50 protein-coding genes, 1 pseudogene and 1 riboswitch (2 of these 52 only partly in view) are annotated in these 56,770 nt (G+C 71.9%); of the genes and pseudogenes, 26 read left to right on the forward strand and 25 right to left on the reverse strand.

The features are described from left to right. Together ACFZAX_RS18940 and ACFZAX_RS18945 are read right to left on the reverse strand one after the other, a co-directional pair. A protein-coding gene (locus tag ACFZAX_RS18940; protein WP_390963024.1) for an NYN domain-containing protein crosses the window boundary here: on the reverse strand, positions 1–486 show its 5' end (the start). Its footprint begins 876 nt before the window's first position; only the first 486 of its 1,362 coding nucleotides appear in the window; the start codon lies at positions 484–486; its stop codon lies off the left edge, out of view. A 36-nt stretch (positions 487–522) separates the two neighbouring features. After that, entirely contained in the window at positions 523–765 is a 243-nt protein-coding gene (locus tag ACFZAX_RS18945) for a hypothetical protein (protein ID WP_327175299.1), read from the reverse strand. A gap of 187 nt (positions 766–952) precedes the next feature. On the opposite strand from ACFZAX_RS18945, the gene ACFZAX_RS18950 reads away from it, so the two are divergent. After that, positions 953–1,708 (forward strand): rhomboid family intramembrane serine protease, encoded by a 756-nt coding sequence (locus ACFZAX_RS18950; RefSeq protein WP_390962791.1) that lies wholly within the window; start codon positions 953–955, stop codon positions 1,706–1,708. Continuing rightward, positions 1,705–1,986, forward strand: coding sequence for an Lrp/AsnC family transcriptional regulator (locus ACFZAX_RS18955; RefSeq protein ID WP_173262987.1), 282 nt, complete (start codon positions 1,705–1,707; stop codon positions 1,984–1,986). The genes ACFZAX_RS18950 and ACFZAX_RS18955 overlap by 4 nt, the downstream gene beginning before the upstream one ends. Before the next feature lie 81 nt (positions 1,987–2,067). Here the strand turns inward: ACFZAX_RS18955 and ACFZAX_RS18960 are convergent, their stop codons facing one another. The 6 genes from ACFZAX_RS18960 to ACFZAX_RS18985 all read right to left on the reverse strand — a co-directional run bounded on the left by ACFZAX_RS18960 (position 2,068) and on the right by ACFZAX_RS18985 (position 9,201). Next, on the reverse strand, positions 2,068–3,468 hold the full coding sequence (locus ACFZAX_RS18960) for an aminotransferase class V-fold PLP-dependent enzyme (protein ID WP_390962792.1): 1,401 nt from the start codon (positions 3,466–3,468) through the stop codon (positions 2,068–2,070). A 171-nt stretch (positions 3,469–3,639) separates the two neighbouring features. Next, a riboswitch (SAM riboswitch) is annotated at positions 3,640–3,757 on the reverse strand. 90 nt (positions 3,758–3,847) lie between these two features. After that, positions 3,848–4,912 carry an anthranilate phosphoribosyltransferase gene (gene trpD / locus ACFZAX_RS18965; RefSeq protein ID WP_390962793.1) on the reverse strand — a complete coding sequence of 355 codons (1,065 nt, stop codon included), beginning with the start codon at positions 4,910–4,912 and terminating at the stop codon, positions 3,848–3,850. A gap of 127 nt (positions 4,913–5,039) precedes the next feature. Then, positions 5,040–6,665: a cytochrome b N-terminal domain-containing protein gene (locus ACFZAX_RS18970; protein ID WP_390962795.1), complete on the reverse strand. Its 1,626-nt coding sequence runs from the start codon at positions 6,663–6,665 to the stop codon at positions 5,040–5,042. Beyond that, entirely contained in the window at positions 6,662–7,717 is a 1,056-nt protein-coding gene (locus ACFZAX_RS18975) for a Rieske 2Fe-2S domain-containing protein (protein WP_390962796.1), read from the reverse strand. The genes ACFZAX_RS18970 and ACFZAX_RS18975 overlap by 4 nt, the downstream gene beginning before the upstream one ends. Beyond that, a complete protein-coding gene (locus tag ACFZAX_RS18980; RefSeq protein ID WP_390962797.1) occupies positions 7,714–8,523 on the reverse strand; it encodes a c-type cytochrome in 810 nt (269 codons plus the stop codon). Before ACFZAX_RS18980 ends, ACFZAX_RS18975 begins: the two co-directional genes overlap by 4 nt. Positions 8,524–8,580: 57 nt before the next feature. Continuing rightward, complete coding sequence (locus ACFZAX_RS18985; RefSeq protein WP_266703481.1) at positions 8,581–9,201, reverse strand: heme-copper oxidase subunit III; 621 nt, start codon at positions 9,199–9,201, stop codon at positions 8,581–8,583. 187 nt (positions 9,202–9,388) lie between these two features. On the opposite strand from ACFZAX_RS18985, the gene ACFZAX_RS18990 reads away from it, so the two are divergent. Then, positions 9,389–9,799, forward strand: coding sequence for a hypothetical protein (locus tag ACFZAX_RS18990; protein ID WP_390962798.1), 411 nt, complete (start codon positions 9,389–9,391; stop codon positions 9,797–9,799). A gap of 57 nt (positions 9,800–9,856) precedes the next feature. On the opposite strand, the gene ACFZAX_RS18995 is transcribed toward ACFZAX_RS18990, so the two are convergent. The 4 genes from ACFZAX_RS18995 to coxB all read right to left on the reverse strand — a co-directional run bounded on the left by ACFZAX_RS18995 (position 9,857) and on the right by coxB (position 14,359). Beyond that, the gene (locus tag ACFZAX_RS18995) at positions 9,857–11,122 is read right to left on the reverse strand and encodes an Ig-like domain-containing protein (protein WP_390962799.1); all 1,266 of its coding nucleotides are present in this window, start codon (positions 11,120–11,122) and stop codon (positions 9,857–9,859) included. Between the two features lie 146 nt (positions 11,123–11,268). Next, a complete protein-coding gene (locus ACFZAX_RS19000; RefSeq protein WP_327175310.1) occupies positions 11,269–11,667 on the reverse strand; it encodes a cytochrome c oxidase subunit 4 in 399 nt (132 codons plus the stop codon). After that, a complete protein-coding gene (gene ctaD, locus ACFZAX_RS19005) occupies positions 11,664–13,397 on the reverse strand; it encodes a cytochrome c oxidase subunit I (protein ID WP_390962800.1) in 1,734 nt (577 codons plus the stop codon). The genes ACFZAX_RS19000 and ctaD overlap by 4 nt, the downstream gene beginning before the upstream one ends. After that, on the reverse strand, positions 13,394–14,359 hold the full coding sequence (gene coxB / locus ACFZAX_RS19010; protein WP_390962801.1) for a cytochrome c oxidase subunit II: 966 nt from the start codon (positions 14,357–14,359) through the stop codon (positions 13,394–13,396). Before coxB ends, ctaD begins: the two co-directional genes overlap by 4 nt. 271 nt (positions 14,360–14,630) lie before the next feature. Here coxB and ACFZAX_RS19015 point away from each other — a divergent pair, with 271 nt between their 5' ends. Next, positions 14,631–16,022, forward strand: a complete 1,392-nt coding sequence (locus tag ACFZAX_RS19015) for an aminotransferase class V-fold PLP-dependent enzyme (RefSeq protein WP_390962803.1) — start codon at positions 14,631–14,633, stop codon at positions 16,020–16,022. 148 nt (positions 16,023–16,170) lie between these two features. On the opposite strand, the gene ACFZAX_RS19020 is transcribed toward ACFZAX_RS19015, so the two are convergent. Further along, positions 16,171–17,145: a PfkB family carbohydrate kinase gene (locus ACFZAX_RS19020; protein ID WP_390962804.1), complete on the reverse strand. Its 975-nt coding sequence runs from the start codon at positions 17,143–17,145 to the stop codon at positions 16,171–16,173. Positions 17,146–17,296: 151 nt separating this feature from the next. On the opposite strand from ACFZAX_RS19020, the gene ACFZAX_RS19025 reads away from it, so the two are divergent. Together ACFZAX_RS19025 and ACFZAX_RS19030 are read left to right on the forward strand one after the other, a co-directional pair. Beyond that, positions 17,297–17,494: a hypothetical protein gene (locus tag ACFZAX_RS19025; RefSeq protein ID WP_327175315.1), complete on the forward strand. Its 198-nt coding sequence runs from the start codon at positions 17,297–17,299 to the stop codon at positions 17,492–17,494. A gap of 193 nt (positions 17,495–17,687) precedes the next feature. Then, on the forward strand, positions 17,688–19,094 hold the full coding sequence (locus ACFZAX_RS19030) for a hypothetical protein (protein WP_390962805.1): 1,407 nt from the start codon (positions 17,688–17,690) through the stop codon (positions 19,092–19,094). A gap of 122 nt (positions 19,095–19,216) precedes the next feature. Here the strand turns inward: ACFZAX_RS19030 and ACFZAX_RS19035 are convergent, their stop codons facing one another. After that, positions 19,217–19,573, reverse strand: a complete 357-nt coding sequence (locus ACFZAX_RS19035) for an iron-sulfur cluster assembly accessory protein (RefSeq protein ID WP_266703501.1) — start codon at positions 19,571–19,573, stop codon at positions 19,217–19,219. A gap of 261 nt (positions 19,574–19,834) precedes the next feature. Between ACFZAX_RS19035 and nadA the strand changes: the two genes are divergently transcribed. After that, positions 19,835–21,031 (forward strand): quinolinate synthase NadA, encoded by a 1,197-nt coding sequence (nadA, locus tag ACFZAX_RS19040; protein WP_390962806.1) that lies wholly within the window; start codon positions 19,835–19,837, stop codon positions 21,029–21,031. 103 nt (positions 21,032–21,134) lie between these two features. On the opposite strand, the gene ACFZAX_RS19045 is transcribed toward nadA, so the two are convergent. The 5 genes from ACFZAX_RS19045 to ACFZAX_RS19065 all read right to left on the reverse strand — a co-directional run bounded on the left by ACFZAX_RS19045 (position 21,135) and on the right by ACFZAX_RS19065 (position 27,725). Further along, the gene (locus tag ACFZAX_RS19045) at positions 21,135–24,311 is read right to left on the reverse strand and encodes an efflux RND transporter permease subunit (RefSeq protein WP_390962807.1); all 3,177 of its coding nucleotides are present in this window, start codon (positions 24,309–24,311) and stop codon (positions 21,135–21,137) included. Positions 24,312–24,495: 184 nt separating this feature from the next. After that, positions 24,496–25,185 carry a response regulator gene (locus tag ACFZAX_RS19050; protein ID WP_390962808.1) on the reverse strand — a complete coding sequence of 230 codons (690 nt, stop codon included), beginning with the start codon at positions 25,183–25,185 and terminating at the stop codon, positions 24,496–24,498. Continuing rightward, a complete protein-coding gene (locus tag ACFZAX_RS19055) occupies positions 25,182–26,438 on the reverse strand; it encodes a histidine kinase (RefSeq protein ID WP_390962809.1) in 1,257 nt (418 codons plus the stop codon). The genes ACFZAX_RS19050 and ACFZAX_RS19055 overlap by 4 nt, the downstream gene beginning before the upstream one ends. Positions 26,439–26,651: 213 nt before the next feature. Further along, positions 26,652–26,930 (reverse strand): hypothetical protein, encoded by a 279-nt coding sequence (locus tag ACFZAX_RS19060; RefSeq protein ID WP_390962810.1) that lies wholly within the window; start codon positions 26,928–26,930, stop codon positions 26,652–26,654. 9 nt (positions 26,931–26,939) lie between these two features. Next, complete coding sequence (locus tag ACFZAX_RS19065; RefSeq protein ID WP_390963026.1) at positions 26,940–27,725, reverse strand: PspA/IM30 family protein; 786 nt, start codon at positions 27,723–27,725, stop codon at positions 26,940–26,942. Between the two features lie 309 nt (positions 27,726–28,034). On the opposite strand from ACFZAX_RS19065, the gene ACFZAX_RS19070 reads away from it, so the two are divergent. The 3 genes from ACFZAX_RS19070 (at position 28,035) to ACFZAX_RS19080 (ending at position 30,701) form a co-directional block, all read left to right on the forward strand. Continuing rightward, the gene (locus tag ACFZAX_RS19070) at positions 28,035–28,631 is read left to right on the forward strand and encodes a DUF3043 domain-containing protein (RefSeq protein ID WP_390962812.1); all 597 of its coding nucleotides are present in this window, start codon (positions 28,035–28,037) and stop codon (positions 28,629–28,631) included. A 59-nt stretch (positions 28,632–28,690) separates the two neighbouring features. After that, the gene (locus ACFZAX_RS19075; RefSeq protein ID WP_390963028.1) at positions 28,691–29,434 is read left to right on the forward strand and encodes a methyltransferase domain-containing protein; all 744 of its coding nucleotides are present in this window, start codon (positions 28,691–28,693) and stop codon (positions 29,432–29,434) included. A 184-nt stretch (positions 29,435–29,618) separates the two neighbouring features. After that, positions 29,619–30,701, forward strand: coding sequence for a trypsin-like peptidase domain-containing protein (locus ACFZAX_RS19080; protein ID WP_390962815.1), 1,083 nt, complete (start codon positions 29,619–29,621; stop codon positions 30,699–30,701). 185 nt (positions 30,702–30,886) lie between these two features. Here the strand turns inward: ACFZAX_RS19080 and ACFZAX_RS19085 are convergent. After that, positions 30,887–31,087 (reverse strand): annotated as a pseudogene (locus ACFZAX_RS19085) (hypothetical protein); the annotation flags it as partial. A 234-nt stretch (positions 31,088–31,321) separates the two neighbouring features. Between ACFZAX_RS19085 and ACFZAX_RS19090 the strand changes: the two are divergent. Next, positions 31,322–32,524, forward strand: a complete 1,203-nt coding sequence (locus tag ACFZAX_RS19090) for a bifunctional adenosylcobinamide kinase/adenosylcobinamide-phosphate guanylyltransferase (RefSeq protein WP_390962817.1) — start codon at positions 31,322–31,324, stop codon at positions 32,522–32,524. A gap of 83 nt (positions 32,525–32,607) precedes the next feature. Here the strand turns inward: ACFZAX_RS19090 and ACFZAX_RS19095 are convergent, their stop codons facing one another. Continuing rightward, positions 32,608–33,582, reverse strand: coding sequence for a GDSL-type esterase/lipase family protein (locus ACFZAX_RS19095; RefSeq protein WP_390962819.1), 975 nt, complete (start codon positions 33,580–33,582; stop codon positions 32,608–32,610). 300 nt (positions 33,583–33,882) lie between these two features. Here ACFZAX_RS19095 and cobT point away from each other — a divergent pair, with 300 nt between their 5' ends. Next, positions 33,883–35,010, forward strand: coding sequence for a nicotinate-nucleotide--dimethylbenzimidazole phosphoribosyltransferase (gene cobT, locus ACFZAX_RS19100; protein WP_390962821.1), 1,128 nt, complete (start codon positions 33,883–33,885; stop codon positions 35,008–35,010). Positions 35,011–35,017: 7 nt separating this feature from the next. Here cobT and ACFZAX_RS19105 read toward each other — a convergent pair whose 3' ends face one another. Next, complete coding sequence (locus ACFZAX_RS19105; RefSeq protein WP_390962823.1) at positions 35,018–35,779, reverse strand: hypothetical protein; 762 nt, start codon at positions 35,777–35,779, stop codon at positions 35,018–35,020. Between the two features lie 88 nt (positions 35,780–35,867). Here ACFZAX_RS19105 and ACFZAX_RS19110 point away from each other — a divergent pair, with 88 nt between their 5' ends. Beyond that, entirely contained in the window at positions 35,868–36,647 is a 780-nt protein-coding gene (locus ACFZAX_RS19110; protein WP_390962825.1) for an adenosylcobinamide-GDP ribazoletransferase, read from the forward strand. 153 nt (positions 36,648–36,800) lie between these two features. On the opposite strand, the gene ACFZAX_RS19115 is transcribed toward ACFZAX_RS19110, so the two are convergent. Further along, positions 36,801–37,631, reverse strand: a complete 831-nt coding sequence (locus tag ACFZAX_RS19115) for an endo alpha-1,4 polygalactosaminidase (protein ID WP_390963030.1) — start codon at positions 37,629–37,631, stop codon at positions 36,801–36,803. Between the two features lie 339 nt (positions 37,632–37,970). On the opposite strand from ACFZAX_RS19115, the gene ACFZAX_RS19120 reads away from it, so the two are divergent. From ACFZAX_RS19120 to ACFZAX_RS19150, 7 genes are all read left to right on the forward strand, one after another. Then, the gene (locus tag ACFZAX_RS19120; protein ID WP_390962828.1) at positions 37,971–39,512 is read left to right on the forward strand and encodes a leucyl aminopeptidase; all 1,542 of its coding nucleotides are present in this window, start codon (positions 37,971–37,973) and stop codon (positions 39,510–39,512) included. Between the two features lie 355 nt (positions 39,513–39,867). Then, complete coding sequence (lpdA, locus tag ACFZAX_RS19125) at positions 39,868–41,256, forward strand: dihydrolipoyl dehydrogenase (RefSeq protein WP_390962830.1); 1,389 nt, start codon at positions 39,868–39,870, stop codon at positions 41,254–41,256. Between the two features lie 56 nt (positions 41,257–41,312). Beyond that, positions 41,313–43,103, forward strand: a complete 1,791-nt coding sequence (gene sucB, locus ACFZAX_RS19130) for a 2-oxoglutarate dehydrogenase, E2 component, dihydrolipoamide succinyltransferase (protein WP_390962832.1) — start codon at positions 41,313–41,315, stop codon at positions 43,101–43,103. Positions 43,104–43,275: 172 nt separating this feature from the next. Further along, positions 43,276–43,899 carry an FCD domain-containing protein gene (locus ACFZAX_RS19135; protein ID WP_390962834.1) on the forward strand — a complete coding sequence of 208 codons (624 nt, stop codon included), beginning with the start codon at positions 43,276–43,278 and terminating at the stop codon, positions 43,897–43,899. Positions 43,900–44,330: 431 nt separating this feature from the next. Then, positions 44,331–47,012 carry a pyruvate dehydrogenase (acetyl-transferring), homodimeric type gene (gene aceE / locus ACFZAX_RS19140; RefSeq protein WP_390962836.1) on the forward strand — a complete coding sequence of 894 codons (2,682 nt, stop codon included), beginning with the start codon at positions 44,331–44,333 and terminating at the stop codon, positions 47,010–47,012. 131 nt (positions 47,013–47,143) lie between these two features. Next, a complete protein-coding gene (locus ACFZAX_RS19145; RefSeq protein WP_390962838.1) occupies positions 47,144–48,136 on the forward strand; it encodes a WYL domain-containing protein in 993 nt (330 codons plus the stop codon). A gap of 48 nt (positions 48,137–48,184) precedes the next feature. Beyond that, positions 48,185–48,706 carry a DUF4240 domain-containing protein gene (locus ACFZAX_RS19150; protein WP_390963032.1) on the forward strand — a complete coding sequence of 174 codons (522 nt, stop codon included), beginning with the start codon at positions 48,185–48,187 and terminating at the stop codon, positions 48,704–48,706. A 36-nt stretch (positions 48,707–48,742) separates the two neighbouring features. On the opposite strand, the gene ACFZAX_RS19155 is transcribed toward ACFZAX_RS19150, so the two are convergent. Then, positions 48,743–49,282, reverse strand: coding sequence for a GNAT family N-acetyltransferase (locus tag ACFZAX_RS19155; protein WP_390962840.1), 540 nt, complete (start codon positions 49,280–49,282; stop codon positions 48,743–48,745). A 65-nt stretch (positions 49,283–49,347) separates the two neighbouring features. Between ACFZAX_RS19155 and ACFZAX_RS19160 the strand changes: the two genes are divergently transcribed. Then, complete coding sequence (locus ACFZAX_RS19160; RefSeq protein ID WP_390962842.1) at positions 49,348–50,247, forward strand: TIGR01777 family oxidoreductase; 900 nt, start codon at positions 49,348–49,350, stop codon at positions 50,245–50,247. Between the two features lie 229 nt (positions 50,248–50,476). Beyond that, the gene (locus ACFZAX_RS19165; protein ID WP_390962844.1) at positions 50,477–51,823 is read left to right on the forward strand and encodes an FAD-dependent oxidoreductase; all 1,347 of its coding nucleotides are present in this window, start codon (positions 50,477–50,479) and stop codon (positions 51,821–51,823) included. 44 nt (positions 51,824–51,867) lie between these two features. Here the strand turns inward: ACFZAX_RS19165 and ACFZAX_RS19170 are convergent, their stop codons facing one another. Then, positions 51,868–53,613, reverse strand: a complete 1,746-nt coding sequence (locus tag ACFZAX_RS19170) for a regulator (protein ID WP_390962846.1) — start codon at positions 53,611–53,613, stop codon at positions 51,868–51,870. Between the two features lie 291 nt (positions 53,614–53,904). Between ACFZAX_RS19170 and lipB the strand changes: the two genes are divergently transcribed. The 4 genes from lipB to ACFZAX_RS19190 all read left to right on the forward strand — a co-directional run. Then, positions 53,905–54,708: a lipoyl(octanoyl) transferase LipB gene (gene lipB, locus ACFZAX_RS19175; RefSeq protein WP_390962848.1), complete on the forward strand. Its 804-nt coding sequence runs from the start codon at positions 53,905–53,907 to the stop codon at positions 54,706–54,708. A gap of 183 nt (positions 54,709–54,891) precedes the next feature. Next, positions 54,892–55,872 (forward strand): lipoyl synthase, encoded by a 981-nt coding sequence (gene lipA / locus ACFZAX_RS19180; RefSeq protein ID WP_390962850.1) that lies wholly within the window; start codon positions 54,892–54,894, stop codon positions 55,870–55,872. A gap of 338 nt (positions 55,873–56,210) precedes the next feature. Next, entirely contained in the window at positions 56,211–56,420 is a 210-nt protein-coding gene (locus ACFZAX_RS19185; RefSeq protein WP_390962852.1) for a hypothetical protein, read from the forward strand. 10 nt (positions 56,421–56,430) lie between these two features. Further along, positions 56,431–56,770, forward strand: partial view of a DUF4191 domain-containing protein gene (locus ACFZAX_RS19190; protein ID WP_327175343.1) — the beginning only. The gene runs 368 nt beyond the window's last position; 340 of the gene's 708 nt are visible here — the first part of the coding sequence; it begins with the start codon at positions 56,431–56,433; its stop codon lies off the right edge, out of view.

Consider the following 56,770-nt stretch of genomic DNA (forward strand, 5'->3'; position numbering starts at 1 on the left):
CGCCAGCTCTTCGCGCAAACGTTCCGTCTCGCGCCGGCTCTCGTCGTCGGCGCGTTCCGCGGTGGCCCGCTGGACCTCCTCGCCGGCGGCCTGCACCAACTTGACCCAGCCGACCGGGCGCAGCACGTACGCGGCGGCGGCGACGTCCACCGGGTCGGCGGCGGCCGGCGGCGCTCCGGCCTCCAGGGCGCGGGCCAGCTCCGGCTGGGCCGCCGCGATCCGTTCGCCGATGCGCCCGCGGAAGCGTGCGTCGCCCTCCAGCGCGGCGGCCATGGCGTTCCCGGCGAACTTGGCGCGCCGGGTCGGGGTGAAGCGGGCGTACTGCCGCAACTGCGCGGGCAGTTCGCCGACCGTCAGACCCCCGAAGGCGTCCGAGACCAGCGAGACGACCCGCCGCCGCACTCCCTCGGGCAGCGGGCGGTCGAGCGCCTCGACGGCGCCGTCGGCCCCATCGGCCGGATCAGCGCCGTTGGTCGGCTGCTCCACCATCCGTCACCCCATCATGTCCGTGGCGCGACTCCGTCAGGAGTCGGCACCGGGCCTGTCGACCAGTTCGATCTGGTCCACCGCGCTGCACCAGCGGCAGCGGACCGATTCGATCGTCTCACTGACGACCTCCCGCTCCTCGACACTGGCGTCCCCGGCCAGGTCGAGGTGGACGTACTCCACCACCTTCGACGACCGCGTCACGTCGAAACGCGTGAGGTTCCCGCAGAGCGTGCAGCGCCAGCGGGTCGCGTCGGTCGGCTGGGGAACCGTCGTCATCGTGCCGTCCTCTTTCGTCGTCGGGCCTCGTGCCGTCCCGGACGAGGCCCGTCCTGTCCTGCCTCAAGGATCTCGCGGTGCGCCCTCGAACTGCGGGTGTCCTGGGGCAACCCTACGGCCTCGCGCACGGCCGACGGCACGGCGAGGCGGCCCGTTCCGTTCCGTCCCGGTACGTCATGCTCCGTACATGATCGAACGGCGTGACGCGGGCCCGCTGGGCGCGGTACGGAGACTCCGCCTCCCGGCGGCGGCGGCGGGCGGCGCCCCCGTCACGTACGGCCTCATGGCCGTGTGCTGCCTGGTCTTCCTCACCGGCCCGGTCTCCGGGTTCGGCCCCTCCTACGGCACCGCCGACGCGGCTCTCGCCGCCCAGGCCGGCTACTTCGAGCGGTGGGGGGTGATCCCCGCGGAACTGTGGGACGGGTCCGCGCACGCGTGGCTCACCCCGTTCACGGCGCTCTTCGTGCACGGCGGCTGGCTCCACCTGCTGGGCAACATGCTCTTCCTGCACGTGTTCGGCGCCATGGCCGAGGAGCGGATGGGGCACTTCGGCTTCGCCCTCTTCTACACGGGCTGCGGCTACCTGACCCTGGTGGTCTACGCGGCGGCGTACTCCGGCTCCGAGCAGACGCTGGTCGGCGCTTCGGGGGCCATCTCGGCGGTGCTGGGGGCGTTCCTCCGCCTCTTCCCCCGGGCGCGGGTCACCAGCATCTTCCCGTTCCTCCTCTTCCTGCCGCTCCGCTTCCCCGCCTGGATCGTGCTGCTCTTCTGGTTCGCCCTCCAGTGGCTGGCGGCCCGCGGCGCGGGGAGCGGTCCGGGCGTGGCCTATCTGGCGCACGTGGCAGGGTTCGCCGCCGGATTCGTCCTGGCCCGGGGGGTTCACCGGCGTGGGGCTAGAGTGAAGACACCAGCCACGGCCACCGAGGGAGAAAGCCAGCCGTGATCACCGCGATCGTGCTCATCAAAACCAGCGTCGACCGGATTCCGGAGATCGCCGAGTCCATCGCGGCGCTGGACAGCGTCAGCGAGGTCTTCTCGGTCACCGGTACGTACGACCTGATCGCCATGGTCAGGGTGGCCCGCCACGACGACCTCGCCGAGGTCATCCCCGGCCGGATCAGCAAGATTCCCGGCGTCGAGGCCACCGACACGCACGTGGCCTTCCGTACGTACTCGCAGCACGACCTGGAAGCCGCCTTCGCCATCGGCCTCGACGCGTAACCACCGCTCGCGAAGCGGTCCTCGGCAGCACTTCGGCCGGGGACGGGCAGTTGCCCGTCCCCGGCCGAAGTGCTGTCGCCGTCAGAGCTGCGCGGCGCCCCGGTCGGGGACGCAACGGCCGCCCTCGGTGCGGTACTTCCACTGCGCGCCCTCGCTCACCAGCTCGGTGACGGCGCGGACGAAGCGGTCCACGTGCTCGTCCGGGGTGCCGGCGCCGAAGCTGACGCGGATGGCGTTCAGGGAGCGCTCGCCCGGCTCGGCCTCCGGCGCGCCGCACTCGCCCGGGTCCTGCGGGTCGCTGCCGAGCAGGGTGCGGACCAGCGGGTGGGCGCAGAACAGGCCGTCGCGGACGCCGATGCCGTACTCGGCGGAGAGCGCGGCGGCGAAGTGGGAGCTGTTCCAGCCCTCCACCACGAAGGAGATGACGCCGACGCGCGGGGCGTCGTCGCCGAAGAGCGAGAGCACCTTGACCTGCGGCACCTCGGCGAGACCGCCCCGGACCCGGGCGACCAGCCGCTGCTCGCGGGCGACCAGGTTGTCGAAGCCTGCCTCGGTGAGGGCCTTGCAGGCGGAGGCGATGGAGTAGACGCCGATGACGTTGGGCGAACCGGCCTCGTGGCGGGCGGCGGTGGTGTGCCACTCCACGTCCACGCCGCCGTCGGTGCGCCGGGCGACCTTCTTCGAGGCACCGCCGCCGGCCAGGTAGGGCTCGGAGTCCTGGAGCCAGTCGGCGCGGCCGGCGAGGACGCCGGAGCCGAAGGGGGCGTAGAGCTTGTGGCCGGAGAAGGCGACCCAGTCGACGTCGAGTCCGGCGATGTCCACCGGGTGGTGCGGGGCGAGCTGGGCGGCGTCCAGCACGATCCGGGCGCCGTGCGCGTGGGCGGCGGCGGCCAGTTCCTTGACCGGCCACAGCTCGCCGGTGACGTTGGAGGCGCCGGTGACGCAGACGAGCGCCGGGCCGTGCGGGTCGCGGTCGGCGAGCGCGCGCTCCAGGGTCTCGACGGCCTGCTCCGGGGTGCGCGGCGCGTTGAGATAGGTGACCTCGGCGTCGCGCCAGGGCAGCAACGAGGCGTGGTGCTCGGTCTCGTACACGAACACCTCGCAGCCGGCCGGGATCACGGCCGCCAGCAGGTTGAGGGAGTCGGTGGTCGAGCGGGTGAAGATCACCTGGTCGCCGGGGCGGCAGCCGAGGAACTCGGCGACGGTGGCGCGGCTGTTCTCGAAGAGGTCGGTGGAGAGCTGCGAGAGGTAACCGGCACCGCGGTGCACGCTGCCGTAGTACGGCGCGTAGGCGGCGACGTCGTCCCAGACCCGCTGGAGCGCCGGGGCGCTGGCCGCGTAGTCGAGGGCCGCGTAGGTGACTTCGCCCCCGGTGACGAGAGGGACGGTGACGTCCTTGCCGAGGACCGGCAGCGGGGCGCAGTCCGCGTCGGCGAAGGCGGCGGGCGCGGAGGCGTTGAGGGCAGCAGAAGACACGGACATGACGAACTCCCGTAATACGCAGGCGAATTCACCGAGCCGGCGGGTACGCGGCAGCACGGTGCAAAAGGTGGAAAGGTGCGGAGAAGGGCGTTGCGCCCTATCGCATTCGCGTGCTCACAAGAGGCTCCCTAGGGACCAGGACCCCGGGGGCTGGCATTCGGGATGCCGAGGGGCCCGCGCTTGCCGCAGACCTCGCTGCCTACGGCCTGGTCTTCACCCGGGGCACCCCGCCACGGACGGAGGGTTGCCGGACAGCGGGCCGGGGCCGTAGTCGCTGTCACTCATGACCTGCCAGCATCTTGCCATACGTGTCCACGAACGCAAGGGCGCAGTCCGCGATACGGACTGCGCCCCTTCGTACGCGTACGGGCAGGGGAGCTCAGGCGTTGCTGGCCGCCACCCAGCGCTCCAGCGCGCGGTGCGCGGCCCCGGAGTCGATGGACTCGGCGGCGGCGGCGATCTTGGCACCGATCTGCTCGGTGAGCGTGCCCTCGCCCGGGTCCAGCGCCACCAGCGCCGCTGCGGAGTTCAGCAGCACCGCCTCGCGCACGGCCCCCCTCTCGCCGTCCAGCACCCGGCGGGCGACGTCCGCGTTGTACGAGGGGTCGGCGCCGCGCAGCGCCTCGACCGGCACCAGCTCCAGCCCCACGTGCCGCGGGTCGAAGGCCTCCTCGCGCACCTCGCCGCCCCGGACCACCCAGACCCGGGAGGTCGCGGTGGTGGTCAGCTCGTCGAGGCCGTCGTCGCCGCGGAAGACGAGCGCGGAGTTGCCGCGCTCGGCGAGGACGCCGGCCACGATGGGCGCCATCCTGAGGTCGGCGACGCCGACGGCCTGGGCGCGGACGTGGGCCGGGTTGGTGAGCGGGCCGAGGATGTTGAAAGTGGTCTGGGTGCCCAGCTCCTTGCGGGCCTTGGCCGCGTACCGCAGGGCCGGGTGGAACTTCACCGCGAAGCAGAAGGTGATGCCCGCCTCGGCGGCCACCTCGGCGACCCGCTGCGGGGTCAGCTCCAGGTTGACGCCGAGCTTCTCCAGGACGTCGGAGGCGCCGCTGGCCGAGGAGGCGGACCGGTTGCCGTGCTTGACGACCTTGGCCCCGGTACCGGCGATCACGATCGCGGACATCGTGGAGATGTTGACCGTCTTCGCGAGGTCACCGCCGGTGCCGACGATGTCGACCGAGGGCCCAGGCACCTCGATGGTGCGGGCGTGCGCGTACATCGCGCGGACCAGGCCGCTCACCTCGGCGACCGTCTCGCCCTTGGACCGCAGCGCGATGGCGAAGCCCGCGATCTGCGCGTCGGTGGCGTCCCCGCTCATGATCCGGTCCATGGCCCAGGCGGTGTCGTCCGCGCCGAGGTCCTGGCCGCGCAGCAGGGGCGTCAGTACGCCGGACCAGGAACGGTCCGCCGCGCTGTCGCCGCCGTCCGGGGTCACCACGTTCATGGTCCGCTCCAAGATTTTCCACAGCCGGAAAGGGGGTGTCCGTCCACCCTATCGGGGCCCGGGAACGACGAAGAGCCCCGTCCGGCGAATGGACGGGGCTCCTCGCTGTGGCGATCAGTTCAGGCGATCAGTGGTGACCGTGGCCGCTGGTGATCTCCTTGTACTCCTCGACGGTGGGCTTGGCGATCTGGTTGTGCTCGCCGTAGTAGCCCTTGCTGAGCTTGGCGCGCAGCTTCGTGAGGGCCGAGACCTTGCGCTCGACACCGTTCTCGTCGACCGTGGGGCCGATCTCGAGCGGGGTGTACTGCTCGTGCGCGGTGAGGGTGTGCAGCTGGCCCGGGCTGAGCGGCTCGTGGACCTCCACGAACTCGCCGTGCGGCAGGCGCTTGATGAGCCCGGACTCGCGTCCGTGCAGCACCTTCTCCTTGTCGCGGCGCTGGAGGCCGAGGCAGATCCGCTTGGTCGCGATGAACACGAGCACCGGGACCACGAAGAACCCGACCCGCACGAACCAGGTGATGGCGTTGATCGACAGGTGGAAGTGCGTGGCCCACAGGTCGTTGCCGCCGCCGACGAGCAGGACGAAGTACCAGCTGATCCAGGCGACACCGAACGCGGTGCGCGTCGGCGCGTTGCGCGGGCGGTCCAGGATGTGGTGCTCGCGCTTGTCGCCGGTGACCCACGACTCGATGAACGGGTACACCGCGATCGCGGCCAGCACCAGCGGGAAGATGACCAGCGGGATGAAGACGCCCAGGACGAGCGTGTGGCCCCAGAGGTTGATCTCCCAGCCCGGCATGACACGGATCAGGCCTTCGGAGAAGCCCATGTACCAGTCGGGCTGCGCACCGGTGGACACCTGGTCCGGCCGGTACGGGCCGATGGCCCAGATCGGGTTGATCGAGGCGACCGCGGCGACGACCGAGATGACGCCGAAGACCAGGAAGAAGAACCCTCCGGCCTTGGCCATGTAGACCGGCAGCAGCGGCATGCCCACGACGTTCTTGTTCGTCCGGCCGGGGCCCGCGAACTGCGTGTGCTTGTGGTAGAAGACCAGGATCAGGTGGGCCACCAGCAGACCCATCATGATGCCCGGAAGCAGCAGGATGTGGATCGAGTAGAACCGGGCCACGAAGTCGCCGCCGGGGAAGTTCCCGCCGAACAGGAAGTACGCGAGGTACGTGCCGACGATCGGCACGGACAGGATCGCGCCCTGCATGAAGCGGACACCCGTACCGGAGAGCAGGTCGTCCGGGAGCGAGTAACCGGTGAAGCCGGTGAACATGCCCAGCACGAACAGCAGGAACCCGAAGAGCCAGTTGATCTCGCGCGGCTTGCGGAACGCGCCCGTGAAGAACACGCGCATCATGTGCACGAACATCGCGGCCAGGAAGATCAGCGCGGCCCAGTGGTGGATCTGCCGCACGAGCAGACCGCCGCGGACGTCGAAGCTGATGTTCAGCGTCGACGAGTAGGCCTCGGACATCCGGATGCCCTGCATGGGCTCGTACGGGCCGCTGTACACGACCTCGTTCATGCTCGGGTGGAAGAACAGCGTCAGGTACACACCCGTGAGGATGATGATGATGAAGCTGTAGAGCGCGACCTCACCGAGCATGAAGGACCAGTGGTCCGGGAAGATCTTGCGCATGTTGGCCTTGGCCAGGCCGTAGATGCCCAGCCGGCCGTCCGCCCAGTCGGCGACCCGCTCACCTGCGGGTGCCTTGCGCGTGGTTTCCGTCGTAGTACTCATCCGCGCTCCCAGAAGGCAGGACCGACGGGCTCTTCGAAGTCACCGAGAGCTTCGAGGTCGCCCTCGCTGCTCACGCCGATCCGCAGCTGCGGAAGCGCGTGCCCGGCCGGACCGAAGATGACGCGGGCGCCGTCGGAGAGGTCGAAGGTGGACTGGTGGCACGGGCAGAGCACGTGGTGCGTCTGCTGCTCGTACAGGCTGATCGGGCAGCCGACGTGGGTGCAGATCTTGGAGAAGGCGACGATGCCCTCGTGCGCCCACTCGCGCTCGCGCTTGTCCTTGATGTCGTCCGGCTCGATGCGGATGATCATCAGGGCGGCCTTGGCGATCTGCGCCTGGAAGTCCTCGGCGTTCTCCTCCAGGCCCTCGGGCATGGCGAAGGTCAGCGAGCCGACCACGATGTCCTCGGGGCGCAGCGGCTGCATCGTGTTCATGTTGATGAGCTTCTTGCCCTTGGCCCACAGGGTCGAGCGGAGCTTCTTCTCCGGCAGCGGACCGAGGTCGCGCAGCAGCATCACGCCGGAGAGCGGCACCAGGGCCAGCGCGCCGAACATCGTGGTGCGGATCAGCTTGCGCCGGCCGATCACGGACTCCTCGGCACCGGCCTTGAAGTCGGCGAGGACCTGCGCCTTGACCTCGGGCGAGGCCTCGATCGCGTGACGCTCGGCGGGGGTCTCGACGTCCGACATCAGGGTGCGCGCCCAGTGGACGGCGCCCGCACCGATGGCGAAGAGCGCCACGCCCAGGGTGAGACCCAGGGAGAAGTTCAGCGCGCTCACATGGCCGAACGGCCAGATGTAGACGATCTTGTCGACCGGGAAGATGACGTAGGAGGCGATGAACGCCACCGTCGCCAGCATGGACAGGATGAACAGGTACGCGACGACTCGCTCGGAGCGGTTCGCGGCACGTTCGTCGATGTCCTGGATGCGCGGCTTGTGGGCCGGCAGCCCCGGGTCGGCGAACGGGTCGCCCGTACCCACTACCGCGCCGTGCGCGGCGTCCTGCTCGGTGAGCAGGCTCTTCTCTGGATTCTCTTCTTGGCTACTCATGACTTCTTGGCCTTAGCGGTGTGGGCCGCGACCCAGACGGCGACGGCGATCAGGAGGCCCAGGCCGAAGATCCATGCGAACAGGCCTTCGCTGACCGGACCGAGGCCACCGAGCGACAGGCCGCCCGGGCTCTCGCTGTTGTCACCGTTCACGGTCTTGATGTACGCGATGATGTCCTGCTTCTGCTGCTCGGGCATCGTCGTGTCGGGGAAGGAGGGCATGTTCTGCGGGCCGGTCTGCATGGCCTCGTAGATGTGCTTGGGGCTCGTGCCTTCCAGGCTCGGGGCGTACTTGCCGTTCGTCAGCGCGCCGCCCTCACCCGTGAAGTTGTGACACTGGGCGCAGTTGGTGCGGAACAGGTCGCCACCCTTGGCGATGTCCGCGCCGTCGGGGCTGACCTGCTTCTCGGTCGGCGTGATCGGACCGGCGCCGAGCGACGAGACGTACGCCGCGAGCTGGTCGATCTCGTCCTGCGAGTAGATGACCTTCTTCGCCGGGATCTGGGCACCCGGCTGCTGCGCGGGCATCCGGCCGGTGCCGACCTGGAAGTCGACCGCGGCGGAGCCCACGCCGACCAGCGAAGGCCCGTCGGAGGTGCCCTGACCACTGGTTCCGTGGCAGCTGGCGCAGCCGACGGTGTAGATCTTCTTGCCCTCCTCGATGGGGAGGGACTGGACGGATTCGTCTGCCTGCGCCTTGCCCGCAGGCGCAAACGCGGCGTACAGCCCCCCGGTAGCCGCCAGCGCGAGGAGTAGTACGACGACGGCCGCCAGTGGATGGCGTCGTCGTGCGGAGAGCTTTTTCACGGATTACCCCGGTGTCAGGATCTTCTGCGTCGATGGTGGGTGGGTGCGAGCGCCCGGTTACTTGATCATGTAGATCGTCGCGAAGAGGCCGATCCACACAACATCGACGAAGTGCCAGTAGTAGGACACGACGATGGCTGCGGTCGCCTGTTCGTGGGTGAACCTCTTGGCTGCGTATGTTCTGCCGAGAACCAGCAGGAAGGCGATGAGACCGCCTGTCACGTGCATGCCGTGGAAGCCGGTGGTCAGGTAGAACACCGAGCCGTACGGGTCCGAGGACAGGGAGAGCCCGTCCGTCTTGACCAGCTCGGTGTACTCCACGACCTGGCCGCCGATGAAGATCGCACCCATGACGAACGTGATGATGAACCACGTCCGGAGCTTCTTCACGTCGCCCCGCTCCGCGGCGAAGACGCCGAGCTGGCAGGTGAGAGAGGAAAGCACCAGGATCGTGGTGTTCGTCGCGGAGAACGGGAAGTTCAGATGGTCGGCCATCTCCTTCCAGTGATCCGGTCCCATCACCGATCGCAGGGTGAAGTACATCGCGAAGAGGGCCGCGAAGAACATCAGCTCGGAACTCAGCCAGATGATGGTTCCGACGCTGGTGAGGTTCGGCCGATTGACCGACGGGTGCGCGTGCCCGGTTTCTACTGTCGTTGCTGTCGCCACGACCGACATTATGTCGGTCGCTTATCCCGCCCTCACTCCCGGGGGTGCCGTTCGGTGTGTCAGAGGGGTGTGTCCTCCCCGAACGGCCCAGCGAATCGACGTCATTAGCGGTGCTGACGGGCTGTCGGCGGGAGTACGATCCGCGCATCGGTTCATGCCCCGAGAGCCCCGACGACACAGCTGTCACGGAGGAACAATGCAGGCGACCGCCACGGTCCTGGTCTACAGCGACGACGCCAACGTCCGCGAGCAGGTGAAGCTCGCCACCGGGCGACGGCCCGCGGCCGACGTCCCCGAGGTGCGGTTCCTGGAGTGCGCGACGCTGCCCGCCGTGCTCTCCGCGCTGGACGCCGGCGGCGTCGACGTCTGCGTACTGGACGGCGAGACGGCGCCCGTGGGCGGCATGGGCGTGTGCCGGCAGATCAAGGACGAGGTGTTCCACTGCCCGCCGGTGCTGCTGCTGATCGGGCGCCCGCAGGACGCCTGGCTGGCCACCTGGAGCCGCGCGGACGCCGCAGTGACCCTTCCGGTGGACCCGGTCGAGTTCGCGGACGCCCTGGCGGCCCTGGTGCGCGGGCGGCTCCGGACGGCGGCCAAGGCCTCCTGAGGCCGCCCGCACACGGGGGCCGCACGGTCGTCCCGGGAGGCGGCGCACCCCCCGGCGTCAGATCTGGGGGCGCAGTCGCGCCGCCAGAGCCGATGTCCGGGGGTGCGCCGCGGCCCCGGGCGTGGCGTTCGTCAGGGCGCTGCCCTTCTGCCAGGCGTCCCAGGAGACGTTCCAGTCCCCGAACCCGTTGTCGAAGGGGGTCATGGTCTCCCCCTCGCTGCCGACGACCTTGACGACGTCGCCCTCGCGCACGGTGTCGAAGAACCATTCGGCGTTCTCCGTGCTCATCCCGGTGCACCCGTGGCTGACGTTGGCGCTGCCCTGGGACCCGACGGACCACGGCGCGGCGTGCACGTACTCGCCGCTCCATGTCACCCGGGTGGCCCAGTAGACCGGCAGGTCGTACGACTCCGAGGAGCCCTCCGCGATGCCGACGGTCTCGCCGCGCATCCGGACGAACGCCTCCTTCCCGAGCACGACCTTGACGCCGTTGCGGGTGGAGAAGCCGGGCTTTCCGGTGGTGACCGGAATGGTGTTGATCACTTCCCCGTTGCGGAGCACGGTCATCTCGTGCTCGGAGGCGTCGGTGACGGCCTCGATCCGGTCGCCGATGCTGAGGTGCAGCGGCTTGACCTCGGCTCCGTAGAGCGCGTCGGTCACCTTGATGCCCTTGAAGTTGCTGGTCACTTCGACGGCCGCGCCGGCGGGCCAGTAGTCCTGGGGCCGGTAGTGGAGGATCTTGTCGTCCACCCAGTACCAGGAGCCGGTGACGGCCGGGGTGGAGCGGACCTTGAGGGCGCGTTCGACGGCGGCCCTGGCGGCCTTGTCGGTGACCGGAACGCTGAGTTCCGCCGTGATGGGCTGTCCGACCCCGTACGTGCCCGCCTGCGGGCCGAAGGAGACGTTCAGGAGCTTCTTCGGGGAGGTGGTCTCGAAGGAGAGGGTACGGCGGCCGGGGGCGCCGTCCTCGTCCTCGGTGGTGACCTTCACTTCGTACCGCGCGCCGGCGGCGAGCGGAGCGGTGGAGTGCCAGCGTTTCCCGTCGGCGGCGAGTTCGCCGGCCAGGCGGCGGCCGGTGCTGTCCGCGGCCGTCACATCGGTGATGCGACCCTCGTCACCCTTGACGGTGACTTCCAGGGGCTTGTCGGGATCGGCCTTGCCGTTCGGCGCATGGCCGTTGAAGGAGACCTGGTCGGCCGCGTCGAACGGCTTGGCCGAGAGCGGGTGACCATCGGGCTCTCCACAGGCGGTCGCACCGGCGACCAGGGTCACGACCAGCAGGGAGCAACTCACTACGGAGCGGGTGCGCGGCGTGTCGTTCATGAACCCACGCTAAGAAGATTCATCCGATCCAGCGCGTTCTACGACTGCAAACGAGGGGCCCGGACCGCTCTTGCCGAGCAGTTCGGGCCCCTCGCGAGGTACTTCTGGTAATGCGGTGTCACCCGGCGGGTGTCACTGGGCGGGTGTCACTGGGTGCGGTTCTCACCGCGGTAGTACTCGAACACCCAGCCGAAGAGACCGATGGCGAGCATCGGCGCCGAGAAGTACGCCAGCCACCAGCCGAAGGCGATGCTCATGAAGAGCAGCGCGCCGCCGATCGCCAGGGAGAGCGGCTGCCAGCTGTGCGGGGAGAAGAACCCCACGTCGCCGGCCTCGTCGGCCACGTCGGCTTCCTTGTTGTCCTGGGCCATCTGGTCGACCCTGTTGGCCGTGAAGGCCAGGTAGAAGCCGATCATGATGGACAGCCCGAAGGCCAGGACGAGGGCGGTGGTGCCGACCGGCTCCTTCGACCACACGCCGTACGTGATGGCCATGATCAGGATGAAGACGCTCAGCCAGATGAACAGCTTGCCCTGGATCTTCACTTGCCTGCCTCCTTACCACCGGCGAGAACCTTGTCCTCGGAGTGGTGACCGAGCTGCTCCAGCGCGGCGATCTCCGGGTGGTGCAGGTCGAACGCCGGGGATTCGGAACGGATCCGCGGCAGGGTGATGAAGTTGTGGCGCGGGGGCGGGCACGAGGTGGCCCACTCCAGCGAACGGCCGTAGCCCCACGGGTCGTCGACCTCGATCTTCTTGCCGTACTTGGCGGTCTTCCACACGTTGTAGAAGAACGGCAGGATCGACAGGCCGAGGAGGAACGAGGAGATCGTCGAGATCGTGTTCAGCGCGGTGAAGCCGTCGGCCGCGAGGTAGTCCGCGTAGCGACGCGGCATGCCCTCGGCACCGAGCCAGTGCTGCACCAGGAACGTGCCGTGGAAGCCCACGAACAGCGTCCAGAACGTGATCTTGCCGAGCCGCTCGTCCAGCATCTTGCCGGTGAACTTCGGCCACCAGAAGTGGAATCCGGCGAACATCGCGAACACCACGGTGCCGAAGACGACGTAGTGGAAGTGCGCGACGACGAAGTACGAGTCCGAGACGTGGAAGTCCAGCGGCGGCGAGGCCAGCAGGACACCGGTCAGACCACCGAAGAGGAAGGTGATCAGGAAGCCGATCGACCAGAGCATCGGCGTCTCGAAGGACAACGAGCCCTTCCACATCGTGCCGATCCAGTTGAAGAACTTCACACCGGTCGGTACCGCGATGAGGAACGTCATGAAGGAGAAGAACGGCAGGAGCACGCCGCCCGTCACGTACATGTGGTGCGCCCACACCGTCACGGAGAGACCCGCGATGGCGATGGTGGCCGCGATCAGACCGATGTAGCCGAAGATCGGCTTGCGGCTGAATACCGGGATCACTTCGGAAATGATTCCGAAGAATGGTAGCGCGATGATGTACACCTCTGGGTGTCCGAAGAACCAGAAGAGGTGTTGCCAGAGCAATGCGCCGCCATTGGCCGCGTCGAATACGTGGGCCCCGAATTTTCGGTCCGCTTCCAACGCGAAGAGCGCGGCGGCGAGGACCGGGAAGGCCAGCAGGACCAGAACGGCCGTCAGCAGGACGTTCCACACGAAGATCGGCATCCGGAACATCGTCATGCCGGGCGCGCGCATGCAGATGATCGTGGTGATGAAGTTGACCGCGCCGAGGATCGTACCGAAGCCGGAGAAGGCCAGACCCATGATCCACATGTCGGCGCCGACACCCGGGGAGCGGACGGCGTCCGACAGCGGGGAGTAGGCGAACCAACCGAAGTCGGCGGCGCCCTGCGGGGTGAGGAAGCCTCCCACCGCGATGAGCGAACCGAAGAGGTAGAGCCAGTACGCGAACATGTTCAGCCGCGGGAACGCCACGTCGGGCGCACCGATCTGCAGCGGCATGATCCAGTTGGTGAAACCGGCGAACAGCGGCGTCGCGAACATCAGCAGCATGATCGTGCCGTGCATCGTGAACGCCTGGTTGAACTGCTCGTTCGACATGATCTGCGTACCCGGACGGGCCAGCTCGGCGCGCATGAAGAGCGCCATCAGGCCACCGATGCAGAAGAACGCGAACGAAGTGACCAGGTACATCGTGCCGATCGTCTTGTGGTCAGTGGTGGTCAGCCACTTGATGACGACGTTTCCCGGCTGCTTGCGCCGTACCGGCAGTTCGTCCTCGTACGAGTCGTCTGCCGCCGCGGCACCCTGGGGTTCGTTGAGGATGCTCACAGTTTGTTGGTCTCCGCATTCCTGGCGGGGTCAGTCTGCTCGATGCCTGACGGCACGTAGCCGGTCTGCCCCTTCTCCGCCAGCTCCTTGAGGTGCTGCTGGTAACGCTCGGGAGAGACAACCTTGACGTTGAAGAGCATCCGGGAGTGGTCGACGCCGCAGAGTTCGGCGCACTTGCCCATGAAGGTGCCCTCCTTGTTCGGAGTCACCTCGAACGCGTTGGTGTGGCCCGGGATGACGTCCTGCTTCATGAGGAACGGCACCACCCAGAAGGAGTGGATGACGTCACGTGAAGTGAGGATGAAGCGGACCTTCTCGCCCTTCGGCAGCCACAGGGTCGGACCCGGGTTGCCGGTCTGGGGGTTGCGCGTGCCCGGGATTCCCGCGTCGTAGACGCCGCCGGCGCCCTTCGGGAAGTCCGCGATGTAGCGGTCGGGGATCGAGGAGAGCTCCTCGGGCGTCTTGGTGGTGGACGGCGAGCCGTCCACGTCCTCGACGTAGTTGAACGCCCAGCTCCACTGGTAGCCGACCACATTGATGTTGTGGACGGGCTTGGTGGAGAGGGTGAGGAGCTTCGATTCATCGCGCGCGGTGAAGTAGAAGAGCACCGAGACGATGATCAGGGGGACCACTGTGTACAGCGCCTCGATGGGCATGTTGTACCTGGTCTGCGGAGGTACCTCCACCTTGGTCCGGCTACGCCGGTGGAAGAAGGCACTCCAGAGGATCAGCCCCCAGACAAGGACACCCGTGGCGAGCGCTGCCGCCCACGAGCCCTGCCAGAGGGAGAGGATCCGAGGGGCCTCTTCCGTTACCGGGGTAGGCATACCGAGGCGAGGGAAATCCTGCCAGTTGTACGAACAACCGGAGGCCGTCGCCAGGACCAGGCCCGCAGTCAGCACCTGCGGCAGCTTCCGCCGCATCGGGCGCCGCGACGAGCGGTCGGAGCCGTTGGGACTCACGTAGCGCCTTCCCGAGAGTCTCGCCCGCTACGGTCGGCGCGCCCGTATGTCTCTGGTCGGTCGCCGCCCTGTCGCGGGCAGGGGTTTGGATGTTTATGCGGACCAAACCCTACTGGACGCTATTTGGGGTCGCGCGGGGAGGGTGCCCAACGCGCCGTCCGACACCCCGAAGGGGTGGAATCCCGGCTTCCGGGCGTCATCTGACGTTCCTTCTCCTGGTTCGCGGGCGCCCGCGAACGGCAGGGCCAGGCCTGCGGGCTAGCGTGGCCGGGTGCCCTACTTCGACGCCGCCTCCTCCGCCCCCCTGCATCCCGTGGCCCGTCAGGCCCTGATGGCCTCGCTGGACGAGGGCTGGGCCGATCCCGCCCGGCTCTACCGGGAGGGACGGCGGGCCCGGATGCTGCTGGACGCCGCCCGCGAAGCGGCGGCGGAAGCGGTCGGCTGCCGCCCGGACGAGCTCGTTTTCACCCCTTCGGGGACGGCCGCGGTGCACGCGGGAATTGCCGGAGCTCTTTCGGGCCGTCGGCGTGTCGGCCGTCATCTGGTCGCCTCGGCGGTCGAACACTCGTCGGTATTCCATGCCGCGACCGCACACGAGGCGGCCGGCGGGTCCTTCGCCGAGGTGCCGGTGGAGCGGACCGGAGCGGTGGATTCCGCCGTGTTCGGCGCCTCCCTGCGCGCGGACACCGCGCTCGCCTGCCTCCAGTCCGCCAACCACGAGGTGGGCACCGAGCAGCCCGTGGCGGCCGTCGCCGCGCACTGCCGGGAGGCAGGGGTCCCGCTGCTGGTGGACGCGGCGCAGTCGCTGGGGTGGGGACCGGTCGCGGACGGCTGGTCGCTGCTGACGGCGAGCGCCCACAAATGGGGCGGCCCGGCGGGCGTCGGGCTGCTGGCGGTGCGCAAGGGGGTCAGGTTCGCACCCCAGGGGCCCGCCGACGAGCGGGAGTCGGGGCGGTCGGCCGGCTTCGAGAACCTGCCGGCGATCGTGGCCGCCGCCGCCTCGCTGCGCGCGGTGCGCGCCGGGGCGGACGCGGAGGCGGCCCGGCTGCGGGCACTGGTGGACCGGGTCCGCGCGCGGGTGGCGGCCGGGGTGCCGGACGTCGAGGTGGTGGGCGACCCGGAGCGGCGCCTGCCGCACGTCGTCACCTTCTCGTGCCTCTACGTCGACGGGGAGACCCTGCTGCACGAGCTGGACCGGGCCGGTTTCTCCGTATCGTCCGGTTCGTCCTGCACCAGCAGCACGTTGACGCCCAGCCATGTGCTGAAGGCGATGGGGGTGCTCTCGGAGGGGAACGTCCGGGTGTCGCTGCCGGCGGGCACCGCCGCCTCGGACGTGGAGCGGTTCCTCGACGTGCTCCCCGGAGTGGTCGCCGGGGTACGGGAGCGCCTCGGGGTTCCCGTGGCGGACCGGGCCGCCGGGGGTGCCGCCGCGACGGCCGCGTCGCTGGTGGTGGACGCGCTGGGCCGGCGCTGCCCGATCCCGGTGATCGAACTCGCCAAGGTGATCGGGGACGTTCCGGTGGGCGGCACGGTGACCGTGCTCGCCGACGACGAGGCGGCCCGGCTGGACATTCCGGCCTGGTGCGAGATGCGGGAGCAGGAGTACGTGGGCGAGCGGCCCGCGGAGCGCGGCGCGGCGTACGTGGTCCGCCGGCTGGGCTGAGGGGTCGGCGCCCCGGGGCGGTGCCGCCGGGCCGGCCACCGGGGCCGCGGGCGGTGACGCGGGGGGGGGGGCGCCCGCGGCGGGGGGGGGGGGGGGGGGCGGCGCCGGTGGCGGGGCGGGCGGGCCGGCCCCGGGGCGCCGCGGCGGTTCAGGCGAGGTGCGCGCGGACCTCGTCGGCGGCGTCGTGGCCGTACGCCTTGGCGAAGCGGTCCATGAAGCGGGAGCGGCGCAGGGTGTACTCCTGGGTGCCGACCGTCTCGATGACCAGGGTGGCGAGCATGCAGCCGACCTGGGCGGCGCGTTCCAGACCGACGCCCCAGGCGAGGCCGGAGAGGAAGCCGGCGCGGAAGGCGTCGCCGACGCCGGTCGGGTCCGCCTTCGTCTCCTCGTCGGGGCAGCCGACCTCGATGACCGGCTCGCCCACGCGCTCGATGCGCACCCCGCGGGCGCCGAGGGTGGTGATCCGGTGGCCGACCTTGGCCAGGATCTCCTCGTCGGTCCAGCCGGTCTTGGACTCGATGAGCCCCTTCTCGTACTCGTTGGAGAAGAGGTAGGTGGCGCCCTCCAGCAGTATCCGGATCTCTTCGCCGTTCATCCGGGCGATCTGCTGGGAGAAGTCCGCCGCGAAGGGGATGCCCCGGCTGCGGCACTCCTCGGTGTGGCGGAGCATCGCCTCGGGGTCGTCGGCGCCGATGGAGACGAGGTCGAGGCCGCCGAGGCGCTCGGCGACGCTCTGCAGCTCGATCAGCCGGGCCTCGCTCATGGCGCCCGTGTAGAAGGAGCCGATCTGGTTGTGGTCGGCGTCCGTGGTGCAGACGAAGCGCGCGGTGTGCAGCACCTCGGAGATGCGGACCGATCCGGTGTCCACGCCGTGCCGGTCGAGCCAGGCGCGGTACTCGTCGAAGTCGGAGCCGGCGGCGCCCACCAGGACCGGCGAGGTGCCGAGCTGCCCCATGCCGAAGCAGATGTTGGCGGCGACCCCGCCGCGGCGCACGTCCAGGGCGTCGACCAGGAAGGAGAGCGAGACCGTGTGCAGCTGGTCCGCGACGAGCTGGTCGGCGAACCGGCCGGGGAAAGTCATCAGATGGTCGGTGGCGATGGAGCCGGTGACTGCGATACGCACGGGAGGCTGCTCCTGCGGAGGCGGGGGACGCGTGGGCGTTCCGGGACGGCGTGACACCTCACGCTACCCGTTTCCGCACCAAGCACCGATGGGATGAAACTACCCGATAGTAGGTCTTTCTACCCGGGGGCAAGGTGCGTACGGTGCGGATATGCCCACACACAGCGTTGTGTCCGAGACCGAGACGAGCCTGGCCGATCTGAGGGGTGACTGCGTGCGGATGGCTCCGCACTGGGTCGTTCCGCCGAAGACTGCCACGCCGCCCGTCGCGCCGTCCCTGATTCACGGAGTCACGGTGCCGCCCGCCTCCGCGCGGCTGATCGAGGCGACGGAGGAGTACGGGGGCTGAAGACCCCGCCCCGGAGTGCCGCGAACCCGCCCGGTCCGGACGGTTGGGCGGGGCCTGACGCCCGCTCCCGGTGGCGCTCTCGGGCCCCCGGGAGGGAACCGATCGCGGCTCCGGCCCGTCACAGCTCCGTCCCCCCGCCCGGGGGACGGGGCGGGAGCATCCGCCCGCGGAAGCGAGGCGAAGGAGCTCTCCGGTGAGCATCGACCGATCCGACGACGAAGCGCCCGCCCGCCGACGGCCCTCGGCCATGATCGGCGCGGTGGTGGCCGCGGTGGTGCTGGCCGGGGGCGGCGGTGCCTGGTGGGCGGCCACGGCGGACGACGGCGGAGAAGGGGCGAAGAAGACCGCCTCCTCGGCGTCCGCGTCCCCGGCCCCGGCCCCGCTGGGCATCTCCGGACCGGCCGATCCGTCGGTACCGGGCTTCGCCCCCGGCGAACCGGCCCCCACGGGCGTGGTCTACCGCGCCACCGGGGATCTGCCGCAGGGGCCGGCGACGGCGCCGGTGCACCGGACCACCGCCGCCACCGTGTCCCTCGCCGAGGCGGCCCGGGCGGCCCGGGCATTCGGCATGCAGGGCACCCCGACGGCGCAGGAGGGCTACTGGCGCCTGGGTGCGGGCGGATCGAAGCCGTACCTGGAGGTCTCCCAGGAGGCACCGGGAACCTGGAAGTACCTGCGCGGCACCGGCGGCCTCTCCCCCTGCCCGTCCGGCGCGGTGTGCGCCGGCGGCACCTCGGGCGGGAACCCGGTGAGCCGGGAGGCGGCGAGGGAGGCGGCCCGGCCGGTACTCGACGCCCTGGGCCTGGGCGACGCCGCGCTCGGCGACGGCGGGCCGCTGGGGGCGCAGCGGGTGGTCCGTGCCGATCCGGTGGTGGACGGGCTGCCCACCCACGGCTGGTCCACCGACGTCCAGGTGGGACCGGACTCCGCGGTCACCGGCGCGTCGGGCCGGCTGCTGCTGCCGACGGCCGGGAACGGCGATGCCCTCTACCCGGTGGTGGACGCGGCTGCCGCCCTGGCGTCGCTGAACGCCGCGCAGGGGTCCACGGCCGCCCCGGCCTGCGCGACGGCCGAACCCCTGGAGAGCGGGGAGGGCGGCGCGAAGACGGCGGGCCCGGAGTGCGTCCCGTCCTCGGGTCGCATCGCGCCGCCGACGGCGATGGCGGTGGAGAAGGCGGTGTTCGGGCTCTCGGCGCAGCTCGTGGACGAGCGGCCGGCCCTCGTGCCGTCCTGGCTCTTCACCGTACGGCCGGAGGCGGGCGGCCCGGTCTCCACGGTCGGCCAGGTCGCCGTCGCCCCCGCCTACCTGGAGACGCCGTCGGCATCGCGGCCGTCCCGCGGCGTGACGCCGATCTCGTACACCGAGCACGGGCGGACGCTGGAGGTGTCGTTCTGGGGCGGCGTGTGCGGCACCTACACGGCGAGCGCCGAGGAGGACCGTACGGAGGTCAGGGTGACGATCACCGAACCTCGGCCGAAGCCCGGCACGGCCTGCGTGGCGCTCGCCGAGCGGGTGACCGTCCAGGTGCCCCTGGACGCGCCGCTCGGCGGGCGGACCGTCCGGGAGACGGCGTCGGGCAAGCCGGTTCCCCGCGCGTGAAGCGGCTTTGAACCAGGACGCACGAGGGCGGCCCCGGAAGCGATTCCGGGGCCGCCCTCGTCGTGCGTCTTCGTTCCGCGGCCGGTCCGTGGACCGGGCACCCTCAGGGAACCGGTGAGGGTTTAGCTGAAGGAGTCGCCGCAGGCGCAGGAGCCGGTGGCGTTGGGGTTGTCGATCGTGAAGCCCTGCTTCTCGATGGTGTCCACGAAGTCGATCGAGGCACCGCCGAGGTACGGGGCGCTCATGCGGTCGGTGACGACCTTGACTCCGTCGAAGTCCTTCACGACGTCGCCGTCGAGCGAGCGCTCGTCGAAGAAGAGCTGGTAACGCAGGCCGGAGCAGCCGCCGGGCTGTACGGCGACGCGCAGGGCGAGGTCGTCGCGGCCCTCCTGGTCCAGCAGGCCCTTGACCTTGGCTGCGGCGGCGTCGGACAGGAGGATGCCGTCGCTCACGGTGGTGGTCTCGTCCGATACGGACATCTGCTTCTCTCCCGGGTTGTACGGACTGCTTGCCGACGGTGCAACCGTCGCGCGCGCGGATTCATTCCGTGCCCGCGTCCGTCTGTTCATTTTCATGCTCGCACACGGCGCGCGCGAGGGTATGCGTCACATCGACGGTAACGGCGTCGTCAAACTGACACGATCCGGCTATCATAGATAACGTCAAATAGACGAAAAGACTCCCGGCGCAGACCCGGCCCACCCGACCGGCACCGCCGCGCTCACCAATGACAAGAAAGGGTGCGTGACGTGACCACGGCCCACCCCCCTGTGGAACTCGATGTTCAGCCGTCGCCCCTGGCCCTGCTCCTGCTCGGCCGCGAGGCCGACCCGAGGAGCGAGCGCGGCGTGGAGTGCCCCGGCGACCTGCCTTCCCCCTCCGACCCGGATCTGGTGGAGCGCGCCCGCGCCGCCAAGGAGAAGCTCGGGGACAAGGTGTTCGTCCTCGGCCACCACTACCAGCGCGACGAGGTGATCCAGTTCGCGGACGTCACCGGCGACTCCTTCAAGCTGGCCCGTGACGCCGCGGCCCGCCCGGAGGCCGAGTACATCGTCTTCTGCGGTGTGCACTTCATGGCCGAGTCCGCGGACATCCTCACCGGCGACGACCAGAAGGTCGTGCTGCCCGACCTGGCGGCGGGCTGCTCGATGGCCGACATGGCCACCGCCGAGCAGGTCGCCGAGTGCTGGGACGTGCTGACCGAGGCGGGCGTGGCCGACCGGGTCGTGCCCGTCTCGTACATGAACTCCTCCGCCGACATCAAGGCGTTCACCGGCCGCCACGGCGGCACCATCTGCACCTCCTCCAACGCCGAGCGGGCGCTGGAGTGGGCCTTCGAGCAGGGCGACAAGGTCCTCTTCCTCCCCGACCAGCACCTGGGGCGCAACACCGCCGTCCGGGACATGGGGATGTCGCTGGAGGACTGCGTCCTCTACAACCCGCACAAGCCGAACGGCGGCCTGACGGCGCAGCAGCTGCGCGACGCGAAGATGATCCTGTGGCGCGGGCACTGCTCGGTGCACGGGCGCTTCTCGGTGGAGTCCGTGGAGGACGTCCGCGCGCGCATACCCGGCGTCAACGTCCTGGTGCACCCGGAGTGCAAGCACGAGGTCGTCGCGGCGGCCGACCAGGTCGGCTCGACCGAGTACATCATCAAGGCGCTGGAGGCGGCCCCGGCCGGCTCCAAGTGGGCCATCGGCACGGAGCTGAACCTGGTGCGCCGTCTGGCGAACCGTTTCGCTGCCGAGGACAAGGAGATCGTCTTCCTCGACAAGACGGTCTGCTTCTGCTCCACGATGAACCGGATCGATCTGCCCCACCTGGTCTGGACGCTGGAGTCGCTGGCCGAGGGCAAGCTGGTCAACCGGATCGAGGTCGACCCGGAGACCGAGAAGTACGCCAAGATGGCGCTGGAGCGGATGCTCGCGCTGCCGTAGGGCACGCACGCGCCGTGTACGGCGAACGGCCCGGCCCCCGCACTCCCGTGAGAAGGAGAGTGCGGGGGCCGGGCCCTTTTCCGCTGTGGCCGGCCGGACGCCGTCAGACGCCGGAGTGGGCCGCCTCGCGGGAGCCGTCCGTACCGGAGTCGGTACCCGTGCCGGAGCCGGAGTCGCCCTGCGCGGGGACCTCGCCCTTCGCCGCGCGCCTGGCCGCCTTCTTCTTGGCCCGGCGTTCCTTGCGCAGCTCCACCATGGCGTACAGCGTCGGCACCAGCAGGAGCGTCAGCAGGGTGGAGGTGATGAGTCCGCCGATCACGACGACGGCCAGCGGCTGGGAGATGAACCCGCCCTCGCCGGTGACGCCGAGCGCCATCGGCAGCAGCGCGAAGATCGTCGCCAGCGCGGTCATCAGGATCGGGCGGAGCCGGTGACGGCCGCCCTCGACGACCGCCTCGACGACGCCCATCCCCTGGGACCGGTATTGGTTGATCAGGTCGATCAGCACGATCGCGTTGGTGACCACGATGCCGATGAGCATCAGCATGCCGATCATCGCCGGGACGCCCATGGGGGTGCCGGTGATGATCAGGAGGCCGAGCGCGCCGGTCGCCGCGAACGGGATGGAGACCAGCAGGATCAGCGGCTGGATCAGCGAACGGAACGTCGCGACCAGCAGCATGAAGACGATCGCGATGGCCGCCAGCATGGCCAGGGCGAGGTTCTTGAACGCCTCGTCCTGGTCCGAGGTGACGCCGCCGATGGTGGCGGTGGCGCCCTCCGGGAGGTCCAGCGCCTTGAGCTTCGAGGCGAGCTCGGTGCTGACCGCGCCGGTGTTCTCCTCGGTGGGCCGCGCGGTGATGGTGGCGGCGCGCTGCCCGTCGATCCGGGTCATGGAGACCGGGCCGGGGACCAGCTCGACGTCGGCGATCTGGCCGAGCTTCACCTTGCCGGCCGGGATCTCCTTGAGCTGGGCCAGGGTGGTGGCGGGCGTCGCGGACCGCACGACGATGTTCCGCTCGGTGTCGTCGAGCATGGCCGTGCCGGAGTTCGTCCCGCCGACCGCGCCGGTGACGAGCGCACCGATCCTGGTCTGGTCGTAACCGGCGGCCGCGGCCTTGTCGTTGGCACGGACCGAGATGCGCGGCACGCTCTGCGACAGGTCGCTCTGGACGTCGGTGACGCCGTCGACCTTCGCGACCTCGGCGCGCACCGCCTCGGACGCCTTCTTGAGCACGTCGGCGTCGGCGGCCTTGACCACGACGCTGATGTCCTGGCTGCCGAATCCGCCGCCCGCCGCGATGCTGGTCCGGCCGATGCCGTCCAGCTTCGCGAGACCGTCCTCGATCCGCTTCTGGGTGGCCTCGTACTCGCCGGAGTCCTTCAGGGTGATCTGGTACGAGGCCTGGTTGGCGCCCGTGCCACCGCCGAAGGCGGCCATGAAGCCGGAGGAGCCGACGGTGACCTGGTAGTCCTTCACGCCCTTGTCGGCGGCGATGACCTTCTCCACCTTGCGGGCGGCCTCGTCGGCCGCGGCGAGGCTCGTCCCCGGGGTCAGCTTCTGGGTGACGGAGAGGACGTCCTGCTCGCCCTGGTCAAAGAAGTTCGTCTTCAGCAGGGGGGCCATGCCGAAGGTGCCGAGCAGGATGACCAGCGCGATCACCACACTGGTGACGCGGCGGCGGGTCGCGAAGCCCAGGACGGGGACGTAGAACCGCTGGAGCCGGCTCGTCGCCTCCTTCTCCTCGGCCTTGCGACGGGCCTCGTCCGGGTCCTCGGCGGTTCCCTTGGGGGCGCGCAGGAACCAGAAGGACAGGACGGGTACCACGGTCAGTGAGACCAGCAGCGAGGCCAGCAGCGCCGCCGTGACCGTGATCGAGAACGAGCCGAAGAGCTGGCCGACCATGCCGCCGACGAGACCGATCGGCAGGAAGACGGCGACGGTGGTGAGGGTGGAGGCGGTGACCGCTCCGGCCACCTCCTTCACCGCGGCGACGATCGCCGAGTGGCGCTCCTCGCCGTAGCCGAGGTGCCGCTTGATGTTCTCCAGGACGACGATCGAGTCGTCGACGACGCGGCCGATCGCGATCGTCAGCGCCCCGAGGGTGAGCATGTTGAGCGACAGGTCGCGGGTCCACAGCACGATCAGCGCGAGGACCACGGAGAGCGGGATGGAGACCGCGGTGACGAGCGTCGAGCGGATCGACGCGAGGAAGAGCAGGATCACCACGACGGCGAAGACCAGGCCGAGCGCGCCTTCGGTGGTCAGGCCGGAGATCGCCTTGGAGACGGCCGGGCCCTGGTCGGTGACGACCGTCAGCTCGGCGCCGGAACCCAGGTCCTTGCGCAGGTCGGGGAGGATCTTCTCGACCGCGTCGGAGATCGCGACGGCGCTGCCGTCCTGGTCCATCGTCGCCATCACGGCGAGGCTGGGCTTGCCGTTGGTGCGGGTGATGGAGACCGGCGCGGACTCCTCCTGCTTCACGGTGGCGACGTCGCCGAGGCGGACCGGCTTGCCGGGCTTCCCGGTCTCGGCGCCGGGGACGACCCGGACGTCCTCGATCTGCTGGAGCGAGGTGAAGCCGCCGCCGACCTGGATGGTGCGGCTCTTGCCGGACTCGGCGAAGGAGCCGGCCGCCATGGTGCCGCCGGCCGTCTGGAGCGCCTGGGAGACGGAGGTCGCCGAGAGACCGGCCGCCGCGAGCTTCCTGTCGTCGGGGACGACGGTGACCTGCACGTCCTGGACGCCGTTGACGGCTACCTGGCCGACGCCCTCGATGTCCTCCAGTGCGGGCACCACGGTGTGGTCCAGCTGGTCGGCGAGCGCCTGCTGGTCCTTGTCCGAGGTGACGGCGAGGACCACGGTCGGGATGTCGTCGGTGGAGCCGGCGATGACCTGCGGGTCGACGCCCTCGGGGAGCTGGTTGCGCGCCCGGTTCACGGCCTGCTGGATGTCGGCGACGAGCTGCTTGGTGCCCTCGTCCCCGAAGTCGAAGCTGGCCATGACGACGGCGTTGCCCTCGCTGGCGGTGGAGGTGACGCCCTCGATGCCGTCGACGGCCTTGATGGCGTTCTCGAGCGGTTCGACGACCTGCTTCTCGACCACATCGGGGGACGCCCCCTGATAGGGCGCCAGGACCGACACCATCGGCAGCTCGATGGTCGGCAGCAGCTGCTGCTTGAGCTGGGGGATCGCTATCGCCCCGAAGACGAGCGCGACGATGGAGATCAGCCCGATCAGGGCCCGTTGCGCGAGGCTGAACCTTGACAGCCAGGACATGGGTTACGTCTCTCTTCTGTGGCGTACGCGGTGACGGGCGGATGCGTGAGTCGAAGGGGACACACCCGACCCACTCATACGATCCCTGATGGCCCGCGGCCGGACGTCGGCCCCCCGGGTGCTTTTTACGGCCTCCGTGTACCGCAGCTGGAGTACGCCGTCTCCACCCGGCCGCACCCCGGGGTCACGCACTCCGGGGGCGTACCAGTCCCGACTCGTAGGCGATGACGACCAGTTGGGCACGGTCGCGGGCGCCGAGCTTCGCCATGGCCCGGTTCACGTGGGTCTTGACGGTGAGCGGGCTGACCGCGAGGCGTTCGGCGATCTCGTCATTGGAGTGGCCGGCGGCGACCTGGACCAGCACCTCGCGTTCGCGGACGGTGAGCGCGTCCAGCCGCTCGGCGTGGGCGGCGGCGTCGGGCAGCTCGTCCGAGGTGGCCGCCTGCGCGAGGAAGGTGGCGATCAGTCCCTTGGTCGCGACCGGGGAGAGCAGCGCCTCGCCCGCGGCGGCGACGCGTATCGCCTGGAGGAGCTCCTCGGGTTCGGCGCCCTTGCCGAGGAACCCGGAGGCCCCGGCCCGCAGCGACTGCACGACGTACTCGTCCACCTCGAAGGTGGTCAGCATGACGACCCGTACGCCGGTCAGCGCCGGGTCCGCGCTGATCAGGCGGGTCGCGGCGAGGCCGTCGGTGCCCGGCATCCTGATGTCCATCAGGACCACGTCGGGGGCGGTGGCGCGGGCGAGCTCCACCGCCTGGGCGCCGTCGGCCGCCTCGCCGACGACCCGCATGTCGGGTTCCGAGTCGACCAGCACCCGGAACGCGCTGCGCAGCAGCGCCTGGTCGTCGGCGAGCAGCACCCTGATCACGCTCACGCGAGTCCCCCCGTACGGTCCGGAGCGCCCGGGCGGGCGTCCACCGGGAGGATCGCATGGACCCGGAACCCGCCGCCGTAGCGGGGGCCCGCCGTGAGGGTGCCGCCGAGCGCGGTGACGCGTTCGCGCATGCCGAGGAGGCCATGGCCACCGCCGAGTCCGCCCTGGGCGGGGACCGCGGGGGTCCCGCGCCCGTTGTCGAGCACCGTCACCTCGGCCACGGCCCCGACCCGTACGACGCTGACCTCGGCCTTCGTACCGGCTCCGGCGTGCTTGCGCACATTGGTCAGAGCCTCCTGGACGACCCGGTAGGCGGCCAGGTCGACGGCGGCGGGCAGCGGGGCGGCCTGCTCGGGGCAGGCGACCTCGACCGGGAGTCCGGCGTTGCGGAAGGTTTCGACCAGATCGCCGAGGACGGCGAGGCCGGGCGCGGGTTCGGTGGGGGCGGTGGGGTCGCCGGACTGGCGCAGCAGCCCCACGGTGGCGCGGAGTTCGTTGAGCGCGGAGCGGCTGGCGTTCCGTACGTGCGCGAGCGCCTCCTTGGCCTGGTCCGGGCGCTTGTCCATGACGTGGGCGGCTACCCCGGCCTGGACGTTGACCAGCGCGATGTGGTGCGCGACCACGTCGTGCAGGTCGCGGGCGATGCGCAGCCGTTCCTCGGCGACCCGGCGGCGGGCCTCCTCGTCCCGGGTGCGCTCGGCGCGTTCGGCGCGTTCCTGGATCGCGTCGATGAAGGCCCGGCGGCTGCGCACGGCGTCCCCGGCCGCCCCGGCGAGGCCGGTCCAGGCGACGACGCCCAGGTTGATCTGACTGTACCAGGGAGCGGCGCCGAAGATCATCGCGGTGGCGGCGAGCGCGCCGCTGGTGACCAGCCCGACCCGCCAGGTGGTGGGCCGGTCGGTGCGGGAGGCGACGGTGTAGAGGGCCACGACCGCGCTCATCACCACCGGCGCCGGCGGGTCCACCACCACGAACTCGACGACCGACAGGCAGCAGGTGAAGCCGAGCACCTGGAGGGCCCGCCTCCTGCGCAGCACCAGCGCCGCGGCGCCGAGCAGCATCAGGACGACGCTGGACGCGACGGGGGTCCGCGAGCCGAAGGAGGGCCCGTGGTGGCCGGGGCCGCCGGAGTCGGCGAAGGACGCCACGAGCATGGTCCCGAGGACGGCGAGGGCGAGCGCCGCGTCGAAGGCGAGCGGATGGTCCCGCAGCCAGCGGCGGGCGCGCGCGAGTCCGGTTCCGAGGGTGGTCACGTCGGGCAACGGTACGGCGTGCGGGGAGCGGGGCGGCCGGGGCGGCGGACACCGCGCTCCGGTACGCCCCCGTGCGCGTCCGCATCGCCCCCCGTGCGTGGGGGAGGTACGCACACACGCCCCGCCGCCCGCCCGGGGTCCGGGCGGGCGGCGGGGCGCGTGTCGTGGAGAGCGGAGTGCTCGGTGCGGGTGCGGGGGACCGGCCGGGTCCGGTCAGCCGGGGATGAGCCCGTCGTCGTGGAGCATCGCGCGGACCTCTTCGAGGGTGGCGTCGGGAGACGGCAGGATCAGCTCGGACGGCTCCAGGGAGTCGTCCGGCAGCGGCGAGCCCAGCTCGCGCACCCGGCCGAGCAGGGCGTGCAGCGTGGTGCGGAAACCGGGTCCGTCGCCGCGCTCCATCTCCGCGAGCAACTCGTCGTCGAGCGCGTTCAGCTCGGCGATCGCGCCGTCGGCCAGTTCGACCTGGCCCTCCCCCATGATCCGTACGATCATGACCGTTCCTCAGCTCTTGTCGTACCGGTGCGGTGACTGCTGCTGGGAGCCGGGCGCGGTGCCCTGGGAGCCGCCCTCGATGGCCTGCTGGTCCGCCGAGGTGCCGCCGGCCAGTTCGGCCTTCATCCGCTGGAGCTCCAGCTCCACATCCGTACCACCGGAGATGCGGTCCAGCTCGGCGGCGATGTCGTCCTTCGCGGTGCCGGTGGGGTCGTCCAGGGCGCCGGAGGCCAGCAGCTCGTCGATCGCGCCGGCCCGGGCCTGCAGCTGCTGCGTCTTGTCCTCGGCCCGCTGAATGGCCAGGCCGACATCGCCCATCTCCTCGGAGATGCCGGAGAACGCCTCCCCGATGCGGGTCTGCGCCTGCGCCGCGGTGTAGGTGGCCTTGATCGTCTCCTTCTTGGTGCGGAAGGCGTCGACCTTGGCCTGGAGCCGCTGGGCCGCGAGAGTGAGCTTCTCCTCCTCGCCCTGCAGCGTCTGGTGCTGCGTCTCCAGGTCGGTGACCTGCTGCTGGAGGGCGGCGCGACGGGAGAGCGCCTCGCGGGCGAGGTCCTCCCGGCCGAGCGCGAGGGCCTTGCGGCCCTGGTCCTCCAGCTTGGACGACTGGCCCTGCAGCTGGTTCAGCTGCAGCTCCAGCCGCTTGCGCGAGGTCGCCACGTCGGCGACTCCGCGGCGCACCTTCTGCAATAGTTCCAGCTGCTTCTGGTACGAGTAGTCGAGGGTCTCGCGCGGGTCCTCGGCCCGGTCGAGGGCCTTGTTCGCCTTCGCGCGGAAGATCATTCCCATCCGCTTCATGACACCGCTCATGGGCTTCGCGCGCCCCCTTCTTGACGACTGAACTCCAGCACTCCGACAGAACCCACAGTACGGGCCCCGCATCCATTACCGCACTGTTCGGGGCGCGATGTGCTCCTCCCCAAGGACGACTGCGGCGGGCGACCGCTCCCGCCCGAGGAGTACGCGGCGGATGCGGGCCGACCGGGGCGGATGCCCCTGTTGCCCCGGTGTCGCCCGGTGGGTGCACAGCTGAGGACGCGGGCCGTTGCCGGATCGTTCCCGCCCGGTCCGACTGCCCGCCCACCGGACCCCGTACCCTTGGGTTTTGTGTTCCGTAGCCGTTCCAAAGAAGAGAAGGCCCCCACCGGCAAGGTGACGGCGGACCTCTCCACCCAGTCCCGCGACCCCCAGGCTCCCAAGGGTCGCCCCACGCCGAAGCGCAGCGAGGCGCAGACGCAGCGGCGTCGCGCCTCGACCACGCCGGTCGACCGCAAGGAGGCGGTGAAGCGCTCGCGCGAAGCACGCCGGGTCGACATGGCCAAGCAGCGCGAGGCCCTCGCCTCCGGTGACGAGCGCTACCTCCCGACCCGCGACAAGGGCCCGGTGCGGCGCTTCACCCGCGACTTCGTGGACTCGCGCTTCAGCATCGCCGAGTGGTTCCTGCCGATGGCCGTGATCATCCTGGTCCTCAGCGTGATCCAGATCCGGAACATCCAGAACATCTCGCTGCTGCTCTGGCTCGGCGTGATCGTGCTGATCGTGCTGGACTCGATCGGCCTGGCGTTCCGGCTGCGCAAGCAGCTGCGCATCCGCTTCCCGGACACCTCGCAGCGCGGCGCCGTCGCCTACGGCCTGATGCGTACGCTCCAGATGCGCCGGCTGCGGCTGCCGAAGCCGCAGGTCAAGCGAGGAGAGCGGCCCTGACCGCGGGAGCCTCGGGATTCGCCGGAGGCTCCTCGACCTGGCTCTCCGGCCTGGGCGGACTGCGCAACGTCGTCCGCCAGGAGCTCGTGGCCCGGCAGCTGGACGAGCAGATAGCCGCCCGCTTCCCGGTGGGGCGGCGCCTGCGCGTCCTGGACGTCGGGCTGGGTCAGGGCACGCAGTCCCTCCGCCTGGCGCGGGCCGGTCACTCGGTGACCGGCCTGGACTCCGACCCCGAGATGCTGGTGGCGGCCCGTGAGGCACTGGAGCACGAGCCCGAGGGCATCCGCGAGCGCGTCCGGCTGATCGAGGGCGACGGCTCGGAGACCGGTGTCCACTTCCTGCCCGGCACCTTCGACATGGTGCTCTGCCACGGCGTACTGATGTACGTCGAGGAGCCCGACGCCCTCCTGGCGGGGCTGGCACGGGTGCTGGCCCCCGGCGGCCTCCTCTCGCTGGTCGTACGGAACGGCGACGCGCTCGCGATGCGCCCCGCGGCGGCCGGCGACTTCGGCTCGGCGCACGCCGCCTTCGACACCGCCCGCTACACCAACCGGCTCGGCCTCCAGGTCCGGGCCGACCGGCTCGACGCGCTGACCGCCACCCTGGCGGGGATCGCGGCGCCGCTGCACGCCTGGTACGGGGTGCGCGTCTTCACGGACAACACCCCGGGCGACACCCCGCTGCCCGGGCCCGCCGAGCTGGAGCAGATCTTCGCCGCCGAGGAACGGGCCGGGCGGACCGACCCGTACCGGCGGGTCGCCGCGCTGCTCCACCTCTGCGGTGTACGCGGCGAACGGACCTGAGGGCCTGACGGCCCTCCCCCGTCGCGGCGGGGCGGGCCGCCGGACGGGTGCGTCCGCCCGCGCCGGTCTCCGTTCGGCCCGTGGTCCCGCGCCGGTCTCCGTACGGCGCCGCGCCGGTCTCCGTTCGGCCCGTTCGGCCCAGCAGCACCCGCCGCCCGGCAGGGACGAACGGGATACTCCGGACATGGACGCATCTCCCTCCGGCAGCCGCGCGCGCCGGCTGCCGCTCTCCCTGGCCGCGGGTCTCAGCGCCCTCGCCCTGGCGAGCGGCTGCTCCGACTCCGCAACGGACTCCCCCGAGCCCTCCGTGGCGGCGGCCCGGCAGGATTCCGCGTCCCGTGCCGTGGCGGAGCTGGAGTCCGACTACCAGCGGGTCATCAACGACGTGCTGCCCTCCGTCGTCCAGATCCAGACCGCCGACGGGCTGGGCTCCGGCATCGTCTACGACGACGACGGCAACATCGTGACCAACGCGCACGTCGTCGGCGACGCGAAGTCCTTCAAGGTCAGCGTCGCCACCGGGGAACATGTTCTCGACGCCTCCCTGGTCTCGTCCTACCCGGACCAGGATCTGGCGGTCATCCGCATCGACGACAAGCCGGACGGGCTGCGGGCGGCGAAGTTCGGCGACTCGGAGAAGGTCGAGGTGGGGCAGATCGTGCTGGCGATGGGCTCGCCGCTCGGCCTCTCCAGCAGCGTCACCCAGGGCATTGTCTCGGCGCTCGGCCGGACGGTCAGCGAGTCCCGCTCCGGCGGCGGCACGGGGGCGACCCTCGCCAACATGGTGCAGACCTCGGCGGCGATCAACCCGGGCAACAGCGGGGGCGCGCTGGTCAACCTCAACAGCGAGGTCATCGGCATCCCGACGCTCGCGGCCACCGACCCCGCCCTCGGCAACAGCGCGGCGCCGGGCATCGGCTTCGCGATCCCGGTGTCGACGGTGAAGACCATCGCGGACCAGATCATCGACAAGGGCAAGGTCACCGACTCGGGGCGGGCCGCGCTCGACATCACCGGCCGCACGGTCGTCGACGACGACTACCGGCCCGCCGGTGTGGCGCTGGTCAGCGTGGTCCGGGGCGGGGCCGCGTACGACGCGGGGATGCGGGTCGGCGACATCATCACCCGGATCGGGGACACGGAAGTCACCACGATCACCTCGCTCGCGGAGGCGCTCGCCGGGGAGGAGCCCGGGGACCGGGTCAAGGTGACGTACACCCGCGGTGGTACCACGCGGACGGCCGAGGTCACGCTCGGGGAGATCTGAGCCCGTCGGACGGACGAGTGCACGGGGCGGGCGGTCCGGGAGTCCCCCTCCCGCCCGCTCCCGTCGGGTCAGACGGTCTCCGCCTCCGGACCGGACGCGGCAGCCGCGTCGGGGGCGGCGGCGCCGTCAGCGGTACCCGGCTCCGGCTCCCCTTCCGGGGTGGGCTCCCGGTCGGGCTCCGGCGTCTCCGCGTGGAGGCTCATCGGCCCGTAGATCTTCGTGGAGTCGTCGAAGAGCGTCACCTGGTCCGCCCCGCCGTCCAGGAGCTCCTTCCAGAACTCGCCGATCCAGGACTCCGCGTCACCCTGCGTCGTGAATTCCTCCGGCTGCAACGCCGGCTCCGTCTCCGTACCGTCGGACTTCTCGAACCGCCACGTCCACGCCATGTCAGCCTCCTGGGTCCTGTTGCTGCCCCGAGCCTAGGGCCTCGGCCCGCTATCCTGCCGCGATCGTCCGGAAGATTGCCGCCGGGGGCGCCGGGAAACCCGTTGGCGGGCGGCGCCCGAGAAAGCCCGGGCGGTCCGGCGGGAGCCCCTGACGCGGGGAGCGGGGGCCCGTGGCGCGGGGGGCGGGGGCGGGCCGGGCGCGCACCCCCGGCGCGCACGCGGCAGGATCAAGACGTGGAACTGACTCTCCTCGGCACCGGAGCCCCCGGCGGGCTGCCCCGGCCCGACTGCCCCTGCGCCGTGTGCGCGACCGCCCGCGGCACGTCCGCGCGGGCGACGACGGCCCTCCTCGTCGACGACGCCGTGCTGCTCGACCTCACCCCGGGCGCGGCGCTCGCCGCCGCCCGCGCGGGGCACTCGCTGGCCGGGGTGCGCCAGGTGCTGCTGACCCGCCCCCAGAACGGTCCCGCCGTCGAGCTGCCCCCCGGGCTCCCCCGGCCGGGGCGGGTGCCGGACGGACAGGTGCTCACGCTGATCAGCGGGCACCGGGTGCGGGCGGTTGCGATGGACGCGCCGGGCACCGGGTACGAGATCACCTCCCCCACCGGCGAGCGGCTGCTCTACCTGCCGCAGGGCGCGGCACCGGCCGGGCTCGCCGAGCCGTTCCCCGAGCCGTACGACCTGGTGGCCGGCGACGTGGTGGGGCGGCCGGACGCGCTGGCGCGGTTGCGCGCGGTGGACGCGGTCGGGCCGCTCACCGAGATCGTCGCCGTCCACCTGGACCACGACGCCCCGCCCGGGGCGGAGCTGGACCGCCGGCTCGCGGCGGCGGGGGCCCGGGCGGTACCCGACGGGACGACGCTGGTGGCAGGGGAGTTCCGTCCCCTCCCCGAGGTCCCCCGGCGCACCCTGGTGACCGGCGGCGCCCGGTCGGGGAAGTCGGTGGAGGCGGAACTGCGGCTGGAGACCTTCCCCGACGTGCTGTACGTGGCGACGGGCGGCCGGCGGGACGGGGACTCCGAATGGGCCGCTCGCATCGGACTGCACCGGGAGCGCCGGCCGTCCGCCTGGCGCACCGAGGAGACCTGCGAGGTGGCGGAGCTGCTGCGGGCGGACGGGCCGCCGCTGCTGATCGACTGCCTGTCGCTGTGGCTGACCGACGCGATGGACCGGGTGGACGCCTGGGACGACGGCCGGTGGGCGGACGGCGGCGAGAAGGCGCTGCGGGCGCGGGTCGCGGAGCTGGTCGCCGCCGTGCGGCAGACCTCGCGCACCGTGGTGGCGGTGACCAACGAGGTCGGTTCCGGCGTGGTCCCGGCGACGGCCGCGGGGCGGAGGTTCCGGGACGAGCTGGGGCGGCTGAACGCGGCCTTCGCGGCGGAGTGCGAGACGGTGCTGCTGGTCGTGGCGGGGCTGCCGGTGGTGCTGCGGGGGTGAGGGGCGGGGCCGGAGCGCCCGGCCCCGCGCCGGAACCGCGTCCGGACCGTGCGGTGCAGCCTTCACCGGCTGCGGTACGGCCTCTACCGCAGCCGGTGCAGTACGGCGGTCGCCATGGCCTGCTCGCCCTTGGCGTTGGGGTGGGCGGGAGCCGCGGGCGACGCCGGCACGAGCGGCTCGATCCAGCGGTCCTCGGGACCCTTGCACATGTCGCGCCCGACGGTGGGCGCGTAGGTGTCGACGTACTCGGCGCGGTTGCGGACCGCCACCGTGCGGAGCATCGCGTTGAGCCGCTTCTCGGTGTCCCGCAGATAGGGGAAGTCCCCGGCCGCGAAGGGCACCGCGGGAAAGCAGCCGCTGCCGTCGTCGGGCAGCAGATCGGGGTAACCGACGACCAGCACCCGCGCGTGCGGCGACCGCGCGTGCACGGCCCGCAGGACGCGCTCGATCTTCGGGGCGGTCTGCGCGACGGCCTCGGCCAGCCGGTCCGTCCCCGAGGAGGTGTAGTGGCTCCGGCACGGATCGCCCGTCGGCTCCTGGACGCCCAGACCGGCGCAGGTGGCGATGATGGACCCGAACCCGACGTCGTTGCCGCCTATCTGCAGGGTGACGAGACCGGTGTCGCGGCCCAGCGCCTGCAGCTGAGGGGGGTTGGTGCCCTGCGCGGTCCACATCTGCTCGGTGGTCGCGCCGCCGCAGCTCACGTCCTCGAACGCGGATGCCCTCTTCCGCTCGGCGACCAGGGAGGGGTAGTTGCGGGTGGAGCGGGCGCAGGCGAGGTCGGCCTGCGGGGGGATGCCCGGCCCCGACGTGTACGAGTCCCCGAGCGCGACATAACGCGGGCCGTGCGCCGGGCCCCCTGCGTGCCCGCTGCCGCGACCGTGCCCGGAACTCCCGTGCCCGGCGCCTTTGCCGTGCGCGGAGTCCCTGCCGTGCGCGGCGGCCGGAGTCACCGAAGCCATGAGCAGCACGCAGCTTCCGAGTGCGGCCCCCACCGCCACCGCCCGCCGCCGTACCGCCACTGCCGCCCCCGTACCCGCAACTCCGTTGTCCGCCACGTGTGTTCCTCCCGTAAGACCTGGACGCCGCCACGCGAAGCCGGCACCGCACGACACGACGGAGCTTGTATACCGCCGGGTAGCTCCACGCGGCCAGAGGCAGGCGGCGGCAATCTCTTCCACCGGCCCTCCCCGGGCTCCGCCGCCCGTCCGGAACACCCGCGGCGGCGGAGTCACGGGCGGAGTCGTCGGCCCGGTGGCCTCGGGACCGGTCGGGGAACGGCGCGGCGGATACTGTTCCGCAGGGAGCCCGCCCGCGGGCTCCGGCCCCCGACGCAACGACCCGCGAGGCAGACCTCCGTGAACCTGGACGACTTCTCCGACCTGATCGAGCGCCCCGACGGCGGTGTGCGGCGCGACGCCGAGGACCGCCGGGGGCGGCTGATCGTCCCGCCCGGCGCGCTCGGCCGGCTCGACGAACTGGGCGAATGGCTGTCCGCCGCACAGCAGACCGTGCCGGTCCGGCCGGTGGACCAGCCGCGCGTGGTGCTCTTCGCCGGTGACCACAAGATCGCGGAGCTCGGCGTCTCCGGCCGCGCCGCGGGGAGCGCGCACGAGCTGGTCCGCGCCACCCTGGACGGGGCGAGCCCGTCGGCGGTGCTGGCCCGGCGGTTCTCGGTGCCGGTTCGGATCGTCGACGCCGGCCTGGACTGCGACCCGGACCTGCTGCCGGAGTCCGTGGTGCGCGGCCGGGTACGCCGGGGCGCCGGGCGGATCGACGTCGAGAACGCGCTGACCGCCGAGGAGGCCGCCGAGGCCGTGGCGCTGGGCATCCGGATCGCGGACGAGGAGGCGGACTCCGGTACGGACCTGGTGGTGCTGGGCGACCTCAGCGTGGGCGGCACGACGGCGGCCTCCACCCTGATCGCCGCGCTGTGCGGCACCGACGCCTCGGTGGTGACCGGGCGCGGCGGCGCGGGGATCGACGACCTGGCGTGGATGCGCAAGTGCGCCGCGATCCGTGACGCGCTGCGCCGGGCCCGTCCGGTCCTCGGGGACCAGCTGGAACTGCTGGCGACGGTGGGCGGCGCGGACCTCGCGGCGATGACCGGGTTCCTGCTCCAGTGCGCGGTGCGCCGGCTCCCGGTGATTTTGGACGGCGTGGTCTCGGCGGCCTGCGCGCTGGTGGCGCAGCGGGCCGCGTTCCGGGCGCCCGACTGGTGGCTGGCCGGCCACGCGAGCGGTGAGCCGGCGCAGGCGAAGGCGCTGGACCGGATGGCTCTGACGCCGCTGCTCGACCACGGGGTGACGGTCGGCGGAGGTACGGGCGCGCTGCTCGCTCTCCCGCTGGTGCGGGCCGCCGCCGCGTTCGCCGCCGAACTGCCGGAGCGCGAGCCGGAGAAGCCCGCCGAGGAGCCGGATGCCGAGCCGGACGAGCAGCAGGGCGACGAGCAGGGCGCCGCGGTGGCGGCGGACCCGGCGGTCTGAGTACGGGTCAGGGCTTGGGGCCGGGCAGCGGTACCCGGTCCGGGGCCCCGCCGATCAGGTCCTGGAACCTGCGGCGGGGCCCGGCCCAGCGCACGTCGTGGTGGTAGGCGCGCAGCACCGCGCGGGCGCGGGCCTTGTGGCGCCGTCCGTAGAACCGCTTGGCCCACGGCGAGGCGGGGCGGGCCAGCCGCAGGGCGCCGATCAGTGCCACGAAGGGGACGAGGGCGCCGACGACCGCCATCCGCGCCTTGCCCTTGAAGAGCGCGACGAGCACGAAGAGGAAGTTGACGACCATCGTCAGGACGAGGCCGAGCCGGCCGTTCTCCTGTTCGTCCGTCAGCTCGTCGACCCCGAGGGGCGAGAAGCCCGCGAGGGCCAGCAGCACGAGCGAGGTCGTCAGCACGACCATCTCCACGCTCTGGCGGCCCTGCTCCGTCCAGTAGACGTCGTCCAGGTGCAGGATGAGCGCGAACTCGTCCAGCACCAGGCCCGCCCCGACCCCGAAGATCACCGCGAAGACCATCGCGGTGACGCCGTGCTGGCCGTCGGCGACCGCGCCGAAGCCGCCGAGGACGCAGAGCACGACACCGGGGACGACGTGGTGAACGTGGACCCCGCCCGGGGTGATGTTGCGGAACGGTCCCTTCCCGGCCCGGATCATGCGGGTGATGGTGCGGGTGATGGCGAAGGTCAGCACGAACGCGGCCAGCGCGAGAAGCAGCGGCAGCTTTCCCGGCTCGGTGATGTTGGTGTGCCACCAGTGACCCATGCCACCCTCTCCCGATCGGTCACTCCTGTGCGGATTCGTCACATCTTGTCCGATCGAAAGGCGTTGCGCACGCACTACCGTGCTCGCGGTGACCTCCCTGAACAGCCATGGCCTCCGCTTCGCCTTCGGCACGCTCACCGTGCTCCCCGTCCGCGTCACCCGCTGGGACCGTGACACCGCCCGTGCGGGCATGCTCCGCGCGCCGCTCGCCGGGCTCGTGGTGGGGCTGCTCGCGGCGGTGCCCGGTTCGCTGGCACTGCTGGCCGGCGCGGGTCCGCTGCTCGCCGCGGTCGCCTCCGCCGCCGTACCGGCCGTACTCACCCGGGGCCTCCATCTGGACGGGCTCGCGGACACGGCGGACGGGCTCGGCAGCGGCAGACCGGCCGAGGACGCGCTGCGGATCATGAAGCAGTCGGACATCGGGCCGTTCGGCGTGATCACCCTGCTCCTCGTGCTGCTGGCCCAGGTCGCCGCCGGTGACGAGCTGTACGGGCGGGGCTGGGAGCAGGGCGCGGCGGGAGCGGTGGTGTCCGGCGTCGCCGCCCGTCTGGCCCTGACCCTGGCCTCGCGCCGCGGTGTCCCGGCCGCCCGCCCGGAGGGGCTGGGCGCGGCGGTGGCCGGCACGGTCCCGCGGCTGGGGGCGGCCCTGGTCGCGGTGGTCGCCGTCGCGGCCTGCGGAGCGGCCGGAGCGGTGTCCGGGGTGGGCGGGGCCGTGCACCACGCGCTCGCCGCGCTGCTGGCCCTCGGGGCGTCCGAGGTGCTGCTGCGGCACTGCGTGCGGCGGTTCGGCGGGGTGACGGGGGACGTGTTCGGCGCGGTGGAGGAGACGGCGGCGACGGCGGCACTGGTGGGGCTGGTGCTCGGCTGACGGGAGGCCCGGGGCCGGGCGGCCCGTGCGGGCAGCGGCCGGGGTGAGGCCCGGGAGGCCGTACCGGCCGTACGGCCGGTACGGGGTCCGAGGGGTCGTACGGGCCGTACGGCCGCCCGGGGACCGAGGGGTCGTACGGGCCGAACGGCCGGGTCAGGGCGCCGTGGACTCCCCCGCGTCCGTCGCGCAGCTCCTGCGCCAGGCGCCGAGCTCGTACTTCTTCTCCAGCGAGCTGAGCCCGAGTTCGCGCGAGCGGGCGCAGAACGCGGCGGCCGGCAGCTCGTACTCGACGTGGAAGACGGCCTTGTCCGCCTCGACGAACGGGACCAGCTCCTCGCACTCCTCGTACTGGGCGCACTGCTCGTTCACCGCGAAGTCGAAGTCCGGTTCGAGGGCGGGGATCTGGTCCAGGTCGTTCTTCAGGCCGACCGCCAGGCCGTGGCGGTGGGCGATACGGGCGATCAGCCGGTTGTACGCCAGCTGATCGGCGGCCGTGAGCGGGAAGCCGGTGTCGTTGCGGTAGCCGTCCATGTTGTCCGGTTCCACGGCGTCGAAGCCCTTCTCGGCGCACATCGCGATCCGGGTCTCCATCAGGGGTCCCAGGAGGTCGGTGCGCCTGACGTCGAGCCAGCGCTCGCCGTCCCAGCCGTTGCCCTTGCCGAGCAGGGCCGCCGGGAAGGCGTCGGCGTCCGGGCGGAAGTCCTCGTGGGCGCCGGTGGAGAGGTAGCAGACGACCTTGCTGCCCCGGCCGTGCAGTCCGGCGACCACGGCGGCGTCGTGGTCGAAGCCGTCGATGTCGTACACCGGGACGTCCACCGTGGGGTCGAGCCGCCCGGAGAGCTGCCACTGCCAGTCCAGGCCGGGCCGGGGGCGCCAGCGTCCGGCGGCCGGGTCCGCCGCGTCCGCGGAAGCGGCGGCGGGGCGGCCCGCCGGGGCGTGCGGGGGTTCTCCCGAGGTGCAGCCGGAGAGCAGCGGAGACACCATCAGGAGGGCGGCCGCCACCGGCCGGCCCAGTCTCGTCCCGTACACGGTTCCCCGACCCCGTTCCCGTATCCCTGTCCGCCGCACACACCCCGGCGCACCATTTGCCCTGCCTTCGCCAACAACCCTATGTGACCGGCTGGTTCGTCCCGCACGCCGCGTCGACCGGGCCGGACGCCCGCCGGGCGCCTCCCGGACGGTGAACACCGGCGTGAAACGGCAAAAACGGCGCGCGTAGGCTCGTTCCCTGCGCACAACGGGCACATCTACGATGCGCCGGGCACGGTCGGCCCCACCCCCTCGACCGATCCAGTTACTCAACGGAAGCGAGAATTCACCACCGTGACTGCTCTCACTCTCAGCACCGCAGGCGCGGCGACGCTGCGCGCCGACGCACTCGTCGTCGGTCTCGCCAAGGGCTCCAAGGGTCCGGTGCTCGCACCGGGCGCCGAGGCCGTGGACAAGGCCTTCGGCGGAAAGCTCGCCGCCGTCCTGGAGACCCTGGGTGCCACCGGTGCCGAGGGCGAACTCATCAAGGTCCCCGCCGCCGGCGGCCTCAAGGCGCCGGTCGTCATCGCCGTCGGCCTGGGCACCGTCCCGGACTCGGACGACGCCTACGACTCCGAGATCCTGCGCCGCGCCGCCGGTTCCGCCGCCCGCGCCCTGGGTGGCGCGAAGAAGGCCGGCTTCGCCCTGCCGGCCTCGACCGTGGAGGACGCCGGCGCGGTCGCCGAGGGCGCCCTGCTCGGCGCCTACGCCTTCACCGCCTACCAGCGCGGCGAGAACAGGCTCGCTCCCAAGCCGGCCAAGGCCAACGGCCCCAAGCAGGCGCTCGCCGAGGTGGCCGTGCTCGGCGCCAAGCCGCGCGACAAGGCGTTCAAGGCCGCCGCCGAGCGCGCCGTCGCCGTGGCGGAGGAGATCAACCGCGCCCGCGACCTGATCAACACCCCGCCGAACGACCTCTTCCCCGAGTCCTTCGCCGCCGTGGCCGCCGCCGCGGGCAAGGAGCACGGCATCAAGGTCCAGGTGCTCGACGAGAAGGCCCTGGTCAAGGGCGGCTACGGCGGCCTGGTCGGCGTCGGCCAGGGCGCCGTCCACGGACCCCGCCTGGTGAAGCTCGCCTACACGCACCCGAAGGCGGAGAAGACCCTGGCCCTGGTCGGCAAGGGCATCACCTACGACTCGGGCGGCATCTCGCTCAAGCCGGCCGGCCACAACGAGACGATGAAGTGCGACATGAGCGGCGCCGCCGCCGTGTTCGCCACCGTCATCGCCGCGTCCCGTCTCGGCCTGCGCGTCAACGTCACCGGCTGGCTGGCACTCGCGGAGAACATGCCCGGCGGCAACGCCACCCGCCCGGGTGACGTGCTGAGCATGTACAGCGGCAAGACCGTCGAGGTCCTCAACACGGACGCCGAGGGCCGGCTCGTCCTCGCCGACGCGCTGACCCGCGCCTCCGAGGAGGCCCCCGACGCGATCGTCGACGTGGCGACCCTGACCGGCGCGATGGTGCTGGCGCTGGGCAACCGCACCTTCGGCATCATGGCCAACGACGACGCCTTCCGTACGGCGATCCACGAGATCGCCGAGGAGGTCGGCGAGGCGTCCTGGCCGATGCCGCTCCCCGCCGACCTGCGCAAGGGCATGGACTCCCCGACCGCCGACATCGCCAACATGGGCGAGCGGATGGGCGGCGGCCTGGTGGCCGGTCTGTTCCTCAAGGAGTTCGTCGGCGAGGGCATCGCCTGGGCGCACCTGGACATCGCGGGCCCGGCCTTCCACGAGGGCGCGCCCTACGGCTACACCCCCAAGGGCGGCACCGGCTCCTCGGTCCGCACCCTGATCCGTCTCGCGGAGCGCACCGCCGACGGCGACCTGGGCTGACCACCCGCCGGTCCTCTGTGACCAAAGTCGTACAGCCCCGGGCGGATGTCCGGGGCTGTACGCATTGCGTGCGCCGTTCGAACGGGGACGGACGCGTCCCTGCGGGGTTTCGCTCTGGACGAACTCGGCTGAATCCATACGTTTCTACGCGGAAGCGACCGGTCCCGGGACCTGCGGGGCCCAGTCCGGACCGGGCCCCGCGTCCCGCCGACGGTCAACAAGTGCGAAGATGGGTTCTCGGCAGGACAGGGCCCCCACCACAGGGCCGAACGACTCAAGCGGCCGAACACCAGCCGACCGGCCGGTCACACCCCACGGGGCCCGGCGTACGGCGCACATGCATGGAGGACGTGACGTGGCGAACGACGCCAGCACCGTTTTCGACCTAGTGATCCTCGGCGGTGGCAGTGGCGGTTACGCCGCGGCCCTGCGCGGAGCGCAGCTGGGCCTGGACGTCGCCCTGATCGAGAAGGGCAAGGTCGGCGGTACCTGCCTGCACAACGGCTGCATCCCGACCAAGGCGCTGCTGCACGCCGGCGAGATCGCCGACCAGGCGCGCGAGGCCGAGCAGTTCGGTGTCAAGGCCACCTTCGAGGGCATCGACATCGAGGCCGTCCACAAGTACAAGGACGAAGTGATCTCCGGCCTGTACAAGGGCCTGCAGGGTCTCATCGCCTCGCGCAAGGTGCACTACGTCGAGGGTGAGGGCCGCCTGTCGTCCCCGACCTCGGTGGACGTGAACGGCGAGCGCATCCAGGGCCGCCACATCGTGCTGGCGACCGGCTCCGTGCCGCGCTCGCTGCCGGGCCTGGAGATCGACGGCAACCGCATCATCTCCTCGGACCACGCGCTGAAGCTGGACCGTGTCCCGAAGTCGGCCATCGTGCTCGGCGGCGGCGTCATCGGCGTCGAGTTCGCCTCGGCGTGGAAGTCCTTCGGCACCGACGTGACCATCGTCGAGGGCCTGAAGCACCTGGTCCCGGTCGAGGACGAGAACAGCTCGAAGCTTCTGGAGCGCGCGTTCCGCAAGCGCGGCATCAAGTTCAACCTCGGCACCTTCTTCGACAAGGCCGAGTACACGCAGGACGGCGTGCGCGTGACCCTCGCCGACGGCAAGACCTTCGAGGCCGAGGTGCTGCTGGTCGCGATCGGCCGCGGCCCGGTGTCGCAGGGCCTCGGTTACGAGGAGGCCGGCGTCGCGATGGACCGCGGCTATGTCCTCGTCGACGAGTACATGCAGACCAACGTGCCCACCGTCTCGGCCGTGGGCGACCTCGCCCCGACCCTCCAGCTCGCGCACGTCGGTTTCGCCGAGGGCATCCTCGTCGCGGAGCGGCTGGCCGGCCTGAAGGTCGTCCCGATCGACTACGACGGTGTGCCGAAGGTGACGTACTGCCACCCCGAGGTCGCCTCCGTCGGCATCTCCGAGGCCAAGGCCAAGGAGATCTACGGCGCGGACAAGGTCGTCGCCCTCAAGTACAACCTGGCGGGCAACGGCAAGAGCAAGATCCTGAAGACCGCGGGCGAGATCAAGCTCGTCCAGGTCAAGGACGGTGCCGTGGTCGGCGTCCACATGGTCGGCGACCGCATGGGCGAGCAGGTCGGCGAAGCACAGCTGATCTACAACTGGGAGGCGCTGCCGGCCGAGGTCGCGCAGCTCATCCACGCCCACCCGACCCAGAACGAGGCCATGGGCGAGGCCCACCTCGCGCTGGCCGGCAAGCCGCTCCACTCCCACGACTGATCCAGTCCCGGGCGACGACCGACCACTTCCGCAATTCGTAAGGAGCAACCGAAACCATGTCGGTTTCCGTAACCCTTCCGGCGCTCGGCGAGAGCGTCACCGAGGGCACTGTCACCCGTTGGCTGAAGGCCGAGGGCGAGCGCGTCGAGGCTGACGAGCCGTTGCTCGAGGTCTCGACCGACAAGGTCGACACCGAGATCCCCTCCCCCGTCTCCGGTGTGCTGGCCTCCATCAAGGTCGCCGAGGACGAGACCGTCGAGGTCGGCGCCGAGCTGGCCGTCATCGACGACGGCTCGGGCGCCCCCGCGGCGGCTCCGGCCGAGGCTGCCGCTCCGGCCGAGGCTGCCGCTCCGGCCGCCGCGCCCGCCACCGAGGCCCCGATCGCCCCGTCGACCGAGACCGAGGCCCCCGCGCCGGCCCCGACCGCCGAGGCGACCGCCGGCGCGACCTCCGCCGAAGGCACCGACGTCACCCTGCCGGCGCTCGGTGAGAGCGTCACCGAGGGCACCGTCACCCGCTGGCTGAAGGAGGTCGGCGAGGAGGTCACGGAGGACGAGCCCCTGCTCGAGGTCTCCACGGACAAGGTCGACACCGAGATCCCCGCCCCGGTCTCCGGCGTGCTGCTGGAGATCGTCGTCGGTGAGGACGAGACCGCCGAGGTCGGCGCCAAGCTGGCCGTCATCGGCGCCAAGGGCGCTGCCCCGGCCGCCGCCCCGGCTCCGGCCGCCGCCCCGGCTCCGGCCGCTGCCCCGGCTCCGGCCGCTGCCCCCGCTCCGGCCCCGGCCGCCGCTGCTCCCGCCCCGGCTGCCCCGGCCCCGGCGGCGCCCGCCGCCCCGGCGCCCGTGGCCGCCGCTCCGGCTCCGGCTCCGGTCGCCGCCCCCGCCCCGGTCACCCCGGTCGCGACCTCCGGTGACGACGGCGCGTACGTCACACCGCTGGTCCGCAAGCTCGCTTCGGAGAACGGCGTCGACCTGGGCGCGGTGAAGGGCAGCGGCGTCGGTGGCCGTATCCGCAAGCAGGATGTCGTCGCCGCCGCGGAGGCCGCCAAGGCCGCCGCAGCCGCTCCGGCTCCGGCCCCCGCCGCCGCTCCGGCCGCCGCCAAGGCGCCGAAGCTGGAGGCGTCGCCGCTGCGCGGTCAGACCGTCAAGATGACCCGCATGCGCAAGGTCATCGGCGAGAACATGATGAAGGCGCTGCACTCGCAGGCCCAGCTGACCTCGGTCGTCGAGGTCGACATCACCAAGCTGATGAAGCTGCGCAACCAGGCGAAGGCCGCGTTCGCCGCCCGCGAGGGCGTCAAGCTGTCCCCGATGCCGTTCTTCGTGAAGGCGGCGGCCCAGGCGCTGAAGGCCCACCCGGTCATCAACGCCCGGATCAACGAGGACGAGGGCACCATCACGTACTTCGACTCGGAGAACATCGGCATCGCCGTGGACGCCGAGAAGGGTCTGATGACCCCGGTCATCAAGGGTGCGGGCGACCTGAACATCGCCGGTATCTCGAAGAAGACCGCCGAGCTGGCCGGCAAGGCCCGCGGTGGCGGCCTCACCCCGGACGACATGTCGGGTGCCACCTTCACCATCAGCAACACCGGTTCGCGCGGTGCGCTGTTCGACACCGTCATCGTGCCCCCGAACCAGGCCGCCATCCTGGGCATCGGTGCCACGGTGAAGCGCCCGGCCGTCATCGAGACCGCCGAGGGCACCGTCATCGGCATCCGTGACATGACGTACCTGTCGCTCTCCTACGACCACCGTCTGGTGGACGGCGCGGACGCCGCCCGTTACCTGACCGCGGTCAAGGCGATCCTGGAGGCCGGTGAGTTCGAGGTCGAGCTCGGCCTCTGAACGACCCGGCTGTAACGAGCCTCACCAGCGGCGCCCCCGTCCGGACCACCTCCCGGGCGGGGGCGCCGCCGTATTGTCTAGGGGGTATCCGGCGGTCACTGCCGGTCAACACCACGGGCCTCAGCGACCGTGGCCGGTCCCCGCGGCACCGGTTCGCCCGAAGGAGCACCTCATGACCCCGCCCGTCGTCCACTCGCTGCGCGAGCAGATCCGCGAGCACATCGTGGACGGGATAGTCAGCGGGCGCTGGAAGCCGGGCGAGCGCATCGTGGAGCGGCGGATCGCCACCGAGCTGGAGGTCAGCCAGACACCGGTGCGCGAGGCGCTGCGTGAGCTGGAGACGCTGCGGCTGATCGAGTCGGCGCCCAACAAGGGCGTCCGGGTCCGCAACCTCACGGCCGCCGACCTGGAGGAGAGCTACCCCGTGCGTGCGGGCCTGGAGCAGATCGCGGCGGAGCTTGCGGCCCCCGCCCTCGGGGGCGACTGCTCGGCCCTCCAGCCGCACGTGACGGCCCTCTACGAGGCCGACCGGGCGGCCGACGGGGAGGCGCAGGTGCGCCACACGGTGGGCTTCCACCGGGAACTGGTGCGGGCGGCCGGCAACGCGGTGCTGCTGCACACCTGGGAAGGGCTGGGCATCGAGGTGTTCACGGCCCTGTCGATCCGGTGGCTGGGCACGGTGCAGAAGTCGTACGCGGAGGAGCACGAGGCGCTCATCGACGCGTTCACGCGGCAGGACCCGCAGATCGGCCCGCTGGTCAAGGCGCACGTCCTGGGCTGCGCGCCGCGCGCGTGAGGATCCCTTGGCCGCGCGCGTGAGGATCCCCTGGCCGCGCGCGCGAGGTCCCCTTGTCCGCACGCCCAAGTCCCCTGCCCGCGCGCCCGGGAAACTGCCGCAGGGGTCGTCCGTACCGCTCACCCCGGTGTTCGACGGCCGGAGGCGTACTTGTTGTTTCTCACGCCCGCGTTGCCGTCAGGTTTCCCATCTGTCACCGCTGCCGCTCTTCCGAGCAATCGGTGGCCGTTTTACCCCGCTTTATCCCGTCACTCCGTGCCCCATTTGGCGGCACCCCATGCCATTTTCTTCATATCGAGAAGTTTTCCCTTTCAACCCTTTGATCGATCATCGATCAGGGATTTACAGTTCTCGGCGGGCCCACCGGCCCGTCGCCCTGTCCTGCCAGCCAGGGACTTCTCCACCCCCTCCCACTCCGGAAGGCGGCGATCATGACCGACCCCGTAGGAAAGCGTCCGAGCGAACTCGACCAGTTCCCGGACCGCGACCCCGAAGAGACCGCCGAATGGGCGGCCTCTCTGGACGCCGTGACCAAGGCCGCGGGGCCGCATCGCGCCGCGTACCTGATGAGGCGTTCGCTCGAACACGCCGAAGGCGCCGGTCTCGCGCTGCCCAAGCTGCTGGAGACCGACTACGTCAACTCCATCCCGACCGCGGCCGAGCCCGAGTTCGACGGCGACCTGGAGATGGAATCCCGCATCACCGCGTGGAACCGCTGGAACGCGGCGGCCATGGTGACCCGCGGGGCGAAGTACGGCGTCGGCGGTCACATCGCCACGTTCGCCTCGGCGGCCTGGCTGTACGAGACGGGCTTCAACCACTTCTTCCGCGGCAAGGAGGGGGACGGCTCCGGTGACCAGCTCTACATCCAGGGCCACGCCTCCCCCGGCATCTACGCCCGCGCCTTCCTCGACGGCCGGCTGAGCGAGCAGCAGCTCGACAACTTCCGTCAGGAGTCGGGCGGCGACGGCCTGCCGTCCTACCCGCACCCGCGGCGTCTGCCCTGGCTGTGGGAGTTCCCCACCGTGTCGATGGGCCTCGGCCCGCTGTCGGCGATCTACCAGGCACGCTTCAACCGCTACCTGGCCAACCGCAACATCAAGGACACGTCGAACTCGCACGTCTGGGCCTTCCTGGGCGACGGCGAGATGGACGAGCCCGAGTCGACGGCCGCCCTGGCGCTCGCCGCCCGTGAGGGTCTCGACAACCTGACCTTCGTCATCAACTGCAACCTGCAGCGTCTCGACGGCCCGGTCCGCGCCAACTTCCGCGTGGTCCAGGAGCTGGAAGGCGCCTTCCGCGGGGCCGGCTGGAACGTCGTCAAGACGCTCTGGGGCAACGCGTGGGACGAGCTGTTCCAGCTCGACACCACCGGTGCGCTGGTCCGCCGCCTCCGCGAGGTCCCGGACGCGCAGTTCCAGACGTACGCCACCCGTGACGTCGCGTACATCCGTGAGCACTTCTTCGGCGCCGAGCCCGCGCTCGTCGAGCTGGCGAAGCTGCTCACCGACGCGAAGATCGCCGAGTGTTTCTACACCTCGCGCGGCGGCCACGAGGCCCGCAAGGTCTACGCGGCGTACAAGGCGGCCCTGGAGCACAAGGGCGGCCCGACCGTGATCCTCGCCCAGACGGTGAAGGGCTTCACGCTCGGCAAGGGCTTCGAGTCCAAGAACGCCAACCACCAGATGAAGAAGCTGTCCCTGGACGAGTTCAAGGACATGCGCGAGCTGCTCGGCCTGCCGATCCCGGACAGCGCCTTCGAGAGCGGCGTGGTGCCCTACGGTCACCCCGGCGCCGACTCCCCCGAGGTCCGCTACCTCCAGGAGCGCCGCGCGGCCCTCGGTGGCCCCGCCCCCGCCCGCCGGGTGCACGCCGCGGCCCTGCCGCAGCCCGAGGAGCGCGCGTTCGCCGCGCTGAAGAAGGGCTCCGGCAAGCAGGAGATGGCCACCACCATGGCCTTCGTCCGCCTCGCCAAGGACCTGATGCGGGACAAGGAGACCGGCAAGCGCTGGGTTCCGATCGTCCCGGACGAGGCCCGTACCTTCGGCATGGAGTCGCTCTTCCCGTCGGCCGGCATCTACTCGCCGCTGGGCCAGACGTACGAGCCGGTCGACCGCGACCAGCTGATGTACTACAAGGAGGCCAAGGACGGCCAGATCCTCAACGAGGGGATCACCGAGGCCGGCTCCATGGCGGACTTCATCGCCGCGTCCACGTCGTACGCGACGCACGGCGAGACGATGATCCCGTTCTACATCTTCTACTCGATGTTCGGCTGGCAGCGGACCGGCGACCAGATGTGGCAGCTCGCCGACCAGCTCGGCAAGGGCTTCATCGTCGGCGCCACGGCCGGCCGTACGACCCTGACGGGTGAGGGCCTCCAGCACGCGGACGGCCACTCGCACCTGATCGCGGCCACGAACCCGGCGTCGCTCAACTACGACCCGGCCTTCGCGTACGAGATCGCGGTGATCGTCAAGGAGGGTCTGCGCCGGATGTACGGCGAGCCCGTCGAGGGCGAGGACTCCAACGTCTTCTACTACCTGACGGTCTACAACGAGCCGAAGCCGCAGCCCGCGATGCCGGAAGGCATCGAGGAGGGCATCGTCAAGGGCCTGTACCGCTTCAAGGAGGGCACGCCGGCCAAGGCCGACGCGCCGCGCCTGCAGCTGCTGGCCTCCGGTACCGCCATCCACTGGGCCCTGGAGGCCCAGGAGCTGCTGGCCGCCGACTGGGGCGTCACCGCCGACGTCTGGTCCGCCACCTCGTGGGGCGAGCTGCGCCGCGACGCGCTGGAGGCCGACGCCGCGCTGCTCCGGGGCGAGGAGCGGGTGCCGTACGTGACGCAGGCGCTCGCCGGTGCCCCCGGCCCGGTGCTCGCGGTCAGCGACTGGATGCGCCAGGTTCCGGACCAGATCAGCCAGTGGGTGGAGCAGGACTGGTCCTCGCTCGGTACGGACGGCTTCGGCCTCTCCGACACCCGTGACGCCGCCCGCCGCCACTTCGGTGTCGACGCGCAGTCGGTCGTCGTCGCGGCCCTGGCCCAGCTCGCCAGGCGCGGCGAGATCCCGGCCTCCGCGATCAAGGAGGCCCGGGAGCGCTACGGACTCTGATCCGCAGGCCCTGACACCCTTGCCCTGAACGCCCTGGCCCCTCCGGAACACCGGAGGGGCCAGGGCGTTTCCCGTGTGCCCGGCAGGGCCCGCCGGTCTCGCCGGTCCCGCGCGTCGACGAGAATGGAGCCATGCGCGCGGCCCGACTGATCACCATGGTGCTGCTCCTCCAGTCCCGTCCCGGGATGACCGCGGCCGAGCTGGCGGCGGAGCTGGAGGTGTCGGAGCGGACCGTCGCACGGGACGCCGCCGCCCTCTCCGAGGCGGGCGTCCCGGTGTACGCGGAGCGCGGCCGGACGGGTGGCTATCACCTGGTCGACGGCTACCGCACCCGCCTCACCGGCCTCGCCCGGGGCGAGGCCGAGGCGCTGTTCCTCTCGGGGCTGCCCACCGCCCTGCGCGATCTGGGTCTCCAGGACGCCGCGTCCGCCGCCCGCCTCAAAGTGGCCGCCGCCCTGGCACCCTCGCTGCGGGACGCCCCGGACACGGTGGCCCGGCGCTTCCATCTGGACGCCCCGGGCTGGTTCCAGGAGCCGGTCGCCCCGGCGCTGCTGCCCGTCGTGGCGGAGGCCGTCCGCGACGACCTCACGGTCCGGGCGCGCTACCTCCGGGACGGCGCCGAGGTGGACCGGGCCCTGCTGCCGTACGGCCTCGTACTGAAGGCGGGCGTCTGGTACCTCTGCGCCCGGGTCGGGCACCCGGCCGACGCCCCTTCCGCCCAGGGCGGGTTCCGGGTGTACCGGGTCGACCGGTTCGTCTCGGTCGAGGCGGACGGCGGCCGGTTCGAGCGCGACGCCGGTTTCGACCTGGCCGGGTTCTGGGCCGCCCGCTCCGCACGGTTCGCCCGCTCCCTGCTCCGTACCGAGGTGACCGTACGGATCTCCGGTGCGGGCGCGCGGCGCCTCCCGCACCTGGTGGACCGGACCGCGGCCGAGGAGGCGCTGGCCGCCGCCGGACCGCCGGACGGCGAGGGGCGGTGGACGGTCACCCTGCCGGTGGAGTCGCCGGAGGTGGCGTACGAGCAGTTGCTGGCGCTGGGCGCCGAGGCGGAGGTGCTCGCACCGGCCGCGCTGCGCGCCCGCTTCCGCGAGGCGGCGGCCCGGATGCACGGCCTCTACCGGTAGAAGGCTCCGCGTGCGGGGGCCGCCGCCTCGGCCGATGCTGGACCCGTGATGGACGAGACGGAGTTCTGGGAGCTCATCGACAGCACCCGCGAGGCCGCCGAGGGCGATCCCGAGGAGCACGCCGAGCTGCTCGTGGAACGGCTGGTGCGGCTGGACCCCGAGACCGTGCTCGACTTCGCCCGGCACTTCGAGGCCCGCTACCACCGCGCGTACCGCTGGGACCTGTGGGGCGCCGCCGCCCTCCTGCTCGGCGGCGCGAGCGACGACGCCTTCGACTACTTCCGGTGCTGGCTGATCGGCCAGGGCCGGGAGGTGTTCGAGGGCGCGCTCCAGGACCCGGACGATCTCGCCGAGCTCCTGGACGACTTCGACGAGGAGGTCGACGGGGACGGCGAGGAGCTGGGCTACGCGGCCGACGAGGCGTACGAGCAGCTCACCGGCGTCGTCTCGCCGGACCTGGGGCTTCCTCCGCAGGCCCGCGAACCGGCCGGGGTGCCGTTCTCCTTCGAGAACGACGACGTGCTGGCGGCGCGGCTGCCGGCGCTGTGGGAGCGGTTCGGCGAGGGCTGAGCGGCTCGCACGCCACTCAGGCGTCGCCACCGGCCCTCAGAGCGCGCGCCCCATCAGCACGTCGTCGACGTACCCGCCGTTCAGGAAGAACTCGCCCGGCAGCACGCCCTCCACGGCGAACCCCTCGGAGGCGTAGAGCGCGCGGGCCGGCGTGTTGTGGCCGAGGACGCGCAGGGTGATCCGGTTGGCGCCCTGGCGGCGCGCCTCGGTGAACGCGGCGCGCAGCAGCGCCCGCCCGATGCCCAGCCCGCGCGCCCGGTTGTCGACGGCGAGGCCCTGGATCTGCCGGACGTGCTGGTGGCAGGCGAGCGGGGTGGGCCCGACCAGGCGGAGGTATCCGGCCATGCGCGGGGCTCCCTGGGCGACGCGCCCGCCCTCCGGCCCGCTCTCGGGCACCGTCTCGGCCACGAGGATGTCGCGGGGCGGGTGGCGCTCGTCGAAGAACGGCGGGTACGGCGGCTGCGGGCGGGGCTGCACGGCGTGCAGGGTGGACCAGGTCTCCCGGTCGAGCACGGCGAGCGCGGGCTCGTCGGAGGGCAGCGCCGGACGTATGGCGTGAAGGCGGAGCGAGGACATGGGCGTCACTGTGCCATGCGTGTCCGGGCGGTCCACGGTCAGGATCCATGGGGCAGGATGAGCCCATGGAGCACTCCCGTATCGCCGTCACCGGATCGACCGGACTCATCGGAGCGGCGCTCGTGCGCTCGCTGCGGGCCGACGGGCACGAGGTCGCCCGCCTGGTGCGCCGGCCCGCGAAGGAGGGTGACGAGGTCCAGTGGGACCCGCACCGGGGATACGTCGACGCGGCGGGGCTGGTCGGCTGCGACGCGGTGGTCCACCTGGCGGGTGCGGGGGTCGGGGACCACCGGTGGACCGAGGCGTACAAGAAGGAGATCCGGGACAGCCGGGTGCTGGGCACGGCTGCGGTCGCGGAGGCCCTCGCCTCCCTGGACACCCCGCCGAAGGTCCTGGTCTCGGGTTCCGCGATCGGCTACTACGGCGACACCGGTGACCGGGCGGTCGACGAGAGCGCCCCGCCCGGCGAGGGGTTCCTGCCCTCGGTGTGCGAGGAGTGGGAGGCCGCCACGGCTCCCGCCGAGGAGGCCGGCGTCCGGACCGTGCACGCGCGCACCGGGCTGGTCGTCGCCTCGGGCGGAGGCGCCTGGGGGAAGCTCTTCCCGCTGTTCAAGGCCGGGCTGGGCGGGCGGCTCGGCAACGGCCGTCAGTACTGGAGCTTCATCGCGCTGCACGACCACGTCGCCGCCCTGCGCCATCTGCTCGACACGGACACCCTGTCCGGGCCGGTGAACCTCACCGCACCCGATCCGGTCACCAACGCGGAGGTGACGGCGGCGATGGGGCGGGTGCTGCACCGGCCCACCCTCTTCACGGCCCCCGCCCCGGCGCTCCGCCTCGCGCTGGGCGACTTCGCCGAGGACGTGCTGGGCAGTCAGCGGGTGGTCCCGCGCAAGCTGCTGGACTCGGGTTTCGCCTTCGCCTTCCCCGGCGTCGACAGCGCGATCCGCGCGGCCCTGGGCTGAGGCGCCCGCCGCCCGGGCACCCGCACGCGCGGCCGGTGGGCGGGGCCCGTGCCCAGGGCACATGCGCGAGGCCGGTGGGCGGGCCCGTGCGACCCCGTGCACCGGCACCTTCGGCCGGGCCACTGTCCAGGTATCGGCCATCCTCCTAGCCTCTTTGGCGAACTCGGGCATTCCGGGAGTCAGTCGGGGGCATGAGCCTCCCACCGCTCGCACGACTCGGGGAGGGCATGTGCGCAAGCCTGCACACCACGCGGACGTGGTCATCATCGGAGCCGGTACAGCCGGCCTGTCAGCCGCCCACCTTCTCGTACGGGCGGGGGTGAACGTCAGCGTCCTGGAGGCGACACCGCGCGTCGGCGGCAGGCTGGCCACGGACGAGGTGGACGGGTTCCGGCTCGACCGTCTCGGTCCGCTGCTCGGCAGCGTGCCGGAGGAGTTCGGGGACATACCGGGGCTGGCGCCCCTGGTGCTCCGCGAGTTCGATCCGGCGGTCGTGGTCCACAACGCCGGGCGCCGCTATCGCGCCGGTGGCGTACGAAGCACCAGGGGCGCGTTCAAACCCGTGCGCGCCCGTTCGAGCGCCCCGGTGGGCGGCGACCGTGCCGCCCCGGCCGGCCGCGGAGGGGCGGTCGGCGAGGCACTCGACCGCGCCCGGCTCGGAGCGTCGCTGGCGCGGCTGGCCAACACGTCCACGGCCCGCATCATGGCCAAGCCCGACCGGGCGGCGGAGGCGGCCCTCGCGGCGCGCGGGCTGCCGGCCCGTTCCGTCGACGGTTTCCTCCGGCCGCTGCTCGCCGCGCTGCTGAGCGATCCGGAGCTGCGGGCGTCGAGCCGGATCGCGGAACTGGTCCTGCGCGACTGGGCGCGCGGCCGGCTCCGCGTACCGGAGGGCGGTTCGGCGGCACTGCCGGAGCTGCTGGCGTCCACGCTGCCGCCGGACACCGTGCGCACGAACGTCCAGGTGACGGCGGCCGACACCACCTCGGTGCGCACCAAGGAGCACGGCGAGCTGAGCTGCCGTGCGCTGCTGGTGGCCACCGGCGCGGGGTCCGCCGCCGAGCTGCTGCCCGGTCTGCGGGTGCCCGGCTTCCACCCGGTGACGGTGGTCCACCACGCGGCCCCGGAGGCTCCCCGGACGGGCGCCTCGCTGGTGCTGGAGGCGGGCGGGGCGGGTCCGGTCGCGTACTCGGCGGTGATGAGCGAGATCGATCCCACCCGGGCGCCGCGGGACCGCGCGCTGATCACCTCCGCGGTGCTCGGCACCCCGCCGCCCGGTCTGGACCGCGCGGTGCGCGGTCATCTGGCGGCGCTGTACGGGACGCCCACGGACGACTGGGAGCTGCTGGCCACCCATCACACCGCCGAAGCGGTCCCGGTGATGGCGCCGCCGCACGATCCGAGCCGCCCGGTGCGGGTGCTCGCCGGTCTGTACGTGTGCGGCGACCACCGGGACACCAGCACCCTGCGGGGCGCCCTGCACTCGGGCCGCCGCGCGGCGGAGGCGATCCTGGCCGACCTCCGGGCGGGTTCCGGGTTCCTGCCGGAGCCGGGGACCACGCTGTCGGGGGCCGCCTGAGCACCTCCCCGGCTCTGCGGGGCCGGGGCGGCGGGCCGCCTCCGTCAGCCGAGGGCCGCGATCTGCTCGCGGTATCCGCGCACGGCCGCCGCGTCGCGGTAGGGCTCCAGCTTGCGCTCGAACTCGCGTACGTACTCCGTCGCCCGGACCGACCGCATCTCGCGTGCCTGCTGGGCCGCCTCGGCGCCCAGCAGACACGCCTGGTCGAGCTCGCCGAGCCCGAGCCGGGCCGAGGCGAGGACGACCCGGCAGAAAAGCCTGCTCCGGGCGTACGCGGGCGCGCGCAACTGGAGCGAGCGCTCCGCGTGCAGAGCGGCGGCGCGGTACTGCTGGAGGTCGCGGTGGCAGTGCGCGAGCTCGTCGGCGAACTGGGCCTCGTCGAAGTTCCGGGCCCAGTGCGGCGCCTCGTCGCCTGGGCGGGCGGCCTCCAGGGAGCGTTCCGCGCGCGCCAGCGATACGGCGCACGCCCGCGCGTCCCCGAGCACGCCGTGCCCGCGCGCCTCCACCGCGTGCAGCAGCGCCTGGACGGCCGGGGCCGCGGCGGAGCCCACCCCCTGCTGGGCCACCCGGGCGAGCTGGACGGCCTCGCGGCCGTGCCCGAGGTAGACGGCCTGCCGGCTCATCGTGATCAGCACGTAGCTGCCGTACGCCCGGTCCCCGGCGGCCTGGGCGAGGCGCAGGGCCTGGACGAAGTACCGCTGGGCCAGTCCGTGCGCGGCGATGTCGTACGAGGTCCAGCCCGCCAGCCGGGTCAGGTCGGCCGTCGCTGCGAAGAGCCGGCGACCGGTCGTCTCGGTGTAGTGGCCCCGGAGCATGGGCTCGGTCTCGTGCTCCAGGTACCGGATCAGGGCCTGGCGGGCGTGTCCGCCCCCGTAGGCGTGGTCGAGCGAGCGGAAGAGTTCGCCGACCGAGCGCAGGGCCGCCACGTCGCCGTTGCCCACGCGCTGGCCGGAGGCCCGCTCGGTCTGCCGCTGGCGGGGCACCGCCGGGCGCGGGGGGCCGGCGGCGGCCGTACCCGTGCTCCCGTCGGGGCCGGATACGTGGGTGCGACCGGGCCCGTGGCCCGGGGCGGGGCGCTGGACGCCGATCCGGGCGCCCCCGGCGGAGGTCCCGGGGCCCTGGGCTGCGGGGGTCACGGGCGAGCCGGGCGCAGGGGGCCCGGGGTTTCCGGCGCCGCCCGGTCCGGGCAGGGTGCCCGTCCGGGTGCCTGCCCTCGTGTCCCGGAGCGGGCCGGTGGCGGGGGCGGAACCGGCTCGTCCCGGCCGGGCGCTCTCGCCGTGGGACCCCGCGTCTTCGAAGGCTCCGGTGGCCGGGGCCGGGAGGCCGCCCCGGGAGACGGACTCGTCGGCCTGGCCGATCAGCCAGTCCCGGCTGGGTACCACGAGTCCGGCCGGGGTGAAGGCGATCTTGCGGAGGTCCGCCTGGTTGCCCGAGTCCTTGCGCCAGAGTCCGCTGACGATGTCGACGGCCTCGGCCGGGGTCGAGGCGAACTCCAGGCCGGCGTAGACGGGCGCGCAGGCGTCCAGGCCGAGGTCCTGGGCGGTGAGCCGGCGGCCGAGGCGCCGGGTGAAGACCTCGGCGATCAGGGCGGGGGTGGTTCCGCGTGGTTGCTGGCCGCGCAGCCAGCGGGTCACCGAGGTCTTGTCGTACCGCAGGTCGAGGCCGTGCTCCAGCCCCAGTTGGTCCACCCGTCGGGCCAGGCCCGCGTGGGAGAAGCCAGCCTCCGCGATGAGTGCGGCGAGTCTGCGGTTCGGGGGGTGCGGGGTGCGCTGCGGGGGTCGTTCCGACATCTGCGGTGCGGTCTCCTGCCTTGCCTGGGCCGGGCGTGGCAGCCCTTGGGGAACGGCGCGAATTTAGCGGCCCAGGGAGCGGCCCCGGCGGCGTTCGCTCCACGTTCATCCGATCGTGTGAGGAGTACCGATCACGCTGACGAAATGACCTGCCCGACGGTCCGGTCCTGGACGGTCGTACAGTGATTCGGGCGCGATCAGTGTGCACGGTGACCGCGCTCCGTGCACGGTGACGACGGGCGGGAGGCATCCCTCCGGGCTCCCCGTCACCACGAGTAGGGAGGCATCGCCGTGAGCGAGCTGCGATTTGTCCGGCTGGGTTTCGGCCCGGAGGCCGTCGAGTACACGGAGGCCTGGCAGGAGCAGCGCGAGCTGCACGCCGCGCGGTTCGAGGACACCGTCCCCGACACCTGCCTCCTGCTGGAGCACCGGTCCGTCTACACGGCGGGGCGGCGCACCACCGACAGCGAGCGGCCCCTGGACGGCACCCCGGTCATCGACGTGGACCGCGGCGGCAAGATCACCTGGCACGGTCCGGGCCAGCTCGTCGGCTACCCGATCCAGAAGTTGCCGCGCCCCGTCGACGTCGTGGCGCACGTGCGCCGACTGGAGGAGGCGCTGATCCGCACCGCCGCCGAGTTCGGCGTGGAGACCAGCCGGGTCGAGGGCCGCAGCGGGGTCTGGGTGCTGGGCGACCCGGTCGAGCAGCGGCCGTCGCTCGGCGGCCTGTCGCTGGACTTCGACCCCCGGCTGACCGACGAGGAGTTCGACCCGCGGCTCAACGGCCCCGAGTACGCGCCCTCCAACGCCGGACAGCGCCGCGAGGACCGCAAGCTGGCCGCCATCGGCATCCGGGTCGCCAAGGGCGTCACGATGCACGGCTTCGCGCTGAACGTGAACCCCGACAACACCTCCTTCGACCGCATCGTGCCGTGCGGCATCCGCGACGCGGGGGTGACCTCGCTCGCGTACGAGCTGGGGCGCGACCTCACGATCGCGGAGGTCCTCCCGGTCGTCGAGAAGCACCTGCGCGACGTCCTGGAGAACGCGGAGCTCGCGCCTCGCGAGGTGGCGGCCGCTCCCGCGACCGCCTGACCGGCGCGGTCCGGGGGCTGCCGTACGGGCTCCCGGGGACGTGAGCCGCCCGCGCGGTTCGGCCGTACGGGGAATAGCCCCCGTCGGCCACAGGTTGGCCGGACGTAAGGCCGTGCGAATGACGGGCGTACCCTGGTGTTCGCCGAAGATTCCAATGCAGTGAAAGCAAAGGGGAGTGCCGGAGTGTCCGCTGTCGCACCCGACGGGCGCAAGATGCTGCGCCTGGAGGTCCGGAACAGCCAGACCCCCATCGAGCGCAAGCCCGAGTGGATCAAAACCCGGGCGAAGATGGGCCCCGAGTACAACCAGTTGCAGAAGCTCGTGAAGAGCGAGGGGCTGCACACGGTCTGCCAGGAGGCGGGCTGTCCCAACATCTTCGAATGCTGGGAGGACCGCGAGGCGACCTTCCTCATCGGCGGTGACCAGTGCACCCGGCGCTGCGACTTCTGCCAGATCGACACGGGCAAGCCGCAGGCGCTGGACCGTGACGAGCCCCGCAGGGTCGGCGAGTCCGTCGTCACGATGGACCTGAACTACGCCACCATCACCGGCGTCGCCCGCGACGACCTGGAGGACGGCGGTGCGTGGCTGTACGCGGAGACCGTCCGCCAGATCCACGCGCTGACGGACGGCCGCGAGGCGGGCCGAACCAAGGTCGAGCTGCTGATCCCCGACTTCAACGCCGAGCCCGCGCAGCTGGCCGAGGTCTTCTCCTCGCGTCCCGAGGTGCTGGCGCACAACGTCGAGACGGTCCCCCGGATCTTCAAGCGCATCCGCCCGGGCTTCCGGTACGAGCGTTCGCTCGAAGTCATCACGCGGGCCCGCGAGGCCGGTCTGGTGACCAAGTCGAACCTGATCCTCGGCATGGGCGAGACCCGTGAGGAGGTCAGCGAGGCGCTCCAGGACCTGCACGACGCCGGGTGCGAGCTGATCACGATCACGCAGTACCTGCGCCCGTCCGTCCGGCACCACCCCGTCGAGCGCTGGGTGAAGCCGCAGGAGTTCGTGGAGCTGAAGGACGAGGCCGACGCGATCGGGTACTCCGGTGTGATGTCGGGTCCGCTGGTCCGCTCCTCGTACCGCGCCGGACGCCTCTTCCAGCAGGCGATGGCGGCCCGCGACGCGGCCGACGCCCACACGGTCGCGCACACCGCGTCCGTGTGAATCCGAGCACAGGCATGACCGGGCGGTAACCGCCCGTACGCGGCGGCCCGTACGCTCCCCGCAGGTGGGGGACGCGTATGGGCCGCCCCGGCGTGCGCACGGCCCGTATCAAGGTTTCATTGGTGTTTGACCGACCGGTCATGCCCTGGTAACACCGGGATGTGACCCTGGTCCCAGAGCAGTGACCCCGGGTCCCGGAGCCAGTGGTCCCGGCCCCGGAGCAGTTCCGGATCAGCGACCCCGGGTTCCACGGGCCCCAGTGGCCGAACCCGCTGTCGCGCCCGTTTCCCGCACCCCGTTCCGCGCCGCGCGCGGACCGCCCCGAGAGGGAACACACGATGCAGGCCGCGCCGGTACGTGCCCACACCCTTCCGACCGTGACCCACGCTCTCCGCGCCGTGGAGTCGCTGCTGCTGAGCGGCGGCCAGCGCACCGCCCGCCGCAACGCCTGGACCGCGGTCCTGGAGGACCGCCGCCGTGCCAAGGACCGGGTCGAGGCCCAGCACGTACTGGAGGCCGTTGCGGAGCACCGTTCCTCGGCCACGTAAACTTCTGTACATGGCGAGGAAGGCAAACACTGAAGGCGCGGACAGCGCCGAGAACGCGGGGCGGCTCAAGCAGATCGCCCTGACCTACAAGATGACCCGGCGGTCGGACCCGAAGATCGGCCTCGTGCTCGCGGGGCTGGGAATCGTCGTCTTCGGCGTGATCCTCGCGATCGGCTTCGCGATCGGTCACCCGCTCTACCTGGGCATCCTGGGCTTCGTCCTGGCCGTCCTCGCGATGATGATCGTCTTCGGACGGCGCGCGGAGGCCGCGGCCTTCGGTCAGATGGAGGGCCAGCCCGGTGCCGCGGCAGCGGTGCTGGACCGGATCGGGCGTGGCTGGACCACCACTC

Origin of the sequence: Streptomyces sp. NPDC008125 (genome assembly GCF_042957125.1) — a bacterium.
In the GTDB taxonomy this organism is placed as follows: Bacteria; Actinomycetota; Actinomycetes; order Streptomycetales; family Streptomycetaceae; genus Streptomyces.

What these genes read in the sequence shown, in the direction of transcription:
- ACFZAX_RS18945 (WP_327175299.1), bottom strand. Translation starts at nt 765, where the DNA reads ATGACGACGGTTCCCCAGCCGACCGACGCGACCCGCTGGCGCTGCACG.
- ACFZAX_RS18950 (WP_390962791.1), top strand. Translation starts at nt 953, where the DNA reads ATGATCGAACGGCGTGACGCGGGCCCGCTGGGCGCGGTACGGAGACTC.
- ACFZAX_RS18960 (WP_390962792.1), bottom strand. Translation starts at nt 3,468, where the DNA reads ATGTCCGTGTCTTCTGCTGCCCTCAACGCCTCCGCGCCCGCCGCCTTC.
- trpD (WP_390962793.1), bottom strand. Translation starts at nt 4,912, where the DNA reads ATGAACGTGGTGACCCCGGACGGCGGCGACAGCGCGGCGGACCGTTCC.
- ACFZAX_RS18970 (WP_390962795.1), bottom strand. Translation starts at nt 6,665, where the DNA reads ATGAGTACTACGACGGAAACCACGCGCAAGGCACCCGCAGGTGAGCGG.
- ACFZAX_RS18975 (WP_390962796.1), bottom strand. Translation starts at nt 7,717, where the DNA reads ATGAGTAGCCAAGAAGAGAATCCAGAGAAGAGCCTGCTCACCGAGCAG.
- ACFZAX_RS18985 (WP_266703481.1), bottom strand. Translation starts at nt 9,201, where the DNA reads ATGTCGGTCGTGGCGACAGCAACGACAGTAGAAACCGGGCACGCGCAC.
- ACFZAX_RS18990 (WP_390962798.1), top strand. Translation starts at nt 9,389, where the DNA reads ATGCAGGCGACCGCCACGGTCCTGGTCTACAGCGACGACGCCAACGTC.
- ACFZAX_RS18995 (WP_390962799.1), bottom strand. Translation starts at nt 11,122, where the DNA reads ATGAACGACACGCCGCGCACCCGCTCCGTAGTGAGTTGCTCCCTGCTG.
- ACFZAX_RS19025 (WP_327175315.1), top strand. Translation starts at nt 17,297, where the DNA reads ATGCCCACACACAGCGTTGTGTCCGAGACCGAGACGAGCCTGGCCGAT.
- ACFZAX_RS19035 (WP_266703501.1), bottom strand. Translation starts at nt 19,573, where the DNA reads ATGTCCGTATCGGACGAGACCACCACCGTGAGCGACGGCATCCTCCTG.
- ACFZAX_RS19045 (WP_390962807.1), bottom strand. Translation starts at nt 24,311, where the DNA reads ATGTCCTGGCTGTCAAGGTTCAGCCTCGCGCAACGGGCCCTGATCGGG.
- ACFZAX_RS19060 (WP_390962810.1), bottom strand. Translation starts at nt 26,930, where the DNA reads ATGATCGTACGGATCATGGGGGAGGGCCAGGTCGAACTGGCCGACGGC.
- ACFZAX_RS19065 (WP_390963026.1), bottom strand. Translation starts at nt 27,725, where the DNA reads ATGAAGCGGATGGGAATGATCTTCCGCGCGAAGGCGAACAAGGCCCTC.
- ACFZAX_RS19080 (WP_390962815.1), top strand. Translation starts at nt 29,619, where the DNA reads ATGGACGCATCTCCCTCCGGCAGCCGCGCGCGCCGGCTGCCGCTCTCC.
- ACFZAX_RS19105 (WP_390962823.1), bottom strand. Translation starts at nt 35,779, where the DNA reads ATGGGTCACTGGTGGCACACCAACATCACCGAGCCGGGAAAGCTGCCG.
- ACFZAX_RS19115 (WP_390963030.1), bottom strand. Translation starts at nt 37,631, where the DNA reads ATGGTGTCTCCGCTGCTCTCCGGCTGCACCTCGGGAGAACCCCCGCAC.
- sucB (WP_390962832.1), top strand. Translation starts at nt 41,313, where the DNA reads ATGTCGGTTTCCGTAACCCTTCCGGCGCTCGGCGAGAGCGTCACCGAG.
- ACFZAX_RS19135 (WP_390962834.1), top strand. Translation starts at nt 43,276, where the DNA reads ATGACCCCGCCCGTCGTCCACTCGCTGCGCGAGCAGATCCGCGAGCAC.
- aceE (WP_390962836.1), top strand. Translation starts at nt 44,331, where the DNA reads ATGACCGACCCCGTAGGAAAGCGTCCGAGCGAACTCGACCAGTTCCCG.
- ACFZAX_RS19145 (WP_390962838.1), top strand. Translation starts at nt 47,144, where the DNA reads ATGCGCGCGGCCCGACTGATCACCATGGTGCTGCTCCTCCAGTCCCGT.
- ACFZAX_RS19150 (WP_390963032.1), top strand. Translation starts at nt 48,185, where the DNA reads ATGGACGAGACGGAGTTCTGGGAGCTCATCGACAGCACCCGCGAGGCC.
- ACFZAX_RS19155 (WP_390962840.1), bottom strand. Translation starts at nt 49,282, where the DNA reads ATGTCCTCGCTCCGCCTTCACGCCATACGTCCGGCGCTGCCCTCCGAC.
- ACFZAX_RS19160 (WP_390962842.1), top strand. Translation starts at nt 49,348, where the DNA reads ATGGAGCACTCCCGTATCGCCGTCACCGGATCGACCGGACTCATCGGA.
- ACFZAX_RS19170 (WP_390962846.1), bottom strand. Translation starts at nt 53,613, where the DNA reads ATGTCGGAACGACCCCCGCAGCGCACCCCGCACCCCCCGAACCGCAGA.
- ACFZAX_RS19185 (WP_390962852.1), top strand. Translation starts at nt 56,211, where the DNA reads ATGCAGGCCGCGCCGGTACGTGCCCACACCCTTCCGACCGTGACCCAC.